The organism is Bacillus sp. SD088 (genome assembly GCF_017355205.1).
In the GTDB taxonomy this organism is placed as follows: domain Bacteria; phylum Bacillota; class Bacilli; order Bacillales; family Bacillaceae_C; genus Lederbergia.
In genome coordinates this window covers 1-57,671 of record NZ_JADIJK010000007.1, presented here as the reverse complement: position 1 = coordinate 57,671, position 57,671 = coordinate 1, and the positions used below count along the sequence as shown (strand labels likewise).

The following is a 57,671-nucleotide window of genomic DNA, read 5'->3' as shown; positions in this document are numbered from 1 at the left end:
ATAAGAAAGCGCCGCGAGAGTCTGTTGGTGTGTATATATGCAATTGAGATGTATCTTCAGCTGAGAAGTTAACCCATACGACTTTTTTTCCTTCAATTTCTGGATGGCTCTCTAACTTTTCAGCAATCGTATCTTCTACATCTTTAATCAGCTGTTCTCCCTCTGCTTCTATTCCCATCCCTTTTGCATTATAAAGAACTTGCTCACGCCATGTTGTCGTCCAAGGAGAAGTTGGATATGCCACAACTGGTGCAATTTCATTTAGTAAATCGTAATCCTCTTGTGTGATACCAGAGTATGCTGCAAGAATAACATCTGGCTGCGCATCTGAAATTGCCTCAAAGTCAAGACCATCCGTATCCTGGAATACATTTGGATCTGTGACATCAAGTTCTTCAAGTTTTTCCTTAGTCCAAGGCAAAAGTCCACTGTCATCTTGAACGCCAAAATTTGCTTCCGAAAACCCTACAGGGACAACTCCAAGTGCAAGTGCCACATCTTGGTTCCCCCATTGGATGGTAACCACTCGTTCAGGTTTACTTTTAATTTCCGTTTTCCCAAGGGCATGTCCTATGACGAGCGGATATTCCGTTGCATCTTCAGAATCAGAACCAGAGGAATCTGTTTGTTCTGCCTTTTCGTCCTCAGTAGAGCTTTCTTTGGACGCTGAATCTGATGAACATCCAGCAAGTCCAATCATAACCACAAATAACATAAGTAGTGTTCCTAATTGAATTTTTTGTTGTAATTTCATTTATATATCCTTCTTCCTTCATAATAATATGTATCTACAATTCGTCGCCTATACGACCAACTAGCTTATTATAAATCTTCCATTCTCCTTTCTAGTGAGATTAACCATTTAAAATATCGAGAATTGGCAAAATTCCGGATAAAGCTCTTAAACTATTACTGATAGAATAAAACGACATTATTTGATAATGATTCTCATTATCACAGTCATTTTATCCTCAAACTAATACGATGTCAATATAATTATATTTAATGAGTGTTTTATGACCTATTTGATAAAAATAATCAATCATCTAACTTTCATAAAGTTTGGTTATTACATCTAACTTATGATATATTCGACTATATAATCAAACTTCTCTATATTGAGATAAAAAAGGAGTTGTTTTGTTCATGCCAAATGAAGTCTCTGTCTTCATCATGGATATAAGTAATTCGTCTAAAGAAAATAGTGGAAATGAATTAAGTGAATATCTGGAGCAACTAAAAAGTGACATCAAGGAATGGATACAAGATACGGCTGTGGCGAAGATTAGTCACCGTGCCGGCGATGAATTGGTGGTTATAAGCAGCGGCTATGCATCGGCATATATCCTTGCTTTTTATATAAGTCAGATTTGGAAATTCACCAATCATAAACCTTATTTCGGATTATCATTCGGCGATATCCAAGAGGATGTAAGCGAAATAAACATAGAAACTTGGATTCATCCATTAATGAAACAAGCAAGAAATGCCAATGATTACCTGAAAAAACAACAGAACAGATCGTTATTTCACTTTACATTACCGGATTTTTCAGATGAACGAGGTTTCACCGCTTTTAACAAACAGTTTGAGACACTAATCAATACGATTTTAATTCTTAAACAGGAACACATGGACGAGCAAACCGAAATACAATCCCTCGTCTGTTCTTTGTATGTCATACTCGGGCAACAAAATAAAGTAAGTCAATATCTCGAAAGAACAACAGCTACAATATCCCATCACATGAAACAGGGGAAAACGCAAGTCATCTTACATGCTTTTTATGACATTGTGAAGGTGCTGGATTCATTGGGAGCGCAAGATAAGCATCAGCTAACAGATAAGTTGCAAACAAACATTAAACAACATGTCAAGAAACATCTAAATGTTTATTTTCCTAAAGAAAGGAAATTACAATGACTGTACTATTGCTACTTCTCGCACATTTAATTGCTGACTTTTGGCTGCAATCAGACCAGATGGTGAAAAATAAAATAAAATATCTGAAAAAACACTTACTTCACCATCTACTGATAACAGGAATCACACTTATTGTTATATGGGGGTATCAATACGAATTTCAACATATAACCTCCTACTTTATTCTGCCTTTAGCGTTTATTATGATCACGCACCTTTTGATTGATTTATCAAAAATAAAATTAATAGATTCCATGCCAAATAACACAACCGATAATATGAAACGGCTCGGATACTTTCTATTAGATCAAGTATTACATGTCATTGTGATACTAATAACCTCTATTCTCTTCTTTTCTATGAAAGTGGCAGAAATGACAGCGAGTTTTTTAGACTTATATGGGACAAGTAGTTTAAGCACGCTCAACACAGCATTATCTTTGATCATCATTTATATTTTAGCGACAAGTGTCAGCGGCCATATTGTAAAATATATCATCGGTTCCTTGCCATCCGAGTTTGCAAACTTTGAAGGCGAACTGACATTGAACAATCAAATTAAGGCTAGACAAGAAAAAAACCAACCAACAACAGAAAGTAGTTTCACGGAGAAATATCATTATCTTACCTACTCCACCCCACTTCGTTCACGCGGAAAATTGATCGGCTATATAGAAAGATTGCTTGTTATTATCCTTACAGTAATTGGCGCATATCCATCGATTGCTTTTATAATCGCCGCTAAATCGATTGCACGCTTCAAACAGTTGAATGATCGTAACTGGGCGGAATATTTCTTATTAGGTACGCTGACTTCTATTTTTCTTGGGTTAATACTTGGGCTTGTTGTACAGGGAGTCATTATTTAAAAGATGAGGCTGGGACAAAAGTATTTTCACCAAAGAAAAAAACGAATTCCTAGGGTGCATATCCCCCGCTTCGGAAATTAAACTTTGCTTTCCGCGGGCAAGTGACAGCCCACCGTGATCTTGCCGAACTCTTGCTTCCTGCAGGAATCTACGTGTATTTCTACGCTAATGTAATGCATTTTAGAGTTTAACGTTTTTTTAATTATTCCCAGCCTACTTATACAAAATAGTAATTAGAATAAAGTTTTGTCGTATAGTACGAAAAAAAGCGGTAAACAACAATTGTCTACTGCCATAAAAAGCTTTATTAGGGGTAAAGGTAGCATCAATCGATTTTGGGGCCATCTGTCCAATAAATGGTGTTTAGCGATTGTCAGCTAAAGCTGGCAGTCGTTCGTCATTTAGTAAATGCTTTTCTATCAGCTATTTCTTTGTATAGCTTTGCTTTAGATACACCTGTCCTTTCGGTTATTAGTTTTAAAGTATATTTCTTCATTTCATAAAGATCTATTGCATGGTCTAACTGTTCTTTACTCATCCCTTGGTCGACCACCTCTACGTCCTCTTGCACGGGCCGACGATAAGCCAGCTATCGTACGTTCTAGAATGATATCCCGTTCCATTTCACTTAGAGCGGCTAACATTTTAAACATCGCCTTTCCGATGGCAGTTGTTGTGTCAAGTTTGTCTTGAATACTGATTAATTCAATGTCCTTCTTTTCAAATTCCTCGGATAGTTCAATAAGGTGTTTCGTAGAACGACTTAAACGGTCAAGTTTATAGACAACGATCTGATCACCTTTTCTGGCATAGACCAGTAATTCTTTCAGTTTCGGACGTTCTGTTTTCGTTCCCGTGACTTCTTCTTCAAATATGTATTCTGATTCAACCCCTTCTTTTATCAGCAAGTCTTTCTGTAATTGTAAGGATTGTTCCTCAGTGGAAACACCTGCATATCCTAATTTCATTTTTCCGCTTCTCCTGTCTATAAAAAGGTTTTTAAAATGAATTTATATACTTTGAATTATAGACGAGTTTATAAACGGAATAAATAGCTTTTTTAAATGATTTTTGTGATTTTCTATAAAGGACACAAAACGACCGTTTTATATACTAAGGTTATAACTGAGCAATCGAAAAGAAATATTCAGCAAGTGTATATGATAATCTTATGAAAAGGGTTGATCTAGATAGAAATGATCAAAACAATACCAAAGGAAGCAAGCCGACAAACAATACAAAGGAGGAGAAATGATATGACATATAACAACGAAAGGATAGTCCAAGCTAACGGGGTCGACCTCTGCGTCGAGACTTTCGGAAATCCCGCGGATCCGGCGATCATCCTTATTAGCGGCGCGCCGTTGACTTGCTCAATGCACTGGTGGGAGGACGTGTTCTGCGAGCGCCTCGCAGCAGGCTCCCGATTCGTTATTCGCTATGACACCCGCGACTTCGGCCGATCTGTCACCTGCGAGCCGGGGGATCCGCAGTACAGCCTCCGCGACCTGGTTGCGGACGTCGTCGGCCTGCTCGACACCTTCGGCCTGACCAACGCCAATCTCGTAGGTTTCGGAGTAGGAGGATGGATTGGCCAACTGGTGGCACTTGATTATCCTGATCGGGTAACATCATTAACTCTGATTTCAACAAGACCCAACGCTCATGGTCCTACTGATCCCGACCTTCCAGAACATACGGAGGAGTTCATGGCACACATTGGAAAAGCGCCGGGGCCAGACTGGTCAAATCGGGCGGAAGTGATCGATTACATTGTCGATTTTCAATGTGCACTTTCCAATTCACAGTTCTTTGACAAAGCGACTAAATATGACCTTGCATGTCGCATATTCGATCGAGCCGCAAACATTGTTTCGAGTATGAAAAACCCACCTCTAATTGACAAGGGAGATCGTTGGAGGGAACGACTCGGAGAGGTGAGTGCCCCTGCACTCGTGATTCATGGCATCGAGGACCCTTTCTTTCCCTACGGCAATGCCCTTGCACTAGAGAAGGAGATTCCTGATGCCCAATTGATTGCCTTGGAACAGATGGGACACGAACTGCCTCGGGCGGTCTGGGACGTGGTCGTACCTGCCATTTTGCGGCACACGTCGGGCGATTAACATTCATTGAAGCGAGCCGAATGGTCTTCCCCACTTCAGCAACTAAGGAGCCTTGAAAATGGTACTGGTCAGCAGATCCGTCGATTCGGACGGACAACTCGACCGAACTTTATTAAGCCCTATGCCTAAGTATTCGGTATCAACTACATCTTATAAGAGAAAGGACGATTACAATGAACAAGGAAAACATTAATTTAGCAAAAAACAAGATTGCACTTCCAAAAGTTGTCTCTCAAGACGAGTGGCTCACAGCGCGTAAGGAGCTTCTCGTCAAGGAGAAGGAAGCTAGACGTGCGCAAGATGGGTTGGCCGCGGAGCGGCGCAGGTTACCGATGGTTCGAATTGATAAGGACTATGCATTTGAGGGTCCGGACGGCAAAGCAAGTTTACTCGACCTATTTGACGGGCGACGCCAGCTCATCGTCTATCACTTCATGTTGGAACCGGGTTCGGATCACCGCTGTCCAGGCTGCTCGTTTTTAGTTGACAACATCGGCCACTTAGCCCATATGCATGCCCGAGACACCACCTTGGTATTGGTGTCCCGGGCTCCACTGTCGCAGATTAAGCCGTATAAACGGCGCATGGGTTGGACGGTCCCCTGGTATTCCTCGTACGGCACCGATTTCAACTACGACTTTGGGGCCACCCACGAAGGTGGCGAGCAGGGTGGTGTGAGTGTCTTCCTCTGGGATAACGACCACGTCTTTCACACTTACCACACAACGGACCGCGGGACCGACATTCTTTTCGGCACGTACAACTGGCTTGACATGACACCGTTCGGCCGACAGGAGGACTGGGAGGACTCGCCCGAGGGATGGCCGCAAACCCCGCGGTACGAGTGGTGGCGCCTCCATGACGAATACGATCACTCTAAAGGTTCGGACTCCTGTTGCAATGCGGGAGAGAGCCACTTGTAAGTGTTTCATTTTGCTCCAGTGTCATCGAAGCACAATTGCTTTATAATAAGCGTCTTACTTAACCGTCTTAAGCCTAGTTAAGACGGTTTCGTTTTAATCATTACACCTTATCCCCCAAAGAATCTACCCCAATTATTAATTAATCACACAGGGTTCAGGGCGTTTTTGGAAAAAGTTCAACCTTTGTAAACAAACTGTTCTCAATAGAAGGTGCGGTGATATCACTATGAATTGTGAATGTGCTTTAAAAGAATTGATTATTAGATTAATCGTTGCTGAAATGAAGAGATTCGAACTAGATTCCGCATTGTATGCTTTAGGGGTTGAGTTAAATAATGAACTTTTTGATCTCTATCATGAAATCTTGAGAGATATTGTTGACGTCGACGCTTGGGGAGAGCATCTAGGTGCATGCATTCAAGGAGACGTTACAGTTGAGAAAATAGCTGAATCGATTTGTAATGATATTAGAAAGGTTATAAACAGTAAAATGATTTGGTCGGTTTTATAAAAATACGTACGTCTGCTATTTGAGGGGGATGATGTAAGATGAAAAGTCAGTGGACGGAAGAAGAATTAGTTGAACATTTTGTTTTACTGCCGGCTGAAAAAAGGCTGATAGGCAATAAGAACATAAATACGCAACTTGGCTTTGCTGTTGCTGTTAAAATATTTTCAACAGGAAGCTCGTTTTCCTATGAAACCCTCATCAATTCCTTTCTCAATCATCAATTACCTAGCGAAACAGCTTAACATCTCTGCTGGTCAATGAAAGCACTACTCCTGGGAAGGGCGTTCTATTAAGCGGCACCGGGCTGAAATTCGTCAATACTTCGGGTTTCGAGAACATTCTCATCAAGATGTTAAAGTTATTTCACGTTGGTTAATAGAAAATGTACTCGATCATACGCAGGAAGAGGAATCATTGAAGGAAAAAGTGCTGGTAACGTTTCGCCAACGGAGATTGAGCCACCATCACACAATGCGATCCGACACGATGATCAAATCATCGATTCATCGGCATGAGCAAAAGTTTTATGAAGAAACGCTTCAAAGATTATCTGAGGTATCAAAGAAACGAATGGATGCCTCCGTGAAAGCGTGGGCAGATATGGATGATGAATTCATAGAAGATACACAGCCCGAGGATAGGGAAAGAATGACCTTCAGCCAAATTAATATGGGACCCGGACGGGCAAGCAAAAAGACCTTGGAATGGGAGATTAAAAAGCTAAAAGACTTAAAAAAGTTGGAACTTCCCCATGATCTATTTAGTCATATTCCTTCCAAGATGTTGCGAAAGTATCGGTTGAGATCAATCTCTGAAAAGGCGAGTGAACATCGCCGCCATCCTCCAGAAGTTCGCTATACCTTGTTATCGGCTTTCTTTTGGTCCCGTTGCCGGAAGATTACGGATTCGTTAGTTGAACTACTGATGACGATTACGCATAATATTAACGGGCACGCTGAAAAGAAAGTGGATCGGGAGTTGTTGAAAGAATCAAACGCGTTCGCGGAAAAAATAACATTCTGGCCACGTTGCTTGAAAACATGTTGGATAACCAAGAGCATGTCGTCAAGGACGTTTTATTCTCGGTCATGGACGAAGAAACCGCACAGGATCTGTTGAAAGAACTCAAGTATAATAAGAATGTCTATCGAGAAAAAGTATATTACAAAATGCGGAGCTCCTACAGTCATTCTTATCGCGCGGCGATTTCCGAGCTGTTACGTATTTTGGAATTCCGTTCAAACAACCCTAAACACCGGCCTGTGATTGAAGCGTTAGATCTAGTGAAAAGATACATAGGAACCAAACAAAAGTATTTTCCCATTGACAATGATGTCCCAATTAACGAAGTGATTCCCCGAAATTTATGAAGGTTGTTCTTGAGAAAGCTACGAAAGGAAACCCGAGGGTCAATCGCATCAATTATGAAATTGCCATCTTGCAATCCTTGAGAGATAAACTTCGATGTAAAGAAATTTGGGTCGTAGGCGCTGATCGATATCGGGACCCTGACGAAGATTTACCCCTCGACTTTGAGGAAAAGCGGCAGGAATATTATGATGCCCTGGGACTTTCCATGGATGTGGAGCCGATCATCTCGAAGTTTCAGAATGAATTACACAACAAGTTAGGGCAACTGAATCAAACAATTCCGAAGAACCCGAAAGTCTCGATAACGAACCATCGTAATGGCTGGATTTCCGTCTCGCCCCTGGAACCCCAACAGGAACCGGAACGGATTGGTCAATTTAAACAAGTGGTAGCGAAGCGTTGGTGGCTGTTGAAACTGATTGATATTTTTAAGGAAACGGACTTACGAACGGCTGGATCGAGCAATCATTCAAAAGCGACTACTGTTATGTTTGTACGGACTGGGAACCAACATGGGGTTAAAACGGATGGCTGCAGGGAATCCTGATGTCACTTATGACAACTTGCTTTATGTGAAACGAAAGTATATCCATCCTGAAAACCTAAAGGCAGCTAATGTTCAAGTGGTAAATGCCATTCTAAAAGAGCGTTTGGAAGACGTATGGGGGCACGCGACAACATCTTGTGCTTCTGATTCCAAAAAGATCGGTGCTTGGGATCAGAACCTGATGAGTCAATGGCATCCTCGCTATCGCGGTACAGGTGTTATGATTTATTGGCACGTTGAAAAACAGTCTGTCTGTTTTCACTCTCAATTAAAAACATGTTTATCATCGGAAGTAGCTTCAATGATTCAATGCCTTCTGCATCATGCGACGGACAAAGATGTGGATCGTAACTATGTCGATACCCACGGTCAAAGTGAAATAGGGTTTGCCTTTTGCCACCTGTTAGGATTTAAACTTATGCCTCGTTTTAAAAATATTGGACGACAAAAATTGTATAAACCGCACCATGGCATGACTGATCCCTATCCAAATTTGTCACCGGTTATCGCGCAAAAACCCATTGATTGGGATCTCATTCGGCAGCAGTATGATCAAATGGTGAAGTATGATACAGCTTTAAAATTTAATACGGCTGAAACAGAAGCGATCTTAAAACGGTTTAGTAAAAACAAACGTCATCCTGTTTATAAAGCATTGAATGAACTCGGAAAAGTTGTCAAAACTATTTTCTTATGCGATTACTTAATTCACGAAGAAATTAGACAGGAGATTCAAGAGGGGCTAAACGTCGTAGAAAACTGGAACTCTGCGATTGAGTTTATCTTCTTCGGAAACAATGGTGAAATTCAAAAAAACCAGGTCGAAGATCAGGAAATCGCAATAAGATCTCTTCAGCTTCTTCAGAACTGTTTGGTGTATATCAACACATTGAAAATCCAAAACACAATGAAGGAACAAAGATGGCTTAAGAAGATGACGCATGAGGATTTACGTGCTCTTACTCCTTTAATTTATAACCATATTACTCCCTATGGTCGATTTGATCTGGATCAGCGACTCGCCTTGTAGAAATCCCATCAATGATGGGATTAATTCCATTTATTGGACAGACGGCCCCAAAATCGACAGATGCTACTTTTCCCCCTATTACTGCGTTAAATCGTAGCTCAAATCTAAGAGGTGAAAAATTTCTTCATTTGAAACAGAACCATCCAATACAATACTAATCCAGTGTTTTTTATTCATATGATAAGCAGGTAATATTGCATTCTCTTTTCTTAGGATGCTAGCTAATTCTGGATCACATTTAACATTCAGTATGCCCGTTTCTCCCTCTCCTTCAATACTCAATTTATTTCTGTCCACATTCATAAGCAACCCATACCATTTGTTATTTTTCTTATGTCTGAGTACAGCATAGTCGGTTAATTTACCCCAAGGATAATCAGGTTCCGTATCATATTTTCTTTTTGCATAATCTAAAATAGTTTCTCTGCTCAATGGCATCACCTTCTAATCAATTAAAGCTAATTCAAATTTTAGGTGAATCATTACTATTTTTCAATTATTACTTATTTTGATGATTCAATTAGTCATTGGATAGATTAAAAGAAAAGTGAAATGTTCTAGATTGCTCACCACCGATTTTTTTGTAAAATTGAATAGCATGTTGATCAACGCCGTCAGCTTGCACAAACATATCTTTTATCCCATTTGATCTACAATAATCCATTATTTCATTCACTAACTTACTTCCAATTCCATTACGCTGATGCTCTTTACTGATCGCCAAATCATATATATACATGGAGGATCCCTCTTGGTCATACATCTCCAATTCATATGCGGTTATTCCCCCTACAATCTTTTGATCAATATAAGCTACAAAGCATACAAAGGTAGAATTATTCAACAAACGTCCGATATTCTTCTTATTCACGCTATTTTTAGTCTCAAATACTTCATTAAATAATAAAACGAGCTCGTAAAAATCACTTTCATCCCCATGACTCAACTTTTTATAAAAAATATGATTAGGATTCACTGGATTGCTCCTTATCTATTTGGATTTCACTTTCAATTCTTTTTCGCCTACTCTTATATTGAGGTCTTACGGTAAGTTCAATCGATAATAAGCAACCTCAGTTCTTTTCCACTCAATCTACGGTTAAAAAGCCATAAAGCTCGGGTTGTACCACTAACATTGACTCAGTATGATCATAGTTTTGTATTCGATCCATTTTCGCGTTTGGAATAATAGCCAGGTAATCTGCATGGCGAATAGGGATAACTTGATCAAGCCTCACTGTGCCAAAATGCAACTGGTGCATGTTTGCAGCGGGATTTCCCAAGGTTGACCAAAAATAACATAATCATCTACCATTCCTTCTGCTTGCCTAACCGCTTCGATCGCGGAATGTTTAAGAACGGGAACCAAGTCTTCCGAAATAAGTGCTCGATCCCATTCTGAAAGAGTAGCAATATAATATTCTACGAACTGATCAGGATCAGTCATATTCGCTATCGGAGTGATATAGGCACGGGTGAATTCAGGCCCCTGAAGACAAATCTTTTCTTCGGTGTAGAGACAGAAATCTTCTTGACCAAGGATATTGAGCGGACCCATTCCAATAACAACGACAATTTTCCGTACAAGGGTGGGCAGATTATACGCGCATGCAAGAGCTTAAGGGGTCCCTCCGGAAACAGCTACAATCGAAAAACGTTCAATCCCCATTTCGTCGGCTTAAGCTACAAGATCCTCGCACCAATCATAAAGAGTCCTTCCCGATTGGGCATCTGATAATCCGTACCCAAGCCGTTCTGGTACTATAATTCGTAATTGAACTGGACCTCCCTTTGCAATCGACTCCAGTCGTGTAGCATAGATTTGGTAACGTGCGCCTGGCGTCCCATGGAGCATAAAGACAGTTTCTCCATCACTCTGGCCATATTCTGCATACGCAAGCTTTCTACCATCATTCAATATAATGACATTTTCACTCATACATCTCAACCTCCATCGTTCATCATTACATATTTCATGCTACTTACCCTCATCACACTTTAGTCTCCACAACCAAGTATTGGTAAATAAGTGATACGAGAATTTATAGTTATTCGTGCGACTGCTGCATTTTATTCTTGGAAACTTTCTCTTGAAATCCGTACAACATGTACAAAATCAGTAGCTTGCTAGTAGGACAATTCCCCCATAGGGACATGTTTATCTATCTGATAAAGCGAAGTGCTTAGAATAGGAGCGGTTATTGCTGAAACTCCCTGCATTGCTGTAACCAGACCAGCCACTTCACCTTGCTTTGCTTTACTTACAGAGAGAGAAGCACCAGCCATAGAACCAGTCATCATCAGTCCGGTACCTAATCCAAACACAAAAAATGCTAAGTAGTAAAAATGAAGCTCTTTTGTAAGAAGAAAAATAATTGTACTCCCAGCAAAAATCAAAAAACCGAGTAGTATCATCAGTCGCGGTTCCCATTTTAGCCATTTGGACTGAACAATTTGAATGGGATCCCCTCTTTTCAACAGCAATTTTTAAAAATTATTGAGGAGTATATGTTGGATCATCTAGAAAAATATCACCCTTCCCCTAATAGAATGGAAATCCCTAAAGAACTGTTTATTCATTATGTGGCACACGGGTATGTAGGGGTTATTTCCTATTGGCTGGAGAATGACATGCAGTATTCATCAGAGTACATGGCGGAAAAACTCTCACAAATGACGATAAAAGGCCCTTTTAGTGTTGCAGGGTTAAAATAATTCAACAGAAATTATGGAGGCATTACTTCCTTTATGGAAAAAATTATGAAAAATAGATCAAGCAGACTGGTTTTACCATATGCTAAGAAAGGGCGCGATCCTTACCCCTTTTTGCGCCCTTAATTGATATTGGTTAAAAATCGCTCATCTTTATTTCCTTACTCTCGGCCATAAAGGCCGGTGGACATATTTAATCATCGTATTGAAAACAACTCCCCATTGACTGGCTGTCATTAATCCTATTGATGTATCATTCGTCACACCCAAATTTCTTCTTAATTGTTTTAGCTGTGGAGGCGTAAATATCCCTTTTAATGCAACACCAATCGTAGCCTGGGGGTGTTTTAAGCCATACTGTGCCAATCCAAGGAAAATGAGGTAATCCTTGTGCGGTACAATCGGCTCTTTCTTTCTCGTTATTGTAATCATTGCGGAATCCACTTTTGGTGGTGGAGAAAAGTTGTTTCTGGATATTTTTCTGACATAACATATGTCAAACCACATTTTCCAAGCTAACACATAATAATCTTTAACAGATTTTGACGTAAAACGTTTGGCTGCTCCCATTTCCATAACAATCACCCCTTTTTGGAAACCACTTGAAGGCTTATTTAAAAGCATTTTCATAATGGGAGTTGTAATAGAGTATGGTATATTTGATACAACGACAAACTTTTCTTTTGGCAAACGGATTTTCATAATATCTTCATGAAGAATTTTGGTATTAGGATTATCTGCTGTTTTTCGTTTGAGAATATCTACAAACTTGACATCATATTCTACAGCAAGAACCTTACCTGCTCGTTGATTTAATACAGTTGTTAAAGCTCCCTTTCCAGCACCTAATTCTAAAACAACGTCTTTTTGACTTACATTTGCTTTGTCAACAATTTCATTAATCAGCCTTTTATTATGCATTAAATGCTGCCCTGAAAAATTGGGAGGTTTCCCACGACTCAATTTTTCGCCACTAAATTTATAAGTTCTTTTGGTCATCTCTTCTCTTCCTTTCAAAATAAAAAATCGCAGATAATCTGCCTGTGATTCAAAGTAAAGGGAAGTAGACCCATCCTTATTCAGTTAAAAGCAAATTTGCAGCCTTTAGCAAAGATATTTTTGACATAAATAAAGAAAGGCAGAACAATCCGCCTTTCTAAACATTACATATCGTTTACTATCATTGTTCGTTCCTCAAAGATAGTATAAGAATTCCACACGATAACTTCCCCATTAGAGATTGTTCAAAAAGTCCAGTAAAAATGACTCTGCTTTGAACACGCTCATTAAGGTCAAATTACATGCATTTATAATAAATAATATGAAATGAAGATTATTAAAAAAGAACAGACTAATCCCGTTTACTCTGCATGCACAAGCAGAGCCTTTGAAAGTATTCAATTACTGATTCAAAGTTGGGAAACGAAGTCTATTTGTATGTGGCATTTTTTAATAATCCTCCTTAAATTAATGTAAAATTACATGTTACATTATATCAGCATTTTATTAAAAGTCAAACCATTTTGAATCGTGTATTCAACCGTTATTACAAAAAAGCGTTTGATCCTAAAATAGTAATCGAATAATCCGGTATTTATCAGTTGCTAGAGTTATGGGAAAAGTGGCTAAAATTTTCATCACCTTTTGTTAGCCCCCTCTGAATAAGGCATCGTGGATGAGTCTTGCCATCGTTCGGTGGAATACTAACCCAAAAAGCAAGAGACAACTTTGCCAGTTGCCCCGGTGGCTACTCTTTTTTTATTTTTAACATAGAGTTAGCATTCGCCTGAAATTCATATGGTACTTTTACTTCTTCCACCGTGTATCCATTAGCAGCAAGATCATGTATTAATTTATCTAATTGCTCATATCGTTTTCCTTCCAAATCATCTAAAGGGAAAATACGAATTTCCTCTTTCGTAACTCTCAATAACTCATTTAGCGTTTTTACATGAAATTGGTAATCTAATCGGTCAGAATACATAAATAGAAAATGTGCAGAAAGAACAATATCAAATTCTTCATCCTTAAATGGTAAAGAAGGCAAAGTGGCGGGGACGTATCGTTTACTCGATTCTCTCATATCGTTAGTACAATTTTCCAAGGCGCTCAAACGATGTTTTCTAAGACCTCCAATATTTATAAAATAATCCCAAATATAATTGTTTTGTGCTTTTTCCATAAGTTCCATAGCGTGTTCAATATCCTTAAGACCCTTATTATGTAGATCTTCCTTTGAATGGTAATAGGCAATATCAGCAGCTGTTATATCTAGGCCTTGTTTGTTGCCAACAGGAGTAAACGAACAAGCTCCTGCTGGACAATCGAGTATTCTTTTCCCTTTAAGATTTTCTATTGAAAGTGAAAACATGTCTACATACTCTTCAAAGGTTCTTCCAATAAAAACAATCCGTTCCAAATCTAATTTTGTACTATGCTCAACTCTACTCAACTAAACTCACCTCTAAATAATACGAATTAAATTCACCCTATCATAATTTATAGAGAAACTGAACCTTTTTCTTCTTCAACGAAGCTGCTTCGTTAAGCACAATCTGCGGGTAAAAAGGAATCCCACTGATGAACATTTTACTTTGTGTCTTTCCAAGCTTCAAATGAAAATGGAACACTAAGCATTTTAGCAGTTAATTCGTCGTAGGATACTAAGTCTTTTTTTGATAACTCTTTTAAAGAACGTTTTCCCATCGCTCTTAATGCCATTTTCATTTCTTCAATACTTGCTGTTAGGAATTTTTCTGCTGATTGCGTACCTTCGTCGATCTTAAATTGATTCTTGAATTTCCCTTCATTCCAAACAACTTGTGTAGGTGGTTCAAAAGGTAGGGCATTCAGAGATTGAGAATGTGCAACTGTAAATAAAATGGTTGAACCTAGATAGACAGCATCCGCACCTAATGCAAGTATTTTTAAAAAGTGTCCCGGTACAAATAATCCTCCCGATACAATTAAACTAATTTGTTCCTTCACTTTTCTTTTTTTTAGATGATTGGCTGCCCGGAAAACCGCATGTAATGTCGGAATCCCAAAATCATCAGATAAAATTGGTGGGGCTCCATGGGTTGCGGCTTGTCCCCCATCAATTGCAATATAATCAACTCCCATGTAAATTAAATGATCAATATCTTCTTCAATCTTTCCACCTGCACCAATTTTCGCTCCGATTGGAATTCCCCCTGTTAAGGTTCGAAGCTCATCAACAAGTTCTTTCAAATCATCTAGTGTTTGATCTTCATAAAAATTATCATAAATGACAGCATCCTCATCTTCCTTTAATCCCATTATCTTACGAGCACGTCCGGTTAAATTTTCAGGTGAAATTTTTCCTCCTGTTCCCAATAAGGCGCCCTGCCCCAATTTAACCTCAATCATATCAGCTCGTTTAAGAAGTTTTTCTTCCTTTGACCATTCTGTTTTAGCAAACTGCAAAATATATTTTCCGGCGGTATCTAATTCCTCAGGCAATACTCCGCCTTCACCAGAATTGATAGCAGTGCCTACATTTTTTGCTGCTCCTGCCAAAGAAAGTCTCACTTCCTCGCTTAGTGCGACACCATAGGCCATACCACTAATGATCAGTGGAATCTTTATTTTCATCGGTTTTTTCGCTTTTGGTCCAATGGTAACGGCAACATCTACTTCTTCCTCTCCATCTAAAGGGAATGGTGATGTTTGAGCAGGGATAAACGTGAGCATATCTAAATTTGGCCACTTCTTTGAAGAACCAAGCGGTCGATGGAGAACATCGCCTGTTTCTGTACGTAGACTATTTTCCAATATATTTTGAATACCCATATGTCGCAGCCCCGGTAGTAACTCGATAATATTTTCTTGATAACTATCGGTTAGAATTATTTTTCCCATTTGTTTAACCATTCGCTTCATGATCCAGCGCCAACCAATAAGTATGAATAAAATAAGGACAAATAATAGGGAAATCATCACAAAAGACACATAATATAGAAAGTTTGCCATAATCACTTCTCCAATATGGTATAAATTAAGCAGTCATTTAACCATTATTGCCCAAAGAGAAGCATTTAAATATTCTACATCGTGAAAAAAGAGCAGGTATTAAACTTTTCTTTACGGAAAGACTACAAGAGATCTTTTAATTTTAGTTATTATTTTACTTTATGCTTAATTTTCGTTAACTTTAGGAGTCATTTTCTTGGAAGAAGGAGGTCATTTAATGGACTTATTAAATGATAGCAATCATCGTCCTTTCCCATTCCCTTCGAAAAAGTGGATTATGCGACAAGCATGGAGAAATCTATTGTTTTTGCATTGGCCTGTTTCACCGGAAAAGCTACGTCCACATATCCCCTCCTCCTTACAAATTGACACCTTCCAAGGATCCGCATGGTTAGGCCTCATTTTATTCGTGATAGAGGGGATTTACCCCCTTGGATTTTCAAATGTTTCCCTTACACCTAAATTTCCAGAAATCAATGTAAGGACATATGTTAAATATAATGGCAAACCTGGCATTTATTTTATGTCTATTGATGTGGAGAACTGGGCGTCCTTAAAGATAGCAAAAAACTGGTATCATTTACCCTATCATCCGGCGAAGCTTTCTTTTCGCAAAGTAGGACAAACCTTTCATTGCCATAGTATTCGTAAAGGAAACAACGATCCTCCTGTATCTTTTAAGGGCAAATACATTCCTGTATCAGAAGTTTATTATCCAAAGCAAGGAACACTGGATCATTGGCTCACTGAGCGATATTGTTTATATAGTTCGAGTAACGGAGGCAATATCTATTGCGGTGAAATACACCATCGACCTTGGCCATTGCAAAAAGCAAAGATCGAAGTAGATAAAAATACCCTTTTTACTCCTTATCAATTTGACCTTGCTGAAGGAAAACCGATCGCTCATTTTTCAACCGGTGTTGATTCACTGATGTGGAATATAAAGAAAATACGGATTTAACGAGGTTCGTTTAAAGAAATTAATTTTTTAGGAGGAGCTTGAGTTAATGGTTAAATTTAATAAGAAAATTGCATTTTCGCTCGCAACATTAATTTTGCCCTGGCTGACGGTCCCTTTTATGGGGAAAAGAAATATTTTAAGGTTCTTGCCTGTTGCAAGTTTTATCAATTTATTCTTAAGCGTATTTAGCCTCATCTGTAACAAGAAGAAATGGTGGAAAACGAATAATCCTATATCTCCAGGGCCAATCGATTTTACATATATTTTAGGCCCTTATTTTGTCGCAACCCTGTGGATATTTAAATTAACGTATGGGAATTTCCGCAAATACCTAATCATGAATATGGTATTGGATTTAGTTAACGCCTATCCTATGCCTTATATTGGAAACAAGTTTGGCATTGTCCAATTTAAAAAGATGACACATACTGGGTGGTATATTATAAATGTATCCTTAGCGGTTATAATCTATGGCTTTCAAGCACTTGTTGAAAAAGCGATTAGGAAAAGCAGTTAGTTTAGCAATATAAAGTTTAATTAAATAAGAACAAAACATCTGTTTTTTCTAATTCCTTATTTTGCGTATTTCTTCGTTTTGGGGCTTTAAAAGGGCTAATTTTCAGAGTATCCCAGCATAACAAAACCCTGAATTTTCTCCTTGGTGTAGAAAATTCAGGGCAATTAATATACCTTTTTTATAGTAATATCCTTACTGATTAAATTTAAAGGCGTAGTAACAGAGCTCCTGTAGATCGCAAAGCATAACTGAACTTTAAGACTTCTTCTATAGACCACTCTATTTAAGGACCTTGAAATATTCCAGTTACTGAGACTATTTCCTTCTATCATACGTTCGTAACGATACAGCAAATTTTCTTTCAACTTGAGTCTACCTTAATGTTTTCCCCACTTTTACCTTGCTTTGAGCCCTTCCTTTACTCTATTAATTAGAGGATGAAAAAATACTTTGGAGTCTGGAGCGTCTACCCTGTCATTAAGCAATCCATAAACAAGGCAAAAACCTCGGTCTTTGCCTTTCGAAATCATTTTATATGCCTTAATTTATCAGGGTTGGCCACCATGTATATTGACTCGATTTCTGCGTCATTCATTTCAAAAGAAAGGACGTATTTGACTTTCCCGCTCGAATAAAGGACAATCCCTGGATTTCCATTTACTTTTGCAAACTTGAGTGAAAAATCTTCAGGGATTTTAGTTATAACCCCTAGGAAAAAGCGTGAAATGTATTCAGCACCGTATACCGGCCGAATAGCTGCTGTAACTTTTCCTCCACCGTCGGAATAATAGATCGCATCTTTTTTCAACAATGCCAAGATTTCGCTGATATTTCCGTCTTGCACAGCTTGGGTAAATTTCTCGACATACACACCTAATTGACCGAAATCCTGCTTGACTGAATTCGGATTGTGCGAGATTCCTTTTTTGGCTTGTTGAGGCTAGCTAGGCCCTCAGCCTCCAAGAACATCTGTTAGTCTAGCTTTTTCCAAACATCCCACTCGCCAGAATCAGAAGGTTTTTCACCACGCGTCCACCATTTTGCTTCATAAAGAATACCGTTATCATATACCTTATCTCCTGCTACATATACCTTCGATGATTGCCAGTCTGAAATATGATTAGGGTCTTCATGCTTAATTTCCTTCCAGACATCCCATTCGCCAGAATCAGAAGGCTTTTCCCCTCTGGTCCACCATTTCGCCTCATACGTCTTACCTTTATAGTTAACACGATCCCCTGCTACATATACTTTGTCTGCAGACCATTCTTCATCTTGCTTTTCTTTAACAATCGAGAACGTTTCAAGATGCTTGTTTTCATTTGTCTTCGTAGTTGTATAGGATGTATTAAAGGTAATTTTCTCATCAGTTACCGTGACTTGACTATATGTCATCTTATTTCCCTCTGGGGAAGCTTCATCTTCTACATTTGTATTTTTTATATCAAGGAAATCATAGTTAGGAATAAGCGGATCACCAGCTGTGACGGAATAATTTTTAGGATTATAAAATTTTAAACCGCCAGAAGCGATTGTGTAATATAACGGTGCATCAGGTGCAAAAACGGTTAAAGGATCGGCCGGATGAACTAGCTCAGCCTTTTCCTTAGTACCATCACCATTTACAAAACCGCGGCTGTATACATGATCATGACCAGAGAGGACAACATCAATCTTTAATTCATCCAATACTGGTGAAAGGGCAGTGCGAAGTTTGATAATACCTGAGTCGGTAATGTGGCTCGCCCCAGAATAAATCCCTTTATGGAATAAGACAATTTTCCATTGCTTGTCACTAGCCTGCATATCTTCTCGTAACCAATTAATTTGCTGATCAATCTCTTCATCTTTTATATTTTCCGTATTTAATGATGCAAAGTGAGCAGATCCATAATCGAATGAATAAACATAAGGTAGCTCAAGATCTGTATTTTGCTTTCCGCTCTCTGGTGAAGGAAAATAATTATCTAAGTAAAGTCCACTGGCACTATCATGATTACCAATGACAGGAACCATAAATGTATCCTGATAAAGATTATGTGAAACATCAAAGAATGTATCCCATTGATCTGGATTATTTGCTGTATTTGTAAAATCTCCTGCTAGATAAGTGAAATCAACCTTATCCTTTAATTGTTTTGTCGCATTCTTTAACATCTGTTCTGTTTTCTTCCCATCACCTGCTGCGGTGTCAAATTGGGTATCTGAGATATAAAGAAAGGAAAAATTCTCTTCTGTACTAGCAGTCTTAAACTGGCCCTCCTCACTCCATCCTTTTTCTGAACCATCTCCTACGCGGTAGCGGTATTTAGTATTTTCGTCAAGAGAGCCAGCAGTAACTTTACTATAAGCACGTTCATTTTTGAAGGTGATATCACTACTAGAGAAAACTAATTTGTTCTTAGATTTGAACCCTTTAGGATCTGATTTCTCAACGATTTGCGCAACCGCCTTTGTAACCTCCTGATCATGCGTTTCCCAAGCGAGTGTCATGCTGTTATGAGGGTTCTCCGTGACAGTGGAAGTAATGACTGACGGCGGGATCTCTGCCGCAAAAATAGGTTGGGCTGCACCAATAGACAGAGCTAAAACTGAACTTAATAATATACTAGTTTTGAATTTCAAGTAAATTCTCCTCCCATATTCTTATTCTTTCTCAGTATAATTGAATAATATTTATCGTTTATGAATTGAGAGTAAAGAATAGTTAAGAATATATGAAGGTTGCAAATACTTTGGTTTTTGAACAAAAAGGCCATTTGCTGTCCTCATTTGATGGACTCTTATAAATACCGATGTAGAATAGTTTTTAATTCACTATCTTGCATTATTCAGTACTTCATGCTATTATTTTTCATACAGTACTGAATAATGAACAATAGCTACCTTTGCGATCTATGTCTAATTTTAACCAAAACACGGACTCTTTGTTCACTAATTACAGATTTTAGGAGGTGCTTCTAAAGCAATCATCTTGAGATTGGGTCGATACATATCACTTAGTTTCACACGCTATGCAATTCGAAGAAGAACTGTTCAGTATTTTTAGCATTGATTGATTTATCTAGCGTAAAGGTCATCCGTAAGCGGATTGGCGGTAACTCGAAAGGCGGTACATTCATGTTTAACATTAGTTCAAAGAATCAAAAGAAAGTACACAGAAGTCTGCTACCCAAGATTCCTCTTCCAGGCATCTCTCCTCTTCCCCCCGGATGGAAAGGAGCTATTTTCGGAGTGTCACTTGTTACGTTGTTCATTTGTTTAGTGCAAGCTTCCTATTATCTTGGGTCGCGAGGGTTTCAGGACTACTTTGTAGGTACAGTATTATCTCTGCTAGCCATTCTGGGAATCACGGGTCTTATTGCTAGCGGGTTGCATTGGGCTAAAAAAATGCCTTCTCGGTATGTTTGGTTTCTACTGGCCTCCATTTGTTTGCTGTATTTCAGTTTTTTGGGCCCCTTGCCGTTATTGTTATCTGTCCTTTTTTGCATCATCATCTCCTTTTCCCTGCTTGGAGCCTTAGTTTATAGATTTATAAAGAGTTCCTATCGCGAAACTTCAAGGTGGGTAAAAGTAACGGCAAGCACGGGAGTTGCAGCGGTGTGCATTTTCATTTGTGTATTGGGATATTGGCTCACTAGTGAAGGTTTTGCTAACTTGGTAGTTCAGAATCCTTTACAAACCGTTAAGACTACGAACAATTACTCAAGCTCCGTGGCCAATCCGGCTGACCCTGGACCATTTCGTGTAAGATCAATTACCTATATAAGCGATCCAACGTATCGCAAAGATCTTGATTCCCAAGGACACTTGACGACAGAGCCTGTGGATGGCTCGGCATTTGTGGACAATTGGTCTTCCAGACGTACAAACACCTTCGGTTTTGGTCCAGAAGCGATGCCGCTGAATGGCTCGGTTTGGTATCCTGAAGGTGATGGTCCCTTCCCGCTTGTACTCGTTGTACATGGTAATCATCTTGCAACTGAATTCTCTGATCCCGGATATGCCTATTTGGGAAAATTACTGGCAAGTCGTGGATTTATCATGGCTTCGATCGATGAGAATTTTTTAAATATTTCTCCATACGATGATCTATTTATTTTAGATGGATTAGAAGGTGAAAACCGTGCAAGAGGTTGGTTGTTGCTCCAACATTTAAAAACGTGGGAAACATGGAATGCTTCTAAAGGAAATCTGTTCCATGGCAAAGTAGATATGCAGCATATTGCTCTGATAGGACATTCCCGTGGTGGTGAGGCCATCACTACGGCAGCCGCCTACAACCAAATGACAACATACCCAGAGGATGCAAATATCAAATTTGATTACCATTTTAATATAAAATCCCTTGTCTCGATCGCGGGTACCGATATGCAGTATCAACCGGGAGGACAACCCATCAAGCTTCAAGACATCAACTATTTGTCCCTACATGGCTCCCACGACATGGACGTCAATTCGTTCGTTGGGGCAAATCAGTATTATCGTACACGCTTTACTGAAAATAGTGATTATATCAAATCATATGTATATATCTACGGTGCAAATCATGGACAATTCAATACGGTTTGGGGTGGAACCGATGCTGTTGGTGTAGGAAACATGTTGTTCAATAACTCAGAGATCCTTCCTGGTGAACAACAGATTCAAGCTGCTGAAGTATTGATATCATCCTTTTTGGAGGCTACGTTGAAGGACAATAATTCATATCGGATGGTATTTCAAGATCTGGGATATGCCAAGGAGTGGTTGCCCGAAACAATGTATATTAACAATTATTGGGACGGAAAAACCACGACCGTCACTAATTATGAAGAAGATTCCGATCCAGGGACAACCACGTTGCCCGGCGGACGTTTGGAAGGGGACTCCCTCAAGGTTTGGAAAGAAGACAAAGTAAAAATGGAACTGTCAGATGAGCAGTATAGCGCGGTTTTCTTAGAATGGGATAACACATCAGTTACCTCCACGCCTGCTTATAAAGTCATATTGCCAGATTCCGGGGTTGATATAACTGACACAAGCACTATTGTTTTTTCCCTTGCCAACCTTGATACCGAGCAAGACGTTAGTGCCGCGGACGCTTTGGTCGACTTAACGATTTCCGTTGAAGATAAAAATGGAAACATAAGTCATTTGCCACTTAGCAAGTTCTCTCCGCTCCTTCCCATGCTTGAAGGCGTTCTTGCCAAGCGGCCGTTAGGATTCTTCCAAACGATTAAGGAACCAATTTTTCAAAATTTTGCGTTCAATATTAATGATTTTGTCAAAGCCGACACCAATTTGGTGCCCGAACGGATCGACAAGATCAGTTTTATTTTTGATCGGACCACCAAAGGAAAAATTTTAATGAAAGACATCGGTATCCGAAATGACCAAAATTAAAAGACCACATTCAGTCGACAGCTCCAGTAATCTTAACTTAGGGATACTTATGGAAACAACGATCTTAGTATTATTTTTTTCCTTGCCAGATTTCGATGGAGGCTTGTTCTGAAACCAACTGGGCTGGAAGGCCACTGTCAGTTGAGTCGAGGCGGTTCTGGTCTGTCCAAACTGTCAGTAGTATTTCATAAGATAAGGCGTGCAATGCACATCTTTTTTTATTGGACAACTGGGGAATCCATTCCGAACGATGCGCTGTAATAAATGTTGGTGACATTTATGCGAATGACACTATCAACTTTTCGCCTGCCCTAATAAGCTTAAACCCAAAATCCCCACTCTTGAACAAGCGGGGATTTTTTCTCATTTCTTATTTCTTCGTATTTCCTTATTGACTTCACGAAGCGCTTTTTTTGAGCCTCGTTCAATGTCATGATTTCGTTTGCGGGTTTTATAATCAATGAATAAAGTGTCTAAATCATAATCTTCTGGATACAACTCTGCAGCTTTTAACTCCAAAACCAACCGTTTCTCATTAACTTTAATAAATTGATTTTGATAAAACACAGTAACGTTATGATCATCATCTTTTTCCTCGTATACAATACCGAAGTCTTCATGATCCAGCAGTTTTACACGGTCTCCTTTATGATAGCCGATTTGTTTTACTGCTTTTTCAACAACTGATTTTGGCTTTCGGATTCTATCTTTATTTATTCGTTCTAAGCGATATTCTTTATTTTTCATATAGTCTTCTGCTCTTTTTAGAACATGTTCCGGTACATTCATTTTTCTAGAGATCCATAAGGCGTTACTGTCCCCGGATTGGCCGATAAGCAGTTTATATAAGGGTTCAAGTGTTTCATGATTAAATTGCATGGCTGCGTTCATAAAGTCGCTATGCAATTCGGAAAAGCGTTTGATTTCTCCATAATGCGTCGTCGCAACGGTCATACATCCTCTAAGATAAAATTCTTCCAAAAGAGAGATGGCTAAAGCGGCCCCTTCATTTGGCTCTGTTCCACTGCCAATCTCGTCAAACAATAGCAATGTATTGTTGTTTACAGATTGAAGGATTTCTGATAAGTTCTTCATGTGAGAAGAGAACGTACTAAGCGCATTTTCTAAACTCTGATTGTCGCCAATATCCACAAAAATACGGTCAAATATGGCGATTTCGGTTTCTTTCGAAGCTGTAATATGAAACCCGGACATTGTTGCCAAAGTGACAAGACCAATTGTTTTCAGTACAATTGTTTTTCCGCCAGCATTAGGGCCGGTTATAATCAAACTGCGATAACTACTTCCAATTTGAAATTGAAGCGGAACAATATGACCTGATAATAACGGATGCTTGCAATCAACTAATTTAATATCCCCCTGCTCATTAATTTTTGGCTCAATCCCATTCATAGTTCTGCTATATTTAGCTTTAGCAAAAATCATATCATATTGGGATATAAGCTCAATATTAATTTTAATCGGTTGAAGATTTTCCGCCACTAGCCCTGTTAAAGTCGCGAGTATTTGATATTCCAACATATCCTCTTCGGATTTTAATGTTGCTAATTCAACACTTAATTTCCCCACCACATTAGGTTCCATAAAGACTGTTGAACCTTTAGAAGATATTTCAATAACACTACCATGTACATGATTTTTGTATGAAGCTTTTATCGGTATTGTATAGCGATCATCTTTAACGCTAATAACGAATTCCTGAATATATTTTTTATTAACACTACTGTTTAGGAATTTATTCAATCTGTCTTTAATTTTTTGTTCAGTGGATTCGATTTGGAAACGAACACGTTTAAGTTCTTTGCTGGCAGCCGAATCAACCTGATTATTTTTAATAGAAAAATTAATTTCCTCTTCTATCTCCGTGAATTCTGTCATGGAATTAGCATACGCCGCTAATGTCGGTGCCAACATTTCTTTGTTACACATGAAAGTTTTAATCCTTCGGCAGCCCCTTAAAAAGTCGGAAAAACGGAAAAGCTCCTCTGGATCTAAAATGATACCCTTATCTAATTTATCGATGGTATGTTCAATGTTGGATATCCCGATAAATGGTACGTTTCCTCCTGCATCCAGAATGGTACGGGCTTCAGTGGTTTCAGTTAATCGATGTTTTACTACCTTTAGATTAGAACTTGGAGTTAATGTATCAATTAATTGTTGTCCAAGTCCGCTCACACAATGCGATTTTACAATTTCTTTTAGCTCGTTGTATTGTAATTTTTCAAAAGTATTTTCATTCATGTTTTCATTCTCCTCAATGTGATTATTAATCAGCAATGAAGATACCTAACAGGATTCCAATGAGTTTTAACAAAATAAAAAAAGCTGCGGCAGACACCGCAGCTTACATCACAAATCAAAAGGAAAGTAACATCAAAAAAACGTTAATAACGAACGTTTTAATTATGAAATGATGCGTTTGTTTGTAAAGTATGGTAGGTATCTTCATAGGTGGAAATAAGCCCAAAACAAACTAAGGGGTGTATATCTAAAATCCCCTGTTGTTAAAACTTCCTTATTTCCTTATAATATGTTTTCCTATTAAGAAACTACCGCACTCACAAAATGCACCCCTTATTATTTATATGCTCATTGAAATCGACTTTACCATTTTATTATACTATGGGAGACGGGAAAAGTAAAGAATAATCAAATATTTTAGTTCTAAGAAGTCGGCTTAAAGAATAATCGTACACAAGACTTGGGATTGATAGCCAAATGAAATTAAAATCGAAATGGAATACGGTCGAAGAAATAAATAAGACAAATTAGATTTGGAATCCATTTGTTCTTCTGCATTAAGTCGTTGACTTACGACCTTAAAATTCAAATGAACCTGCCCATCAATACAAGTTTCTTAAAGCTGATAAATCCTAAGGCTTAAACCTATTCATGCGTTGTGCTCCTTTGTCAGTGTAGGAACTGATTTAGTCATCGTTTCCACACTAACAACAGGAGCTTTTTCTATTTTTATCAATAGTTTTTTATATTCACAAATTTTTACTGCTGTGCAACGATAATGTTCGGTGCCAGGCTCCCGCACTCCTTAAAAAGTTATTGACACTATCGTCCTTCACTGTTATGGTTATACACATACGTATATAACCATAACACCTTACCACCCCAAAAGGAGGGTCGTTAATGAGTAATGTTTTTAATTCTGATAAGCCAATCTATATACAAGTCCGTGAGCTAATTGAAGATCAGATTATCAATAAACAATTGAATGAAGACGAGCAAGCACCTTCCACGAATCAACTTGTTCATTACTATAAAATCAATCATGCCACTGTTTCAAAGGGAATAAATCAGTTAGTTGAGGAAGAAATACTTTATAAGAAAAGAGGTATTGGGATGTTTGTAGTTAAAGGAGCTCGGGATAAAATACTCGCGATGCGCCGGCAATCATTTATTGAAGACAATGTTGTCTCGCTTGTACTAGAAGCAGAAAAGTTAGAAATTACGATAGAAGAAATCTTCAACTATATTAAAGATGTGAAAGGACGTGAACAATAATGAATATTAAAGCAAATAATCTTCATTTTTCTTATGGAAATGACGAGATATTACGTAACATAGATTTTGAAATTACGGAACCAAAAATTTACGGATTACTCGGTAGAAACGGTGCCGGAAAAACAACCCTACTTTCTTTACTTGGATCCTTTCGCGTACCGACATCTGGCCAAATATTAATCGATGGCGAGCAACCATTTGAAAATGCTCGAATCATGCAGGACGTAACTTTTATGTATGACAAGGATTATACAGGGGAATCAGACGCTCCTTCCACAATCATAAAATATTTGAAACGCTATCGACCAAATTTTGATTTAGAGTATGCAGAAAGTTTGTTAAAGAAATTTAAGCTCGAAGGGAAAAAATCAGTATCTAAACTTTCTAAAGGAAAGCAATCTGCCTTTAATGTCGTGGTTGGCTTAGCAAGTCGATCACCGATCACGATATTTGACGAAGTATATCTTGGAATGGACGCACCAGCACGCGATTTATTCTATAAAGAATTGTTACAGGATCAAGAACTACATCCACGAATTATCATTTTATCTACCCATCTTGTTTCAGAAATGGAGTATCTATTTGATGAGGTCATCATGATTAAGGACGGAAAAATTCTTCTGCATGAACAAAATGATCGCCTTATTTCCTATGGAATTACAGTGGTTGGAAATAAGCAAGCTATTCAAAAATTTACAGAGGGTAAAAACGTGATTCACGAAGAACAGCTAGGTGACACACGTTCAATCACGCTATTCGGAGAATTAAGCACTGCGGAGCGAGCTTCTGCAAAAGAACTACGTCTCGATATTGCTCCAGTATCACTGCATAATTTATTTATTCATCTAACGGAGGAGGGGAATTAGTATGAAGAAAGGCGTATCTTTTCCAACGATTGCTGTAGATCAATTTTGGGTGCAACTGACATGGACATTTTGGGCTACGGGGATTTTTATCATCGTTAACATTGTTAAATTGGTGTTCGGGGATAACATTGATTCATTCTATAGTGCGGGATATATTAGCAGTAATATCTATATGCTCGTCATCGGAATCATTGCGATAAGCTTTCTCTCCTATTACGTAGGGATGGGAGTGACAAGGAAGAATTATTTTATTGGAAACGTGATTGCTAGCATCGCTTTATCGATTATCATCCCAATAGGTATTTATGTGATTAACTTGATACAGAAGCTAATAGTAGGCAATTTCACTTCTTTCGTTTTGAATGCCAATACGTTAGAGGAAATTAAAATTGACATCGACGGAAATATCATAGGTGAAATTATTCAGTCAATCATTTTAACACCATTTGTTAACCCAGAAACTAACCTTGCACTCTCCCTTGCTTTGTTTAGTCTTCATATCTTCGTTTTTTATATTATCGGTTGGCTAATTGGAGCAGCATTCCAGCGTCTAGGAGTTATTGGCGGAATACTCTTTATAGCAATTGGAATTGGAATTATTTCAATAAAAGATTCAATGATTCGTTTAGCACTTGATTTACCGCTATTTCAAAGTTTCTCAGCACTAAACATTGTCCCAACTAATTTAGCATTACCATTAGTAGTCGTTGTCATTTTGATTACAATCTTACTAATTCATCTACTAACTAGACGGGCACCGATAAAAATATAAATATGTTTAAAATGAAATAACCACCATTGGTAGTTCAATAGTGGTTATTTTCTTTGTTTAATCACTATTCTCTCCGTAATAAATACAGGCTCCGATCCAAAAGTGAATTGATTAATTCGTCACATCATTTTAGGGAGAAAGTGGTCGTTTAACTTATGTATATTTTATATAAACCATCCTGTTTCTAACGTTCGAACTACTCCAAAAATCTTAGACTAGCATTTATTTTTCTTTGCTTCCCCACCCTCATATTTCCTCATCCATCCTTTAAGATAGCACAGTTGGGCATCTATTTCATTGCGCAGCGAGCCGACCCAATTATCATAGTTATCTACGTCGTTTACGGTATGGATGATGATAATTGTTTACAAAGCTATATTGAATCATCGCTTCCCGTTCGGGAACTCCCGGCCAGAAATAAGCATTAGCTCCGGCCCCAAGTTGAATATCAGCTACCCCTTGGGAATGAAGATGTCTTTCATCGAAAGATAGTAACTTTTTTCCTACCCCTTTCCCTTGATCCTGTTGATTGACTATTATCAATACGACAGAACCATGTGGTCTGGGCTTGCCTGTAATATTTATTCCAGTAATAATAAATCCCACAATATGATTATCTATTTCTGCTATAAAATGCGAATGACCATTATCTGTACTTCGAATAATTCTCTCGAAATCTTGGTATTCAATTGGCCACTTATGCCGGAGATTAAGCTCCCACAATCTATACATATTAATTAAGTCGCTATTCTTGAAATTTCGAACAATCATATCAATGTCCCCCTTATCTCTCAAGCGAATGTTTCAATGCTATTTCAGGAATATCACTCTCCTGCGGCACATGGCAAAGAACATTGCAAAGCAACGTCTTTATGCCGAAAATGTCCATTTAATTAACATTGGGGTGATCATTTTGTTTATTCAATTAAATTCACTCCAAATTTTCCACAAAACGCTGTATTCGTTTTGATGCTTCCTCCAATTGGATCATTGAGGTTGCGTATGAGCAACGAATATATCCTTCGCCGCTTTCGCCGAATACACTTCCAGGAACGACAGCGACCTTTTCTGATATGAGCAATTTTTCTGCGAATTCCTCTGAAGATAGGCGAGTTTTCTTAATCGATGGAAACAGATAGAATGAGCCACCAGGTGATTCGCAGTCAAGCCCCATACTGTTCAACTGATGCACTAAGTAATTTCTTCTTTGACGATAACTGCGGACCATCCGTTTGACATTATCACTGTTACCGGTCAATGCCTCCAAGCCGGCGTACTGTGCCATGGTTGATGCACACATCATGGATGATTGATGGATTTTTAGCATCGCCTGTATAATCTCCTTGGGTCCCGCCGCATAACCGAGACGCCAACCGGTCATTGCAAATGCTTTTGAAAACCCAGAAATGGTGATAGTCCGCTCTTTCATCCCTTCCAACGCCCCTGTGCTGACATGGTCATCTTCATAAATTAATTCCGCATAGATTTCATCGGAATAAACGAGCAAATCATGGTCTTTCACAATTTGGGCAATGGGTTCCAAATCATTTCTGCTGAGGACTGTGCCAGTCGGATTATTAGGATTACATAAAAAAACCGCCTTTGTTTTCGCAGTGATCAACGGTTTGAGCTGTTCTGGTGTTGGTTTAAATTGATTTTCAGCCTTAGTTTCGAGGGGAACGGCTTTCCCTCCTGCCATTTGAATGAGCGGGATATACGAAACAAATCCTGGATTGACGATGATCACTTCGTCGCCCCTATTGATCGTCGCACGAAGAACCAAATCAATTGCCTGGCTTGCTCCAACAGTCACCAATATTTCATTTTCCGGGTTATAATCCAAATCATATTTTGTTAAATAACGACAGATTTCCCGTCGCAAACTGAAAAGGCCTGCATTTGAAGTATAGGCGGTGTAGCCCTGCTCAAGTGAATGATAGCTGGCTTCAATAATATTCCATGGTGTTGTAAAATCAGGCTCACCAACACCAAGAGAAACCACATCATCCATCTGGGAGGCAAGATCAAAAAAACGCCTGATCCCGGAAGGCTGAATCGAATTGGCTAGCTCTGAAACGAAATGGCTACTTTTTGTTGCCGTCATGGTGACACCACCATTCTCTTATCCTTTGATTTTTCATCAAAAATGACACCATCATGTTTATATTTTTTTAAGATAAAATGTGTCGTTGTTGAAATGACAGAATCGAGTGTCGAAAGCTTTTCGGAGACAAAATTGCTGATGTCAGCCATTGATTTACCTTCCACCGTAACCGATAAATCATAAGTCCCGGACATGAGATAAACCGACTTAACTTCGCTGTGGCGATAAATTCGTTCAGCAGTTTGATCGAACCCTACGCCTCTTTTCGGGGCAACCTTCACATCAATCATCGCAGTGATATCTCCGTTGCCCAGTACTTTTGACCAGTCAATAACCGCAGAATAGCCCTGAATCACCTGTGATTGCTCAAGGCTTTTTATCATTTCGGCTACTTCATTTATATCCATATTCAGCATCTTTGCCAGTGATTCAATTTCAATTCGTCCGTGGGTTTCCAATATTTCCAGTAATTCTAGTTGTTTTTCTTTCATAAGTAGGCTACTCTCCTCTTCTGTACTTTAATATCCAGGAATATAATTTTAAATGAACTTATGCTATGTAAATCATTATACATTTTTTTAAAAAGATTTGATCATTTTCTATTTAAATTGTTTCATAAAAGCACTCGTTTTAAAAAAGCTTTAGGTTAGAAACCACTCAGCTAATTTAGCCAGTAATAAATATTTGAACTGGCCCTTCCCAATCAACTTTTTGAACTTCTTTATAATGATCGTTTGTATACTCAGAGATGACCTTCCTCCAAAATCTCTGCGCAGGAACGTTCCTCTCTATCTCTGCAACCTCCCATGTTCCAAAGAAAGTATCAAATAGATAAAAGGCCGCTTGCCTGCCAACACCAGATTTTCGGTATTTCTTCATAACAAAAAACTCAGCCATTGAAAAATAGGATTCAGGATTTTCACCCTCTTGAGTTATTTTGCGAATCAGCGCAAATCCAGCATAATTTCCATTAACCTTGATCAAAAAAGGAAAACGACTTGGCTCTGTCCAATAATGTTCAAAATACTTGTAACCATATAATCCCTGATCATTTACATCTTCGGGATCAAACTCACTAAAATCATATTTGTATAACTCGAGTAAGTTCCTTAATACATTTTTTTGTTCTAGAGATACTTTTTCAATCTGTACATCCACTCATCTTACCTCCATAACTAAATAAACCGGATGGTTCGTTTGCCAAATTGCCACAATCCAGTTCTTATGGTTTTGATTCCAAATTCTTCGCTCTTTGACATCCATCAAAATCAATCCTCTCAATTGATTGCTATGTATGCGTCGATTCGGTAACTTTTATTCTCTACTTATGAATGAGATTTTTAACAAAAACATTACCCAAGTGATAGTATAATTATCGATAGATTCATCTTTGCCATGTAATCTAGTATAATAGCAAATTCATGGAGGTTATAAAATGCAACAACAATATTCATTTATTTATGAACGCTTATATCAATATTACGGCCCGCAAAACTGGTGGCCAGCTGAAACCCCTTTTGAGATGATGATTGGTGCAATCCTTGTGCAAAATACAAGTTGGCGTAATGTTGAAAAAGCACTCGTGCAATTAAAACCTTTTTTAGATCCTAAAACGATTGAGCATATACCTGAAGATGAACTTGCTCAGCTGATTAAATCTAGTGGTTTTTTCAACATAAAGGCTAAGCGAATCAAAGCGTTTATACAATGGTTTAATAAGTATGAATATGATATCGAAAAAATTAAACAAAAAGATATACAGACATTACGCATTGAATTATTAAACATCCATGGCATTGGCCGAGAAACAGCAGATGCGATGCTCCTATATGCATTCCATAAACCTGTATTTGTCGTTGATGCTTATGCAAGAAGAATTTTTACACGGATTGGAAATGATGTACCAGCTTCCTATGATATTTTTAGAAAACAGGTTGAGAGTGAATTTCCAGCTGATCTAATACTATTACAAGAATACCATGCCCTTCTTGTTGAACATGGAAAAGTACATTGCAAAACGAAGCCACTATGTCTTGGATGTCCATTGAATGATCTTTGTGATTATCATTTAATGTCGTTTGGATGATAATTTGAACCGTAGTGATAACTGCGTCAATTCCAATTTTTAAGAATGAAAACTTTCAATCTCTTTCACAAGTTTTTGCAAGGCAGAACTTTTTTGCGTTAATTTCATATTCTTTTCGAATTTTTCCTTGTTTTTATAGATTAAGTCTAGATGATCCACCAATGTCTCACGATCTAGTTTTTCTTCCTCCAACATAAGGCAATAGCCTTTTTCCTGGAAGGCCTTTGCGTTGAGGATTTGGTCTCCCCTGCTTTGATCTAATCCTAAAGGAATGATGAGCATCGGGATGTTCAAAGCCAAAAATTCAAATATTGCGTTTGATCCACCTCTCGTAATGACGGTATCAGAAGCAGCTAAAATATCTGATAGTTCATCATGTACATACTCATATTGGCGATATCCTGAGACATTTGAGTATTGGCCATCTTTATTTCCTTTTCCACATAGATGAACAATCTGGTATTTCGATGTCAGCTCAGGTAAAGACGTTCTGATAATTTCATTGATTTTTTTAGCCCCCAAGCTCCCACCCATTATCGTTAAAATAGGAAGTGGAGAATGAAATCCAAGAAAAGCTCTCCCACGAGCAGCCGAACCGCTCAGAATTTCTTTTCTAATTGGTGAACCAATAACGGTCGTCTTATGTTCGGGGAAAAATTTCTTTGCTTCCTCAAAAGAGGTAAAGATTTTCGTAGCAAATCTTTGTGAAATTTTATTGGCCAATCCAGGTGTTATATCACTTTCATGAATTAATACGGGAATTTTGAGCGTCTTAGCCGCTAAAATAACGGGTACGGAAACAAATCCGCCTTTCGAAAAAACAAGTTGAGGTTTTATGTTTTTTAGAATTTTTTTTGCTTCAAAATATCCTTTTAATACATGGAAGATATCCTTCACATTTTGCAAATCAAAATATCGCCTTAATTTTCCACTCTCAATACCGAAATAGGGAATATTCAGTTTTTGAATCAATTCCTTCTCAATCCCCTTTTTTGAACCAATATAAGATATGTCCCAATCTTGATCTAGTTCTTTCATAATCGCTATATTGGGTGTTACATGTCCCGCTGAACCCCCACCTGTAAATACAATTGTCTTTTTCTTCATAAAGTCTCCTCTTTCAGTCTTGTGTAAAAATGGGCTTTCAACATTATAAATTTCTTTTTGTTATGGTTTTCCATCTTTAACCGAAGGTTCGGTTGTATTTATTTCTTCAGGCAATCTAATCCCCGCTGCTTTCACATGTCCTGGTAACTGTTCACACGTTCCTAGCTCTTTAATCAATGGATAGATTTCCCGTAAACCTGTTCTGCTCAACTGTCCTATTGTTGAATATTTGACCATATCTTTCGCGGTAATTCCAGAAAATGTTCGCGCGAAATGGTTAGTGGGTAAAACCGCTGTAATTCCAATCCCATAATTTGCTGCCGAAAATGGAGTATATTCGCAGGTGGGAACTTTCAGGTTAACTTCTCTAATATATGAGCTACACCATCCTCGTCATTCGCCTTTGTAATAGAGCAAGCAGCTGATTTCAATTCTGGAATGGCATTTTCCATGGCTATCGGAAAACGACAAGCGCGAAATAATTCTATATCGTTCCAGTCATCGCCGAAAGCCATTACTTCGGACATGGAGATATTCCTATGGAGGCAGAGTTTGCGAACAGCATATTCTTTAGGGACACCTTTTGCCATGAAAAGCCCCGATTTCTCGCAATCTTTGAGAAAGAAATAATTGAACAGAGCGTGGAGGTCTAGCTGTAGCAAATATAATGAAAATTCCTTTTTGGTGCATCTCGAAAATAGCTTGTTGATTTCTCTTCGAAACTTCCTTTTTTGAATTTAATAAAGTTCCATCTAAATCCAAGACAATCGCTTTAGTCTCATTCATTAATGTCACAGCAAGCCTCCTCCCCAATAAACTTTATAATGTTACTTTGTTCAAATCATCTAAAAGTTGATGCAGCTCTCCCAGGTTTTGAATTTCATAAGTTGGAATGACTTCTGTTCGTTCTTTTTCTTCACGATTAATCCATACAGACTTCATCCCAACTCGATTGGCTCCAAGTATATCGGTCATTAGGTTATCGCCGACCATAATTGCTTCGTCTTTATTTAACGCCATTAAGGATAATGCATGTTCAAAAATAGCAGGATCCGGTTTTCCTTTTCCAAAACCACCAGAAATAACAATTTGTTCGAAATAAGGTGTAAGCTCTGGGGTGATCGTAAGCTTCGTTTGCTGTAAATCAGGTGAACCATTTGTGAGCAGTAATAATCGATAATCTTCTTTTAAACTGTCTAATACAGTAAAAGTGTCCTCATATACAAATGGTAGCTTCCTTCTCTCTTCCGGAAATCGTTCTGCCAATTCATGCCCGAACTCTGCGTCATCGATCCCTAAAACTTTTAAACCTAATGTCCAAGCATCTTTTCGGTATGTAGGAACGATTTCCTTCATCTTTTTGAATTCATCATGATCTTCTAGAAAGTTCCCCCATAGTCCTTCAAAGGGATTAATGCCAATCATTTGTGTAAAAGGATAGGTTTCGTACGAGGAATAAAGTTGTCTTGCTTGCTCACGCACCACTACCTCAAATTTTTCTGCTTTTATCCCATAACGCTCTTCCGCTATTTTACAAGTAGACAGAAAAGCTTCTTGAATGCTTTTTTTATCCCAAAGTAAAGTATCGTCCAAATCAAAAAATACAGCTTTAATCATATTGACCCTCTCTCCATTTATATATAATTATTCTATTAGTTTACCATAATATTAATCTGAAAAGGGGTTAGAATTTCCTGCAATAATAAAAGAAAAGACCCTACAATCAGAGCAAGGTCTTTCACATTCATAATCATCATTGGTAATGGACTTAACGGGCAGTAATTCCCACCACCTCAAGGCTTTAGATAATACCTAAAAGCATAGATGGAGGATAAACTACCCGTAAAGGCTCGATTGGTTCAACTAACAATCAATGGGAAATAGAAGAACCTCCCATTGATTGAAGTTTCACTTTATGAAACTGGGCTTTTTTCATCTATTCCCTGTGATTTGTTTTTAAGATAAAAAATAATTCCCATTAAACTAACTAAAATAAAAGCAAATCCTGCTAATGTCCACAAAGTAACAGAAATAGCAAAACGGTCGATTAATTCACCAACAATCTTCGGCAAGATCGCCCCACCTAATCCACCTAACGCGACTAACAGACTTGTTGTCCTCTCTTCATGTCCTTGAGAGGCATCATTAATAATAAGCAATCCAATTGAGAAAATGCCGCCCATTAATAACCCAGTAACAAAGATTGCGCCATAGCTAATCCAAATTGATGGAGATAACGCAAAGACAACCAAACCGATAAATTCTCCAATACAACTTACCACAAATAGCTTTGTATAACCGATTCTGTCGACGATAAATGTCATAAACATGCGACCAATGGTCATGGCTAACCAAAAAACAGTAATACTTAAGGCTAAAGAGGATGCATCTAATTGTGTTGTTTTATGGAGGATGGTTGGCAAATAGTTAGGTAAAACCATCTCAGTCCCAACATACACGAAGAAAAATACAGCCCCAAAGGTTACGATTGGAATTTGTCTTCGAGTATACCGAAGTTTTTCAGGTTTCTTTCCGTTTTCATCTACAGGTTTGGGCTGCTTTTTCAAAATTGAATCCATTTCTCCAAAGGAAGAAAATAACCAAAACAGCAATGCAATCGTTGTCACACACGCTACAAATGAAAAGGAGAAATTCCATATATTCCTGGAAATTAAAAAGGCTGAAATAACTGGGATCAATAAAGCCCCAACCCCAAAGAATACTTCAACGAGTATCAGTGTGGACGCCTTTTTTTCTTTTAGATGTGCAACGATTAATGCAGCAACAACCGTTTCCCCAATTCCAATCCCAGCCCCAGCAAATGGTGCAACAAGTAACAATAAATTCCAATTTGGGAGTAATCCAAAGATAAATTGGGAAACCGCAAATGATAGGAGGGCGATGGATAATGTGATTCGTCTACCTAACCCTCTTACTAAAAAAGGTGCGACGAGGACCCCGACCAAAAATCCTAAAAATTGATTCATAATCAATTGTCCGCCATCCCCATATTGGATTCCATATGATGCGACCATTGGTTCGAGGATCGTGCCAATAATAATATGACCAAAACCATTCAAGCAATAAATAAGACAGGCAATCCAAATAAACTTTTTCATTCTATAATTCTCCTATGTATACCAAATTCTCATGGTTTAATATGCACCCACACCATGTTATCAGGAATCTTCAATAAGGTCTAATCCTTTTGATATAAATAAAATTTTTATCAAATATTCATTATGTTTAATGAATGCGATATTCTTGCATACAGATAATGGAAAAGAGAAAAAAGAGGATTTGAAATGAATGAGATCATAAAAGTATTTTTAATTACATTTATAAGTGATTTGGACAACTTATTAATTTTAGGAGCGATCATTCGGAAACATCCTCAGATCAACATTGTCTTTCCTGCGGCTGTGGTACTTACTTGCACGCGAGCGATTTATATTGTGGTGATGGATACCCTCCTTACTATTCCAGTTATCCATTTAATCATGGGCGTGATTTTGCTATTTGTTGCTTTTAGTCTTGTCACAAAGTCATTTGCTGAACAAACCGACATCCCCCCACTAAATCGCTCTATTTCCATAAAGGTGAAAGTATTATCATTGCTAGCTGCTACAGATTTTTTAATCTGTTTAGATAGTGTAATCGTCATTTCCGAAATCTCGCAAAACATGTCAATGGCTTTAATTGGGATTTTTTTAAGTTTAATTATTTCCCTGTTCTTTTTACCAATGATAATCAAAGTCGCAACAAAATTTGCATGGGTCAATATTATGGCAGGAGCCTTTATTGCTCAAACAGCGGTTGTTGGTATAATTGGAGATCCATGGCTAAAAGGATGGATATTGTCAATTAATTCCTATTTTCCAAAAGTGAACCTGATTCATGTTTCTGCTAATATCGTGATCGTTCTAGTAATCCTAGTTGGCTGTTATTCCTATATAAAAAGTAATCGCCACAATTTTTTCAAAATAAAGTGAAACTTCGGCTTGTTCTCCTTATACCAAATCACACAAATGACCTTGTTATTGTGAATGAATAGGTTAGTTTGGTACACTATACCTTATAACAAAAGAGACGGGTTTTATAACCCATCAGACATATAAGAGGTGAGTGATTTGGAGCAAACAGCCCTAATTAGTATTGTGATTATTCTTGGAATTGGGATCTTCTCTCAGTGGCTAGCATGGAGGATTCAATGGCCGTCTATCGTGATTATGTCGATAGCAGGCATTTTGATTGGACCTGTATTTGGATTTATAAACCCTCAAGAGGCTTTAGGAGGCCTATATAGTCCCCTCATTTCCTTAGCTGTTGCGATTATTTTATTTGAAGGCAGCTCAAGTCTCGATATTCGGGAAATTAAAGGTATCTCAAAATCAGTGTTTCGGATTGTGACAGGGGCTGCTTTTTTAGCATGGATTGGTGGTTCATTAGCCGCCCACTTCATTGCAGGCTTAGATCTAGCCATCGCATTTATCATTGGCGGATTATTTGTTGTGACAGGACCTACCGTGATCATTCCACTTTTGAGAAATGCAAAATTAAAACCGCGGACAGCTGCTGTACTTAAGTGGGAAGGGATTATTGTTGACCCGGCCGGCCCTCTTCTTGCACTATTCGCTTATCAAGTCATCAAAGTAGTAACAAATGAGAGTTTGTCAGCGTCCTACTTGTTAAACTTCTTCCTTGGTGCTTTATTTGCGATTCTTCTCGGTTACATAATCGGTCTTCTTGTCGGGTATATGGTTAGTAAAGGACTGTTTCCCGAATATTTAAAGTCACCAATAATTTTGTCATTTGTGCTTATTTGTTTTACAATCGGCGAGGTTGTTATGCATGAAACAGGGATGCTTGCTGTAACCGTGATGGGACTTGCACTTGGACGGACGAAAAAATATGTTTCATCGATTGGCAATGTTGGCCATTTTGTTGAGAATATTTCTGTCCTTTTGACCTCAACTGTTTTTATTTTATTAACTTCTTCCCTAACACGAGAAACCATCGCAGAAGTGTTTACTTTGCCGATTATTGGCTTTGTCATAGCGATGTTGTTTCTAGTACGCCCTTTATCGATTTGGATTTCTACGATTGGGACAGAATTGACGCTTCAGGAAAAAACATTAATTGGGTGGATTGCGCCAAGAGGCATTGTCGCCTTAACAGTGTCAGGGTATTTTGCGACGATATTACTGGAGGATGGCTATCAAGACGCCTCCCTTTTAACTGCGCTTACGTTTGCACTTGTGTTCATTACAGTTTGTGTTCACGGTTTTTCTTTAGGACCTTTAGCTAAAAAGTTAGGACTTGCTAGTAATGAGCCTCCTGGAATCTTAATGATTGGTGCAAGTAGTTTTGCTGTTTCCCTTGCCCATTATTTTAAAAAGATAGGCATTCCTGTGCTGATTATTGATTCCTCTCATGAACGCTTGCAACCGGCTGCTGATAAAGATATTGCTACTTTTCAAGGGGAAATTCTAGCTGAACATACTCAATTTGAAATTGATTTAACCCCATATGAAACGATTCTAGCAATGACCGGTGATGCTGCCTATAATGCATTAGTAAGCCAATCCTATGCTCCAGAATTCGGATTTAATAATACTTTTGCTTTACCTGTAAAGTCCAAGAATGGCGCGAAGTCAATGCCGGTTTCAACCGCCATGAAAGCCCATTTGCTATTCTCGGAGGAAGCTGTATTCACAGAATTGAATCGAAAAATCAATACCGGTTATCATATTAAAGCGATTGAAATCGATCAAAAAGGAACGATTGAGAAGGATGGAATATCTGAAGATGTCACTCCTTTATTCATAAAGAAAAAGAACGAATCCATTGTATTTGTGACAATGAAACAAAAATTAACATTTGATGAAGGGGATCAATTAATTGTTTTAGCGCGTGAACCTGCTTAGCAAAGTACACAGCAAAACAAACTGAAACGATTTGGTTTTGTACATGTTATGGTACGTTATTTAGATGAGGAAAAGCAACATGGGAGGATAATTCATGAGAAAAGTTCTATGGATATTTTTTTCGGTCTTTCTAATTTATGGTTGTAGTGAAAATGAATTAGCAACCGACTCCTCTGAGAGTTTTGCTTATGAAAAATCCATCGTTTTTCAAGGAAGTGTTTATGTTGCCCAAGATGAGCAAGTGGAAAAAGTTGAAGAGAAAGTTGGTACCATAGAATATCACTCCTCTAGGGAGGGAGATTCAAAAGAGGGGAATTTTTCAAATTATTATGAAGTAGGAACAGATATCTTTAAGATTTCTGATATTGATACAACAGAAGCAATTGCTATTGAAGTTTCGAATGGGCATTATATAAGAGCTATAAATGAGGAAGTTATTAAATAAAAAGGAACAATTGAGGAGTTTTTAACACTAAAGCAAAATTGATTTTCAAGAAGAGGATCATTTGATTGTTTTAATCAAAGATTAGTCCCCCCACTCTCCTACTCATTAGTAGGAGAGTCTTACTTTTACCTTTCCTTTCTCAAAAATAATTGAGTGACGATCACAAAGCCTAAGATGAGATAGACCATTCCCCATATACTTAAAAAGAGAATTTCATTATTTAATATAATTTCATCTCCTTCTTGAAAATAAGATGTCAGTTTTCCAATTGGAGGAAATAAATAAAGCGGCCATTTCAAAATAGTGAGCCTTTCTATCATTCCTTCTGAAACAATTGCGATAATATTGACAAGCATGGCCGCTAACCAGGAATATTTTTTTTGTGCGAATCCAGTTGCACTAAAAAGGCTGCCAACAAAAATACCAGATAGGGCCAAGTAAAAATGCCCATACAAAGTGAAGCCAAAATGGATGGGCTTAACTGGCAGTTTAAAAGCTTGGATAAGAATAGGATAAAAAATCGCAAAAATAAGAAGCAGTATAACCACGAGAAGGCAAATACACCATTTTCCGCAAAGATAACGGAGCTTACTAGACAATTGAACAAATAAAAGCTGTTTTTCACTTTCGTTTTCTAACGAGAAGATCCCCATTGTAATCCAGGTTGAAATAAATAATAACGTTATACTTGTAACGGCGTAACTACTCAATATCGGAACCCCTTGATAGGTATAAAAGACGAACACCCATACGAAATAAACGACAACAGCTGGGATCCATTTTAAAGAGCGAAAATAACTTAGCAATTGGTAAATAAAAAAACCTTTCATCTTTCCCCCTCTTCCCACACTTCTAAAATAGAGCATTGGTTGTTTAGTAGATGAAGTAATAATGGATCACTTTGGTCAGAATTAGCGGAGAGAACAGCCGTTTTTTCGTTACGGTTATGTGTGACCAACTGGAGATTCTGTAAAATATCTACACTCGTGTATTTAAACTTTATTTGTTTCTTCCTGCTCTTTATATTGGATTTAGCGAGCCCGCCTGCCTCAAGATGATAATGTTCATCAGCAAGCTTTTCGATTAACGGATTTTCATGGGCTGTAAATATTATCATGCTATTCCTTTTCTCTTTTTCCAACAACTGTGTAAAAACCTGCTGTGATTTCTGATCTAACCCAGTAAGTGGTTCATCTAAAAGTAATATATCAGGCTTGCTAATGAGTGCTTGAATAATCCCGACCTTTTGCTTGGTCCCTTTTGAACATTGTTTAAGTGATGTATTCAGAAAAGCTTCTATAGAAAATAATTGGATATATTCCTTTAACTCATTTTTTGAATGGCCATGAAAATCCGCAATCATTGAAAGATATTCTTTGACTCGGAAAGGCAATCCTTCTGGAAAATGTTCAGGCATATACCCAATTCTATTCGTACCTCGATTTAAAGCTCCATGTGTTGGTTGATAGATTCCTGCTAACAATTTTAGTAAGGTGCTTTTTCCCGATCCATTGCGCCCACGGATGAAAAACGCCTTATTTCCTTGCAAACAGAAGGAAACTCGCTTTAAAATGGTTTGCCCGTCTATTATTTTACTTATATTCTTTGCTTCGATTATAGGGCACTCCATCGATTAACCTCCCCTTGACTTCACTTCATTTTATTTATCAGTTTAATATATTGTGAATCTCCGTAACCGATTGTTGGAAAAAGCTCAAATAACCTATTCACTAATGTTGATGTTGGTAAATCTTTATGCTGAGAGATATACTTTACGACTACATTATTTTCTTTAAGCATCTCCAAATAAATATCTACTGCCTGGTACATGACCGGAAGTAGTTGAATTGCTGGCTTTTTATGATTTATCAATACCTCTTTGTATACAGAGGCATAGCTGCCTAATTGAAGTTCCGTCTGGCTTACTTTGAACTCAACCTCTCCGAAGCTATTTAAAAACACTTTTCCCGGATATCCTGACTGCTCAAGATAGGAAAGAATTGTAAGTAAATTCATTTGACAAAACATATCTTCGCCAAACCATAAAACAACATATGTATATGATTTATTAAAAAGATTGTCTAATGGATCTATAACCTTTTCAATATAATTTTCAACAGATTCGTAATGCCCCGCGGCTCGCGTTTTTATAAAATCTTGATCAAAAACTTGTTCAGTCGTCGCGTTTTCACACATCGCTTCATTAAAAGGTGCGTAATCAGAATCTCCCATTAGTTTATGATCTTTAAATTCCTCATACATACATTGACCATTCAATATGTTAAGTACGTCTTTGTCAAACAACTCACTTTTCTTATTTTGTAACTGTTCAACTTCTTTTTTTCTGGAAATATTCATTTAACACCAACCCTTTTCTTTGTAAATATTAAAGAAGTGAAAAAGGCCCGAATTTTCCCGGGCCAGCTGTTGTTAACCTAAATATGCTTAAAGAACAACCGAACAACATCTGCTCCACCGATAAAGGTTCCAATTGAACTACCAATATTCGCGAGGATCACGACTAATAGAACTCGAGTGACTTTATTATGCCAAAATCCTTTTACATGAAAGACATCTTCTGAAAGTGTTTCAAAGTCCCTTACATTAGGACGCCGAAAATAAGCTTGGACGATTCCAGCAAACCAGCCCGCAGCGAGAATTGGAGTTAAGGAAGTGATTGGTGCGGCAATAAAAGCTGTAATAATCGCTAGCGGATGACCAAAGGCAATCGCTGTTCCAATCGCCGATAATGTGCCATTCCACAGAAACCAACTAATGGTTTGCTGTAAACCAGCTGATGGGTTGGCAATAAAGGTATAGAGAATAACTGCTAAAATCAAGACTGGAATCGACCAGCCAATAATCTTGGGAGCTTTTGATTTGGGAGGAAGCTTCGTTAACTCCTTCAGATCATGCTCTTTTTCAATTTCTTTTGTAATCCCAGGGACATGGGCCGCACCGAGAACAGCGACTACTTTATCTCCCGGCGCATCTTTAATTTTCTGCGCTAAATACTGATCCCGTTCATCAATCAATGGTGTTTTTAATTTTGGAAAGGCTTGGGTAAACTCTTGAAGCATCGAATCAATCATGTCTTGCGACTTCATTTTTTCTAGCTCTTCTTCTGTTATTGTCTCGCGACTAAAAATACTGGCGATCACTTGTGTAAGAAGCATCGCTTTCCCTTTGAATCCGACATTTCCCCATATCCGTGAAAAAGTAATTTGGATATTTCGATCTGCTAATACAAGCTTGGCCTCAGTCTCTTTTGCTGATTCAATTCCTTGGATCATTTCTTGACCAGGATGGATATCAAATTGCTTGGCCATTCTTCTTTGAAAGGAAGAAATCGCTAAGTTCATTAAAAGCAAAGATGATTTTTTGTCCTTAATGACTTGGAAAATATCCATATCCTTCCATTTGTTTCCATCTGTAATCGATTTGTATCGTCCCTCATCAAGTTCAATACAAACAGCATCTGGCTTTTCACTTTCAATCACTTCTTTTACAAGCTCAGCACTACTTTTGGAAACATGAGCTGTTCCGATTAATATGTATTCTTTGTTATTTAAGTGTATTCTTGTAATATTTTCCTCCGTCATTCTCATACCCCTTTAGACTAGGACTAGGTCACTTATTCATAATACTATAATAAACCACTTAAGGACAGGATGAAAGTTAAGCGTTCACTAACCAAACGACTAAATCGTAAATAAACCCTATAGCTCTTAATCAAAATCTATGTTGTGTTGATATAAGCAGCCGTTACAAGAAAAGCGCAAGGCGCCCGCTACCTTCGACAAGCAAATGTTCTGAGACAAAGAAAGGCGTTCTTTGCCTTTCAGTGGCTCAGGTTATTATGCAGAACATCGGCTAAGCTCGCGCCGTCCTGGCGGCAGACTCAAATGCGACGTCCTGTCGCTTCGTCTGCACTAGTACATCGTGTACGTCGCAACGCCGATGGACTCGCTCCTGCGAGCCTCGAGCCGATGGCGCCTGGAGCTAGACAACGAAACTCAAAATTATAACTTATCCACAAGCCAAAAATTTTAAAGTTTCCTTACCAATAAAAAACACTACGTATTCCCACAGGAATCTCCGTGTTTTTTATTCAGTGACTAGTCCACCATTACCATTTTGAGTCATCATTTTAACCATAGACTGTTGACCCAAACCTATAAAATCTCATCTTTGATAGTTAAAACCACAAGGATGCTTTTAGAGCAGGCATCCCTGTGGTTTTTAGTGTTCAAAAGTGAGTACTATTAATTTTTTTGCATGGGAACTATTTCGGTATCCGTTCAAAATTATCTTGTGCTTTAGGAGACTATATGTTTATTCAAAATCTTTACTTAAAATATCGATACGTTCCTCAAAAGATACTTCACGGTGGATTTCATGTAACATCCATACATATCCACTGCTATCAGAAAACATGGCATTTGATATGCCCATTTCTTCCATTCTTGTGACAGGCTGAATTTCCGTTGCATGAGCGGACAGAGCTTTTTCATATGTCTCTCGGATATTTGGGACCACGATATTAAACCAAAATGATTGCGTGTCCCCTTCTTTTGGCGCAAATAATTGATATTGAGGATTTTCATCAAGCATATGAAAACGCGTGCCATAGATAGTGAATACAGCTTCGTTATTCCCTACCTTAAAATTTGTCTCCTCCACTACTTCTACTTCAAAAATAGATTTGTACTGCTCCAGTGCAGCTTTACTATCTTTTACAACAAAATCAAATTCCACTCCATTAACCATCTGACCACACTCCTATGTACAGATTTTTCATCACTTAAACGAATTAAGGGGGGCTTAAGGCAAGTTCAAAAATTCGTATTGCTACATTTATTGGCTTTAATATATATTTTGATACATGACTGAATATTACGTTTTTACTAATGCAGTTAATCCTTAGTTAATGGACTAGTTTTTCCCCTCAAAAATCCCTCTAAATTTGGAGATTGATTATACTTAATTGCAGCTATTTTGTCTTTTTCCAAAATTACTTTTGATAATTCAATATTATTTATACTTGCGATTGCAACGGTATAATGTATAACATCGGCTAATTCTTTTTCTAAAGAAGCGTTTCCTGTATTTGATTTTCGACCTTCTAACTGATTTAATGCTTCAGCCACCTCGCCAATTTCTTCAACCAGTTTCATAAATAATCCGGTTGACGATCGGTCTTCTTTATATTTGAAAGCTAAATAGTGTTGTAATCCTTCAATTGTTAACTTGCCCATGTTTTCCCCCTATTTTATGACAACTCTTTTCCCTTTACTTCACTAATTTTTGCCCACAATTGGAACAAAAATTGCCACCATCCGTTTTTGTTCCACAATTCGGACAGAAATTAGGAATTGTTCCATCTTTGTCACCAGAATTTGCAGGGGCTGATTTTGACGGTTCTTCCTTTTGGTCCATATTTTTCATCATTTCCTTTGCCATTCCCATACCCATCATCATGCCAGCCATATCAGAGGCCGCGCCTCCTCCTTTTACTTTTCCGGAGGAAATTCCATCTGTCATGGAAGCTTGCTGATAACGACTCATGTCGCCAATCATTCCATGAGAGGCATTTTTAGTAATCATATCTTGGACTTCTTTTGGATAATTGAAGCTCATAATATTAAAGCCCGTGATTGTCATGCCACTATCCAAAATCTGCATATCCAAATCTTCTTGGATCCCTTTGGCAATCTCAAAAGCATTGGCTTGCAGGTTAAACATATCCTTTCCTTCACGGGTAATCCACTTCATTAAAAGTTGATCAAGGATAGCGGTAATCCTAATTTTCACATCTTCTACTAAATAACGATCTTTCACTCCAGCAATCTTATCCATAAGCGCAATATAGTCATTCACTTTAAATTGGAAAGTTCCATTCGCACGAATAGGCATACCACCTGGTAACTGCGGAGTAGGAATATTAATCGCATTTTTCGTTCCCCATTTGACCGTAAATTCCTTCGTATTAACAAATAAGACCTCTACTCGCAGTCCACTATTGAAACCGAATTTAAAGCCTTTTAATGTGGAAAGAAAGGGAATAATTTGCGACTCGATATTATAATCGCCTTCTTCTTCAAAGATCCCTTCCAATCTTCCATTATTGAAAAAGACGGCATCCTGCCCAGGACGAATAATTAGGCGACTGCCTTTTTTAATTTCGCGATTATTCCATTTCCAAAAGATCATATCATCTCGAAATTCCTCCCACTCGATCACATTAGCAAATTGATTTTTAAAAAAACTCATTATGCATCCTCCCTTGTATCATTCAATGATCTTTGCTAAACGCTAAAAACTGCCTCTACTCCCACTATGAGAGTGGCCGCCACCGGTTCTTCCACCGCCGCCACCTGATCGGCTACTGCTATTATTTTCAGGCTTCCGCCGCTTTGTTGTGGTCGTTCTAATATACTGATCCCGTTTGTTGACTACACGTGAGGTACTTGAATTTTCGTACGTTTTATTATTAATGGTCACCCTTCCGCCGGAATTATAAGCCATTCCTCCGACAATGAATGCCCCTAGTCCAATCGATGCAGCTGCTTGAAACCATAACTGAAACAGGACATTATTTGGACTAAGTCCAAAACGAATCCCCATATATTCATCAGCGGTTACAATGAACGTTTCAAAGGCATCATAATAGTTTTCGTTCGACATGGCCGGAGTGATTTTCTCGCGAATTAAATCAAGACGGTGATCATCCAGTGATTTCTCTGCCTTATAAAAACCAGCTAAATAAATATCTCTTTCCTTCATATCCACTGTTAAAATCGCCGTATTTCCATGCGCCTTATCATAGCCAAGCCCTTTTTCATCATAAAAGTCTTGCATATAGGGAATAATATCTTTTCCCTTTGTATCATTTGTTGTGAGAATAATAAAATCTGTTTCTCTTTTGACACTATATTCTTCCGCAAGTGCTTCTAACTTTTCGGTTTCTGGCTCTGTCAGCAATCCTGCATCATCATAGATTCTTTGTTTCGTTGGAGAAGCAGCCATAACAGGACTAGTAAAAAGTAGGATACATAGAGAAAATAACGTAAAAAGTGTGATTAAAACACCTATTCTTTTCACCAAAGCCCGCCCCCTAACAACAAGGAAATCAGTTTCAGGGTGATAAAGCTTCCTCCAGCTATCCCACCAAACCAACCTGCTATCTTAGCATAACTAATTGGCGGCTTCCCAACAATCTTTCCTGTTTGCCCATTCATCGCAAAGGTATGCTCCGATTTGTCATAATCATAATAGACCATCCAAATAGGAAAAAGCACGTATGCACTTTGTTGTTTTTTTGTGTGGACATCTTTTGTTCGGTAACTTACAGAAGAGTATCCTCCCATTGTCGAGGAAATATAGGAATCGATAAATCCTTTTAGTCTATCTTTTACTCTAGGAAGCAATTCATCGTCATTATAATTATATTTTTCTGCAATATAGCCTGCTAGATATGGAGTTTTGAAATCTTTTAAATCTTCATAATGAAAAGGCTCCAATTTATCCATGATTTGATCTGTCATTTTTTCAGAAGCATCTGCAGGAACCTTTATATAATCTAAATTAATTCTACGCATAACATCGTAATATTTTGTTTCTGTATAAATATAATTTCCACGCGTATATTCCCTGATTCTTGTACCGGTTGCTTCCACATGAACCTTACTATTTAAATCATATAACCAGAAAGGAACGTACATACCTGTAATGGCTTTAATACGATCTGCAGTCATAAATCCCTTTGGTGTTAAGCGTCCGTTTTTGCACCAAGTTTTGAAAGCTTTCATTGCTTCTTCTTTACTAATTTTGAAAGGAATGACCATCTTTGGAGCCAATACACCTGATAATCGATCTGCCAATACAACCCCAGCTCCACAGAAACTGCAGGTTGTCGCAGTGGTGTCTGCATCAGTAAGAATGACGGCACCACAGTTTTTACAATGATATTCTTTCGCCTCATCTTCCGAAAAAGTTGTTAGAATATGTTCATCAGAAAAATCTTCTATATTATCTTGTCTGCCACAACTAGGACAAGATAAGGTTCCAGAGTCACTGTCGAAAACCATATCATCGCCACAATTGGGGCATTTATATTGAATGACCACTCATACTCCACCTCGCTGTTCTCTCTTCATTAGGAAAGCTGTAGCTTAAGCTACAGCTTTCGGAGTTTAATCTTCCTTGTTTTTCATTTTTGCCTTCAAAGCAGCTAGCTCATCGTCTACCCCAGTATCTGTATCATATTTTGTCATTAGATCATCTATATCATCTTTTGGATTCGCATTAAGTTCAGCCATTGCATTTGCCTCATCTAACGCTTTGTTCACCTTTTCTTCCATTCTACCAAAAGCGGAAACAGAGTCATTCGCTCCTGTAATCGATGAACCAACTTTGTTTAATCGTTCTTGCGTTTTAGCAACAGCCATTTTTCCTTTGATCATCGTACGGCGTGCTTCTAATTCTCCAATATCAGAGACAAGTTTATCATGCATTTCTCTCATCCGAAGCGTATTGGCAGAAGCCAGACTATAGGCAGATTGTAGCTCTCCTTGTTGGGATGTCAAATTTGCCTTTTTCTCTAAAAATTTTCGTGCATCCGTTTCATTATCCGCTTCTAACGCTTTTACAGCGTAGGTTTGCATTTTATCAATTTCTTGGATACATTCATCTAAAGCCCGTTTTGATCTTTTTTCTTCGGCCATGACAGACGCCGTTTCTGCTTTTACTTTCCCTAAATCACTTTTTAAATTCCTCATGTATTGATCAATCATTTTCTCAGGGTTCTCAGCCTTGTCTAAAAGTGCGTTAATGTTACTTGCCATTATATCTTTAAATCTAGATAAAATACTCATAATGGAACCTCCTGTTTTTTTGTATAGTATATATACTGCTTTCCCTCTTAAAAAGATTCACTTTTTTACAAAAATATGTATTTACAATTGTAACATTTCCTTGATCAATACGTCCAATCATGGTAAAGGGGGCTATATCGATGAGAAAATTTATTTTTGCCGCTTGCTTATTAATTCCATTATGTTTAGCTGCTTGTAGTTCAAATCAGTCAAAAGAAAGCAGTGATTCCGCTGCTCATCTCCCAAAAAGTCAAGTCAAAACAGAAAGCTCAAATAACGTTTCGAACGGGGGCGGTGTGCTAGAGAATTTTGATAACGATCCAGCAAACGAAAGCGCTTCAGAAGAGGCAGATACGATCGAAGCAACAGATCGAATGGTGATTCATCAAGTGCAGTTGCAGGTTCGTGTTCAAAAGCTCGAACATGCTCAAGCTTTCATTGAAAAGAGAGTCGAGCAATATGCAGGTTATATTGTTGAATCAAATATCTATCGGGAAAATGAGACAGAAAAAGCGGGGCAGCTCGTTATTCGCATTCCTGATAAGGATTTTCAATCGTTTCTTCGAGATACAGAAGAAGAAGTTGCAGAGGTCATGGAAAGAACCATTTCTGGTGAGGATGTCACAGAACAATATGTCGACTTAGAAGCGAGATTACAATCTAAGCAAGTGGTCGAGAAAAGATTATTAAGTTTTTTAGAGGAGGCCAAAAAGACGGAGGATCTATTACAAATATCGAATGATCTAGCAAGTGTTCAAGAAGAAATTGAAACCATTACAGGTAAGATGAAGTTCTTGAAAAATCAAACAGATTATTCGACGATTACCATTTATCTGACGGAAGACTCGATTCAAAAAATTGCCGAAAAACCATTAAATACATGGGAAAAGACAAAAAAACAATTGGCAGCGAGCACTAATTTTCTCCTTGCCCTCGGATCTGGAATCATTGTCTTCTTAATTGGAAATCTTCCTATTTTTATCATCGTTTTATGTATCGGAGCAATCCTGTTTTATATCATTAGAAGGCGCAAAAGGGTGAAAAAGGAAAGATAGTTGCAGAAAAAACAAGAGGATGTCCCAAAAGTCGAAAATCTCCAAAAAGGCTCCCTTGCCGCGGCATAGCTTCAGTACATTCGTTGTGGAGTCTTCAGCTGATGCTATTCCCACAGGCGTGTCGTCGTTTTTGGAGATTTTCTTAGCATTTACTCGTAAAAATAAGGGAAATTCTCCATTCTTTTTACGTTGTTTACAGTCCCTGCTTTATTATTAATTACTATTCTTCCTTCAACACAGGTGCCTGTCTAGATTTTGTTGCCTGCTCAAAAGCATAAGCTATCTTTAGCAAGCTCTCTTCGCTAAACGCCGTACCAGTAAATGATATGCCAAATGGTTCTCCCTGCTGGGTATATCCGACAGGTACAATAACTGTTGGATAGCCTGCTTTTGCGGCGATCTCTGAGCCTCTGTCTCCTCCAAAAAAGATTGCATCTAAATGATGTTGTTTTAAAGCAGAATCGATTCCTTGTTCTCGCGAAAGGTATTGATCTTTCTCCAAAGCGCTAATATATTCTTTTTCTAATAAAGTACCGCTTGTATTTTCGGATTCCAATAACAGCTTTTGTCCATATTTTAACATTGCCTTCGGGTACCTGTAGTTAAAAGCAATCACATCAGCTAGTGAACGGATTTTGTTCAAAGGAGATGTTGCACGCAAATATGCATTTAGGTCTGGTTTAAACTCATAAGCTAAAACCTCATAACCCCATTTTTCATCTGCAGATGGAATAAGAATGTCTTCCACAATTTCAGCTCCAAGCGCGCGTAAACACGCAATCGCCTTTTCGATCATGTTTATTTTGTGCTTATTTAATCGATCAGAAAACGGTTTTCCAGCAATTCCAATACGATAACCTTTTAGGCTTCTTTCTGCTAACAATTTAGCATAATCAATGCCTTTTTTTGAATTGGATAATGTAGCAGGATCGTTTTCGTCCACACCTGCGATTGCAGTCAGTACATGGGCCGCATCCTTCACAGTTCTCGCCATTGGTCCAGGTGTATCTTGGGTATGTGCAATTGGAATAATTCCATTTCGGCTAACGAGGCCAACTGTCGGCTTAATCCCGACAAGAGAATTCTTTAAAGCAGGATTTAAGATCGATCCGGATGTCTCTGTGCCAATCGCTACAGCCGCAAAATTAGCAGCAATCGCTGCACCTGATCCAGAGCTAGACCCTCCGACATCAAATTCTCCATATGGATTTAATGTCTGCCCTCCTCTAGAACTATAACCGCTCGGCATCCCAACCCCCATAAAATTAGCCCATTCAGTCATGTTTGTTTTTCCCAGTAAAATCGCGCCAGCTTTGCGCAATTTAGCAGCAACGTACGAATCCTTTATAGCAACATGGCCATCTAGTGCTAGAGAGCCGGCAGTCGTATGCATTTTATCTCCAGTATCAATATTATCTTTCAATAAAATCGGGATTCCGTGTAGTCTACTTCTTACACCTTTTTGAGCCCGTTCTGCATCTAATGCTGTTGCGATCTGCAAAGCATCAGGATTCAACTCTAATACTGAACGAATGATCCCATCAAAATGGGATATTCGATACAAATACATATGTACCAGAGCGACAGATGTGATTTCACCTGAAGCTAATTTTTCCTGCATATCTTCAATCGTTGCTTCCATTAACCATTCATCATGCAATTTTTTCAATAGAGGATTTTCCATTTTTCATTTCTCCGTTTCTACTATTATATTTACGCAAACAACACTGAAAATTACTATTCGTTATTTAAGATCCTGTTGACCGATAATGCCGCACCCCTATATTCCACACGAATAAACATGGGATAATAAAAATGATCCCGAGTACTGGAGCGAACATATGAAGATAGGCATGCCCTTCATGTTTATCCAAAAGAAATAATAAAGGAATATAATTGACACAGCCAAAAGGAATGACAAAAGTAAAGAATTTTGACAGCCATTTCTGATAAATATTTAATGGATATTGGGCCATCTCTCGCCCTCCATCTGTAAAAATATTGGTCACTTCTATTCCCTGGATAGTCCAAAAGCAAAAAGTAGCAGCAAGGATAAAAATCCCCGTAAAAATACAGATTCCACTACCAATCATCAGCATCAGGGTCATTACTTTGATAAGTGTCCAATCAATCGGTAAAGCCTGGATCGCCCAAATAAGGACGATCAAACTTTGCACTAGACGGCCCATCCGTGTGAATTCAAACTGGGAGCCGATTACTTGAATAACAGTTCCGCGTGGACGCACAAGCAGGCGATCAAAATTCCCCTCACGGACAAGTCCGGAAAAGGAGTCAAAACCGCGGGCAAAACACTCACTAATCGCAAAAGCCATATGAATAACAGCAAAGCAAAGTGCTACTTCAGCAAAGTTCCACCCTTTAATCTGTCCAAACCTTTCAAATAAAAAATATAAACCTGCAAAAACGGTGAACGGTGTAAAAAATTGCCCTAATGATAAAAGCCAAAAAGAAGTACGATATTGAAGCTGTGCTTTCCATAATACTTTTAAATATTTGAAATATAAGGTCAAATTTCTTACCCTCCCTGTACAACCACTCTTTTTAATGCTTTTTTCATTAAAAACTTACCAACGAAAAAAAGAACAGCTAGCCAAATTAATTGAATACAAATCCCTTCTATCGCTTCTCCTTGTGGAATATGCCCTGAATAAACACGGAACGGAAAATCGGCTGTCAAGCGAAAGGGAAGAATATAAGCAATTGTTTGCAGCCATTCAGGCATAAATGGAATCGGGATCGTTAAGCCCGCAAAAAAATCGCCAATAATGCCAAACATAAGTAACGAACCAGTTGGCGACATGGTGATAAATACAGAAATGTAAATCAACATGGAAATCGTGATAATTAAGAATAATGCTAAACATAAAGATAGCAAGAATAATAGTAAGGAAGTCCAATCCACAGGTAATGTCATTTTATAAGGTTGTGGTAATAGAAAAGCAACAACCAAAATCGGGAAGCTACGTAAAGCAGCGTTTGAGAGTCGTTGCGCTAATAATTTTGCATACCAAAAGCTATAAATATCACAAGGTCTACACAATTCATAGGCAATATTGCCAGTTGTGATTAATTCAAACAATTCGTTATCACGAAACCAAAGCATTACAAGACTAAAGAATGATTGCTGCAACCAAATATAGGTAATTAATTCCTTTAATGACATCGGTGGTGACTGGTTAGCATGTTCATAGAAAGCTTCAAAGATCATGATATACATAAATCCCCAAAAGAATTGTGTTGCCACTCCAGCAAAAGCAGCGGTTCGATATTGCATGCCTGTTTGCAATTTCAAGCGCAAAACCGAAAAATAGGCATTCATAATTGGTATTCCTCATACAATTGGACAATAAGATCCTCAATTGGCTGTTCTTTAATGGAGATATCTAAGATATTGACTTGTTCTGATAGTTGAGGAATGAACTGAGATATATTTGTTTTTTCTGCATCAAGGGAAAAGATAGCTTGCTCTAATTTTTGTGAGAGTAAAGTGGCCCCTGTAATGGCAATCGGCTGTGATAATTTTTCATAATCAACGGTTACAATTTTATGTCCGCCATATCGTTTGCGTAACTCCTGCAATTTTCCATCATATAATAGACTTCCTTTTCCAATTAGAAGGACTCGATCTACTAATGCTTCAATATCATGCATATCATGGGTGGTTAACAGAATCGTTACTCCTTTTTCCTTATTAATTGTTTGAATAAATTTCCGAACAGCGATCTTTGAATGGGAATCAAGTCCAATCGTTGGTTCATCTAGAAATAAAATTTTTGGACTATGTAATAAGGAAGCAGCAATTTCACAGCGCATTCTCTGCCCTAAACTTAGCTGGCGTACAGGGGTATAAATGAGTTTTTCTAAATCAAGCGTCTCAATCAGTAAGGCGACATTGGCTTTATATTCCGGCTGAGGAATTTTGTAAATATCGCGTAGAAGTTCAAATGAATCGATCACAGGAACATCCCACCATAATTGAGATCTTTGTCCAAAAACAACACCGATATTTTTGACATAATGGACTCGATCTTCCCACGGGATATAATCCATAATGTGGCAGGAGCCTTGATCAGGCACCAAAATACCACTCATGATTTTAATCGTTGTTGATTTCCCTGCTCCGTTTGGTCCAATATAACCAACAATTTCCCCTGGTTGAATCGAAAAGGAAATATCGTGAAGAGCATGAACAATAGTATGTTCACGACGAAAAAGCGCTTTCACGGAATTCCCTAAACCGTTCGAGCGTTTAGCGACTTTAAAAGACTTGGACAAACCTTCAATATGAATCAATCCATTTTCCCTCCTTTAGGTAGAATAGTCAGAAGAAAAGATAATATCATTCTATCAACTGTTTGTCAATCTGTATTCTTCAGAATTTTCTAGATAAAAGCAAGAGGGGCTGTCTCCACTCGACGCCCCTCTAAACCTTAATTAGCCAGGTTTTTGTTTCTATTTTTCGTTCGTATTAAAAGATAAAGATATAAAACGATGGATAACATAACCGATCCAGCTGATGTTACATAGATCACGTTATAACCATATAGGAATGCAAGTTGTCCGAAGACCATCGCTCCAAGCCCGACCCCTAAATCAAAGAAGGAAAAGAACGTGGCATTAGCCATACCTTTACGATTATTAGGAGATGAATCAATCGCCCATGCTTGTAGGGCTGGTTGGACACTCCCAAATCCCAATCCATATAATCCCGCAGCAATTAGCATTACCGTTAGGTTGGGAAGCCATGATAAAAGGACCATTGCGATAAACACCAAAATCGTCCCAGGGAGAAATACATAAAGATGCCCTTTTTTATCATAGATTTTCCCAGCGAATGTACGTGAGAGCATTAGGAATAATGCGTACACAAGAAAATATACTTCAATCCCAGCAATACTTTTTTCAGCCGCATATAATGGAAGAAACGAAGCAATCCCGCCAAATGAAACGGTGATGAAAAATAACAGCAAAGATGGTTGAATCGCAGATTTTTCAAAAATATCGAATTTAGGTACAACCGCTTTATTTGGTGACTCTTCTACTTGCTTATAGCGAATTCTAGTAGAGAGTAACAAGGCCGCCAGCCCCATACCACCACAAATCAAAAATAGTTGTGAAAATGGGATTACACCAGCCAAGGTTAAACCTAAAGATGGCCCGAAGGCAAGTGCTAGATTCCCAGATAAGCCAAAATAGCCCATGCCCTCCCCACGTCGTTTCGGTGGAATTAAATCAGTGGCAATTGTCCCGCTCGCCGTAGTGGAGAATCCCCACCCTATTCCTTGAACAATCCGCATAATTAACAACAAAGCAATACTGCCGATAAAGGAATAGGATCCTACAGATAAAACAAATATGCATAATCCAAACATATAAACAAAACGCCGGCCTTTTGATTCTAACGAATGTCCAGCGTACGGACGAAATAACAATGCTGAAAATGTAAAAATCCCAACAATAATGCCAATCATTTGATCACTGCCGCCTAACTCTTTAACAAAGATTGGCAGAGTCGGCAATGTCATTTGAAATCCAAGAAAAATAAAAAAATTAGCCAAGCAAATTAAAACAAAATCTCTTGTCCAAATTTTTTCTTTTATATTAGCCTCTTGAATTTTTCCTTGTGAATCCATTTTAATATCCCTTTCTTCCTATCAAAATGTCCTACGATAGCTTATTTCTATCCAATGTAGGAAATTCAATTATCCTCATATTCTATCTTTAGTGTCTCGAAATAACTCTCCTACTATATCATAAGAAACGAATTAATGTCTAGTTTATCCAATAAGGAACAGATGTCTAAAGCTTAAAAACAAACTTTAGACATCTGTCCATTCGCGATTATCTCATTATTCCTTCTATTCAAACCCATGTATCCGTACGGGAATTGGGAAACTTAATCTTTCATTGAACCAAGTAGCATTCCCTTGTTAAAATGCTTTTGAAAAAAGGGATAGACACATAACAATGGCAGAGCTGTTATAAGGATGGCCGCCATTCTTGCAGAATGTGTAAAATTGACACCCTGAATCTCCTGTTGTCCAAAGTCAGCATCCCCTTCAACAAGCATTAGCTTCAAGAACACTTGGAGGGGCCACTTATTATTGTCGTGCAAATATAAGATTGCATGAAAATATGTGTTCCAATTATACACCATGTAAAATAAAGTAAAGGTGGCGATTGCTGCCTTAGACAAAGGGAGGGCAATGGTGAAGAGAATCCGCCATTCCCCCGCCCCATCAATACGAGCAGAGTCAAATAATTCATCAGGAAGTCTGACGAAAAAGCTACGCATGACAATCAAGTTAAATGGGGCGATTGCCGTAGAAAACCATAGAGCACCATACGTATTGACCAATCCTAAACTATCGACAACTAAATAAGTTGGAATCATCCCACCTGAAAAAATCAATGTGAAAACGACGATGAAATTTAAGAATCCGCGACCTTTTATAAACTTCTTAGATAAACCGTACGCCATTAATGTTGTGATCGCAATATTAATAAATGTACCAATGACAGTAATTTCCACAGCGTTTTTAAATGCTTTCAAAAAAGAACTATTTTGCAATAAATAAGTATATCCCTCTAAAGTAAAGTGATGTGGAAGGATAAAAAAGCCACGGGTTAAATATTCTTTTTCTGGTGCAAAAGAGGTCATCACAACATAGAGGATCGGGAGTATGATTATGATCAATCCAATGATAAGCAAGCCGTAAACAACCACATCCAGGAACGTATTTCTACCTTGTGGGTTGTGCTTTGCCATTAAAAGATCCCCTCCTCTCCAAGTTTTTTAACGATTTTATTAGCTCCAATCACCAGGATAAGACCAACAACTCCTTTGAAAATTCCTACTGCTGTTGTATAACTGAAATTCCCCATCAGTATGCCAGTCCGATAAATGTATGTGTCGAAGATGTCAGATGTCGCCATATTCAATGGGTTTTGTAATAATAATACATGTTCAAATCCAATATCCATAAAGGCCCCTAATCGTAAAATGAATAAAATCACGATCACTCCACGGATAGCTGGCAGTGTAATATGCCATATTTGTCGTAGTCTTCCTGCCCCATCAATCGAAGCGGCTTCATATAGGTTTGGATTTACCCCTGCAATGGCTGCCAAAAAGATAATGGCTCCCCAGCCAGTTCCTTGCCAGATATTTTGTAATATCCAAGTGATTCGGAAACCGCCTGGAGTTGTCAAAGGTTCAACAGTATGGAAGCCTAAATCTTTCAGAAGTACGTTTATCCCACCATCTCGTGTAGCAAATAATACAACGGTAATTGCTACAATCACAACCCATGATAAAAAATGAGGAGCATAAAATATTGTTTGTGAGACAACTTTAAACCATTTGAGTCTAACTTCATTTAGTAAGATGGCTAATAAAATTGGCATTGGAAAAAAGATGATGATATCAAGGCAACTTAGGATCATTGTATTCGCCAGTAATGGCCAAAAATCTCTGGTTGTAAAGAGTCTTACAAAGTTGTCGAATCCCACCCAGGCACTCCCCCAAAAACCTTGAAACGGATCATAGCTTTGAAAAGCAATGACAATGCCAGCCATCGGAATGTATTTAAAAAGGATGAAAAATAAAAAGCCCGGTAAAATCATCATGTAAATAGGCCAAGTGCGCTTAAAATTAAACCCTGTTTTTTTCGGACGTATGGGTTGCAAAGTCTCCTCTGCATAAGTGGACGAAGTAGATGTTTTCATGCTCATTAGCTGCCCTCACTTCCTTTGTAAAATGATATCTAACAAGGAAGGGCCTGAGACAAAACTGATTTCTCCAAAGAAAAAACTGAACTAGCATGGTACATACCCCCCGCTCCGGAAATATACTTTGCTGAGGTAATATATTGTTCATCTTTGAAGTTTAGCATTTTAGTTATGTCCCAGCCCCTTGTCCTTGCGATTACTCTTTAGCTTTCTGTTTTTGATAAGCTTCATTTACTTCTTCGATCATTTTGTCTCCCCCGTCTGCTTTCC

The 57,671-nt window shown here is 38.1% G+C and carries 58 protein-coding genes and 2 pseudogenes (1 of these 60 running past the window's edge); 18 read left to right on the top strand and 42 right to left on the bottom strand.

What is annotated here, in order from left to right; all coding sequences use genetic code 11:
* Positions 1 to 754: the 5' portion of an iron-siderophore ABC transporter substrate-binding protein gene (locus tag IPU53_RS08110; RefSeq protein ID WP_207449679.1), read on the bottom strand. Its footprint begins 326 nt before the window's first position; 754 of the gene's 1,080 nt are visible here — the first part of the coding sequence; the start codon lies at positions 752 to 754; the stop codon falls past the left edge of the window.
* Positions 755 to 1,146: 392 nt separating this feature from the next.
* On the opposite strand from IPU53_RS08110, the gene IPU53_RS08105 reads away from it, so the two are divergent.
* Together IPU53_RS08105 and IPU53_RS08100 are read left to right on the top strand one after the other, a co-directional pair.
* Positions 1,147 to 1,923 carry a hypothetical protein gene (locus IPU53_RS08105; protein WP_207449677.1) on the top strand — a complete coding sequence of 259 codons (777 nt, stop codon included), beginning with the start codon at positions 1,147 to 1,149 and terminating at the stop codon, positions 1,921 to 1,923.
* On the top strand, positions 1,920 to 2,792 hold the full coding sequence (locus IPU53_RS08100) for a DUF3307 domain-containing protein (protein WP_207449675.1): 873 nt from the start codon (positions 1,920 to 1,922) through the stop codon (positions 2,790 to 2,792). The genes IPU53_RS08105 and IPU53_RS08100 overlap by 4 nt, the downstream gene beginning before the upstream one ends.
* Before the next feature lie 397 nt (positions 2,793 to 3,189).
* Here the strand turns inward: IPU53_RS08100 and IPU53_RS24885 are convergent, their stop codons facing one another.
* Positions 3,190 to 3,330, bottom strand: a complete 141-nt coding sequence (locus tag IPU53_RS24885; protein WP_242698148.1) for a hypothetical protein — start codon at positions 3,328 to 3,330, stop codon at positions 3,190 to 3,192.
* On the bottom strand, positions 3,323 to 3,760 hold the full coding sequence (locus IPU53_RS08095; RefSeq protein ID WP_242698147.1) for a recombinase family protein: 438 nt from the start codon (positions 3,758 to 3,760) through the stop codon (positions 3,323 to 3,325). The genes IPU53_RS24885 and IPU53_RS08095 overlap by 8 nt, the downstream gene beginning before the upstream one ends.
* Positions 3,761 to 4,048: 288 nt before the next feature.
* Here IPU53_RS08095 and IPU53_RS08090 point away from each other — a divergent pair, with 288 nt between their 5' ends.
* From IPU53_RS08090 to IPU53_RS08075, 4 genes and pseudogenes are all read left to right on the top strand, one after another.
* Positions 4,049 to 4,918 (top strand): alpha/beta fold hydrolase, encoded by an 870-nt coding sequence (locus IPU53_RS08090; protein WP_207449673.1) that lies wholly within the window; start codon positions 4,049 to 4,051, stop codon positions 4,916 to 4,918.
* A gap of 173 nt (positions 4,919 to 5,091) precedes the next feature.
* Positions 5,092 to 5,841, top strand: a complete 750-nt coding sequence (locus IPU53_RS08085; protein ID WP_207449671.1) for a DUF899 domain-containing protein — start codon at positions 5,092 to 5,094, stop codon at positions 5,839 to 5,841.
* 226 nt (positions 5,842 to 6,067) lie between these two features.
* Positions 6,068 to 6,352: a hypothetical protein gene (locus tag IPU53_RS08080; RefSeq protein WP_207449669.1), complete on the top strand. Its 285-nt coding sequence runs from the start codon at positions 6,068 to 6,070 to the stop codon at positions 6,350 to 6,352.
* A 38-nt stretch (positions 6,353 to 6,390) separates the two neighbouring features.
* Positions 6,391 to 9,300, top strand: a pseudogene (locus IPU53_RS08075) (Tn3 family transposase).
* Between the two features lie 78 nt (positions 9,301 to 9,378).
* Here the strand turns inward: IPU53_RS08075 and IPU53_RS08070 are convergent.
* The 5 genes from IPU53_RS08070 to IPU53_RS08050 form a co-directional block, all read right to left on the bottom strand.
* Complete coding sequence (locus IPU53_RS08070; RefSeq protein WP_207449667.1) at positions 9,379 to 9,738, bottom strand: MmcQ/YjbR family DNA-binding protein; 360 nt, start codon at positions 9,736 to 9,738, stop codon at positions 9,379 to 9,381.
* Between the two features lie 82 nt (positions 9,739 to 9,820).
* Complete coding sequence (locus tag IPU53_RS08065; protein WP_207449665.1) at positions 9,821 to 10,276, bottom strand: GNAT family N-acetyltransferase; 456 nt, start codon at positions 10,274 to 10,276, stop codon at positions 9,821 to 9,823.
* Between the two features lie 258 nt (positions 10,277 to 10,534).
* Positions 10,535 to 10,858, bottom strand: coding sequence for a hypothetical protein (locus IPU53_RS08060; RefSeq protein WP_207449663.1), 324 nt, complete (start codon positions 10,856 to 10,858; stop codon positions 10,535 to 10,537).
* A 120-nt stretch (positions 10,859 to 10,978) separates the two neighbouring features.
* The gene (locus tag IPU53_RS08055; protein WP_207449661.1) at positions 10,979 to 11,239 is read right to left on the bottom strand and encodes an alpha/beta fold hydrolase; all 261 of its coding nucleotides are present in this window, start codon (positions 11,237 to 11,239) and stop codon (positions 10,979 to 10,981) included.
* A gap of 188 nt (positions 11,240 to 11,427) precedes the next feature.
* Entirely contained in the window at positions 11,428 to 11,778 is a 351-nt protein-coding gene (locus tag IPU53_RS08050; protein WP_313886463.1) for an MFS transporter, read from the bottom strand.
* Between IPU53_RS08050 and IPU53_RS08045 the strand changes: the two genes are divergently transcribed.
* Positions 11,755 to 12,015, top strand: a complete 261-nt coding sequence (locus IPU53_RS08045) for a TetR-like C-terminal domain-containing protein (RefSeq protein ID WP_207449657.1) — start codon at positions 11,755 to 11,757, stop codon at positions 12,013 to 12,015. The two genes, IPU53_RS08050 and IPU53_RS08045, sit on opposite strands and share 24 nt — an antisense overlap.
* A 150-nt stretch (positions 12,016 to 12,165) precedes the next feature.
* Here the strand turns inward: IPU53_RS08045 and erm are convergent, their stop codons facing one another.
* The 4 genes from erm to IPU53_RS08025 all read right to left on the bottom strand — a co-directional run bounded on the left by erm (position 12,166) and on the right by IPU53_RS08025 (position 16,005).
* Complete coding sequence (gene erm / locus IPU53_RS08040) at positions 12,166 to 13,011, bottom strand: 23S ribosomal RNA methyltransferase Erm (RefSeq protein ID WP_207449655.1); 846 nt, start codon at positions 13,009 to 13,011, stop codon at positions 12,166 to 12,168.
* 402 nt (positions 13,012 to 13,413) lie between these two features.
* Positions 13,414 to 13,458 (bottom strand): erythromycin resistance leader peptide, encoded by a 45-nt coding sequence (locus IPU53_RS25605; RefSeq protein WP_207449908.1) that lies wholly within the window; start codon positions 13,456 to 13,458, stop codon positions 13,414 to 13,416.
* Between the two features lie 301 nt (positions 13,459 to 13,759).
* Positions 13,760 to 14,464, bottom strand: a complete 705-nt coding sequence (locus IPU53_RS08030; RefSeq protein ID WP_207449653.1) for a methyltransferase domain-containing protein — start codon at positions 14,462 to 14,464, stop codon at positions 13,760 to 13,762.
* Positions 14,465 to 14,601: 137 nt separating this feature from the next.
* Positions 14,602 to 16,005, bottom strand: coding sequence for an FMN-binding glutamate synthase family protein (locus IPU53_RS08025; protein ID WP_207449651.1), 1,404 nt, complete (start codon positions 16,003 to 16,005; stop codon positions 14,602 to 14,604).
* Positions 16,006 to 16,222: 217 nt separating this feature from the next.
* Here IPU53_RS08025 and IPU53_RS08020 point away from each other — a divergent pair, with 217 nt between their 5' ends.
* Both IPU53_RS08020 and IPU53_RS08015 read left to right on the top strand, forming a co-directional pair.
* Positions 16,223 to 16,969, top strand: a complete 747-nt coding sequence (locus IPU53_RS08020; RefSeq protein WP_207449649.1) for a YqjF family protein — start codon at positions 16,223 to 16,225, stop codon at positions 16,967 to 16,969.
* A gap of 46 nt (positions 16,970 to 17,015) precedes the next feature.
* The gene (locus IPU53_RS08015) at positions 17,016 to 17,486 is read left to right on the top strand and encodes a hypothetical protein (RefSeq protein ID WP_207449647.1); all 471 of its coding nucleotides are present in this window, start codon (positions 17,016 to 17,018) and stop codon (positions 17,484 to 17,486) included.
* A 526-nt stretch (positions 17,487 to 18,012) separates the two neighbouring features.
* On the opposite strand, the gene IPU53_RS08010 is transcribed toward IPU53_RS08015, so the two are convergent.
* A complete protein-coding gene (locus IPU53_RS08010; protein WP_207449645.1) occupies positions 18,013 to 18,357 on the bottom strand; it encodes a hypothetical protein in 345 nt (114 codons plus the stop codon).
* Between the two features lie 101 nt (positions 18,358 to 18,458).
* Positions 18,459 to 20,111 carry a carbohydrate-binding protein gene (locus IPU53_RS08005; protein WP_207449643.1) on the bottom strand — a complete coding sequence of 551 codons (1,653 nt, stop codon included), beginning with the start codon at positions 20,109 to 20,111 and terminating at the stop codon, positions 18,459 to 18,461.
* A 495-nt stretch (positions 20,112 to 20,606) separates the two neighbouring features.
* On the opposite strand from IPU53_RS08005, the gene IPU53_RS08000 reads away from it, so the two are divergent.
* Entirely contained in the window at positions 20,607 to 22,871 is a 2,265-nt protein-coding gene (locus tag IPU53_RS08000; RefSeq protein WP_207449641.1) for an MFS transporter, read from the top strand.
* 363 nt (positions 22,872 to 23,234) lie between these two features.
* Here IPU53_RS08000 and IPU53_RS07995 read toward each other — a convergent pair whose 3' ends face one another.
* Positions 23,235 to 25,136, bottom strand: coding sequence for an endonuclease MutS2 (locus IPU53_RS07995; protein ID WP_207449639.1), 1,902 nt, complete (start codon positions 25,134 to 25,136; stop codon positions 23,235 to 23,237).
* A gap of 900 nt (positions 25,137 to 26,036) precedes the next feature.
* Here IPU53_RS07995 and IPU53_RS07990 point away from each other — a divergent pair.
* Genes IPU53_RS07990 through IPU53_RS07980 form a run of 3 tightly spaced genes read left to right on the top strand, consistent with a single transcriptional unit; the run spans position 26,037 to position 28,049 of the window.
* Positions 26,037 to 26,411, top strand: a complete 375-nt coding sequence (locus IPU53_RS07990; protein ID WP_207449637.1) for a GntR family transcriptional regulator — start codon at positions 26,037 to 26,039, stop codon at positions 26,409 to 26,411.
* Positions 26,411 to 27,277 carry an ATP-binding cassette domain-containing protein gene (locus IPU53_RS07985; protein ID WP_207449635.1) on the top strand — a complete coding sequence of 289 codons (867 nt, stop codon included), beginning with the start codon at positions 26,411 to 26,413 and terminating at the stop codon, positions 27,275 to 27,277. Before IPU53_RS07990 ends, IPU53_RS07985 begins: the two co-directional genes overlap by 1 nt.
* A gap of 1 nt (position 27,278) precedes the next feature.
* Entirely contained in the window at positions 27,279 to 28,049 is a 771-nt protein-coding gene (locus IPU53_RS07980) for a hypothetical protein (protein WP_207449633.1), read from the top strand.
* A 327-nt stretch (positions 28,050 to 28,376) separates the two neighbouring features.
* Here IPU53_RS07980 and IPU53_RS07975 read toward each other — a convergent pair whose 3' ends face one another.
* From IPU53_RS07975 to IPU53_RS07960, 4 genes are all read right to left on the bottom strand, one after another.
* A complete protein-coding gene (locus IPU53_RS07975) occupies positions 28,377 to 28,820 on the bottom strand; it encodes a GNAT family N-acetyltransferase (protein ID WP_207449631.1) in 444 nt (147 codons plus the stop codon).
* A 160-nt stretch (positions 28,821 to 28,980) separates the two neighbouring features.
* Positions 28,981 to 30,153 carry an aminotransferase gene (locus IPU53_RS07970; RefSeq protein WP_207449628.1) on the bottom strand — a complete coding sequence of 391 codons (1,173 nt, stop codon included), beginning with the start codon at positions 30,151 to 30,153 and terminating at the stop codon, positions 28,981 to 28,983.
* A complete protein-coding gene (locus IPU53_RS07965; protein ID WP_207449626.1) occupies positions 30,150 to 30,644 on the bottom strand; it encodes an Lrp/AsnC family transcriptional regulator in 495 nt (164 codons plus the stop codon). The genes IPU53_RS07970 and IPU53_RS07965 overlap by 4 nt, the downstream gene beginning before the upstream one ends.
* A 175-nt stretch (positions 30,645 to 30,819) precedes the next feature.
* Positions 30,820 to 31,311, bottom strand: coding sequence for a GNAT family N-acetyltransferase (locus IPU53_RS07960; RefSeq protein WP_207449624.1), 492 nt, complete (start codon positions 31,309 to 31,311; stop codon positions 30,820 to 30,822).
* Positions 31,312 to 31,588: 277 nt separating this feature from the next.
* On the opposite strand from IPU53_RS07960, the gene IPU53_RS07955 reads away from it, so the two are divergent.
* Entirely contained in the window at positions 31,589 to 32,239 is a 651-nt protein-coding gene (locus tag IPU53_RS07955) for an endonuclease III domain-containing protein (RefSeq protein WP_207449622.1), read from the top strand.
* A gap of 39 nt (positions 32,240 to 32,278) precedes the next feature.
* On the opposite strand, the gene IPU53_RS07950 is transcribed toward IPU53_RS07955, so the two are convergent.
* The 6 genes from IPU53_RS07950 to IPU53_RS07930 all read right to left on the bottom strand — a co-directional run bounded on the left by IPU53_RS07950 (position 32,279) and on the right by IPU53_RS07930 (position 36,465).
* Positions 32,279 to 33,346, bottom strand: coding sequence for an undecaprenyldiphospho-muramoylpentapeptide beta-N-acetylglucosaminyltransferase (locus IPU53_RS07950; RefSeq protein ID WP_207449620.1), 1,068 nt, complete (start codon positions 33,344 to 33,346; stop codon positions 32,279 to 32,281).
* Between the two features lie 60 nt (positions 33,347 to 33,406).
* Positions 33,407 to 33,703 carry a histidinol dehydrogenase gene (locus IPU53_RS07945; RefSeq protein WP_242698160.1) on the bottom strand — a complete coding sequence of 99 codons (297 nt, stop codon included), beginning with the start codon at positions 33,701 to 33,703 and terminating at the stop codon, positions 33,407 to 33,409.
* A complete protein-coding gene (locus tag IPU53_RS24880) occupies positions 33,700 to 34,008 on the bottom strand; it encodes an HAD hydrolase family protein (protein ID WP_313886462.1) in 309 nt (102 codons plus the stop codon). Before IPU53_RS24880 ends, IPU53_RS07945 begins: the two co-directional genes overlap by 4 nt.
* On the bottom strand, positions 33,917 to 34,132 hold the full coding sequence (locus IPU53_RS24875) for an HAD hydrolase family protein (RefSeq protein ID WP_242698159.1): 216 nt from the start codon (positions 34,130 to 34,132) through the stop codon (positions 33,917 to 33,919). The genes IPU53_RS24880 and IPU53_RS24875 overlap by 92 nt, the downstream gene beginning before the upstream one ends.
* Positions 34,133 to 34,165: 33 nt before the next feature.
* Positions 34,166 to 34,963 carry an HAD family hydrolase gene (locus tag IPU53_RS07935; RefSeq protein WP_207449618.1) on the bottom strand — a complete coding sequence of 266 codons (798 nt, stop codon included), beginning with the start codon at positions 34,961 to 34,963 and terminating at the stop codon, positions 34,166 to 34,168.
* A gap of 296 nt (positions 34,964 to 35,259) precedes the next feature.
* On the bottom strand, positions 35,260 to 36,465 hold the full coding sequence (locus tag IPU53_RS07930) for an MFS transporter (RefSeq protein WP_207449616.1): 1,206 nt from the start codon (positions 36,463 to 36,465) through the stop codon (positions 35,260 to 35,262).
* 186 nt (positions 36,466 to 36,651) lie between these two features.
* Here IPU53_RS07930 and IPU53_RS07925 point away from each other — a divergent pair, with 186 nt between their 5' ends.
* The 3 genes from IPU53_RS07925 (at position 36,652) to IPU53_RS07915 (ending at position 39,718) form a co-directional block, all read left to right on the top strand.
* Positions 36,652 to 37,338 (top strand): TerC family protein, encoded by a 687-nt coding sequence (locus tag IPU53_RS07925; RefSeq protein ID WP_207449614.1) that lies wholly within the window; start codon positions 36,652 to 36,654, stop codon positions 37,336 to 37,338.
* Between the two features lie 138 nt (positions 37,339 to 37,476).
* Positions 37,477 to 39,273, top strand: a complete 1,797-nt coding sequence (locus IPU53_RS07920) for a cation:proton antiporter (protein WP_207449612.1) — start codon at positions 37,477 to 37,479, stop codon at positions 39,271 to 39,273.
* A 94-nt stretch (positions 39,274 to 39,367) separates the two neighbouring features.
* Entirely contained in the window at positions 39,368 to 39,718 is a 351-nt protein-coding gene (locus IPU53_RS07915; RefSeq protein WP_207449611.1) for a hypothetical protein, read from the top strand.
* Positions 39,719 to 39,843: 125 nt separating this feature from the next.
* On the opposite strand, the gene IPU53_RS07910 is transcribed toward IPU53_RS07915, so the two are convergent.
* From IPU53_RS07910 to IPU53_RS07865, 10 genes and pseudogenes are all read right to left on the bottom strand, one after another.
* Positions 39,844 to 40,548: a hypothetical protein gene (locus IPU53_RS07910; protein WP_207449609.1), complete on the bottom strand. Its 705-nt coding sequence runs from the start codon at positions 40,546 to 40,548 to the stop codon at positions 39,844 to 39,846.
* Positions 40,545 to 41,348 carry an ATP-binding cassette domain-containing protein gene (locus IPU53_RS07905; protein ID WP_207449606.1) on the bottom strand — a complete coding sequence of 268 codons (804 nt, stop codon included), beginning with the start codon at positions 41,346 to 41,348 and terminating at the stop codon, positions 40,545 to 40,547. The genes IPU53_RS07910 and IPU53_RS07905 overlap by 4 nt, the downstream gene beginning before the upstream one ends.
* A 20-nt stretch (positions 41,349 to 41,368) precedes the next feature.
* A pseudogene (locus tag IPU53_RS07900) lies at positions 41,369 to 42,076 on the bottom strand (AraC family transcriptional regulator); the annotation flags it as partial.
* A gap of 77 nt (positions 42,077 to 42,153) precedes the next feature.
* Complete coding sequence (locus IPU53_RS07895) at positions 42,154 to 43,320, bottom strand: TraB/GumN family protein (RefSeq protein ID WP_207449602.1); 1,167 nt, start codon at positions 43,318 to 43,320, stop codon at positions 42,154 to 42,156.
* A 733-nt stretch (positions 43,321 to 44,053) separates the two neighbouring features.
* Positions 44,054 to 44,488, bottom strand: coding sequence for a VOC family protein (locus IPU53_RS07890; RefSeq protein ID WP_207449600.1), 435 nt, complete (start codon positions 44,486 to 44,488; stop codon positions 44,054 to 44,056).
* 146 nt (positions 44,489 to 44,634) lie between these two features.
* Positions 44,635 to 44,976, bottom strand: a complete 342-nt coding sequence (locus IPU53_RS07885) for a MazG nucleotide pyrophosphohydrolase domain-containing protein (protein ID WP_207449598.1) — start codon at positions 44,974 to 44,976, stop codon at positions 44,635 to 44,637.
* A gap of 34 nt (positions 44,977 to 45,010) precedes the next feature.
* The gene (locus IPU53_RS07880) at positions 45,011 to 45,991 is read right to left on the bottom strand and encodes an SPFH domain-containing protein (RefSeq protein WP_207449596.1); all 981 of its coding nucleotides are present in this window, start codon (positions 45,989 to 45,991) and stop codon (positions 45,011 to 45,013) included.
* Positions 45,992 to 46,033: 42 nt separating this feature from the next.
* The gene (locus IPU53_RS07875) at positions 46,034 to 46,822 is read right to left on the bottom strand and encodes a TPM domain-containing protein (protein WP_313886464.1); all 789 of its coding nucleotides are present in this window, start codon (positions 46,820 to 46,822) and stop codon (positions 46,034 to 46,036) included.
* Positions 46,819 to 47,847, bottom strand: a complete 1,029-nt coding sequence (locus IPU53_RS07870) for a TFIIB-type zinc ribbon-containing protein (protein ID WP_207449594.1) — start codon at positions 47,845 to 47,847, stop codon at positions 46,819 to 46,821. The genes IPU53_RS07875 and IPU53_RS07870 overlap by 4 nt, the downstream gene beginning before the upstream one ends.
* Before the next feature lie 66 nt (positions 47,848 to 47,913).
* Positions 47,914 to 48,594: a PspA/IM30 family protein gene (locus IPU53_RS07865; RefSeq protein WP_207449592.1), complete on the bottom strand. Its 681-nt coding sequence runs from the start codon at positions 48,592 to 48,594 to the stop codon at positions 47,914 to 47,916.
* Between the two features lie 140 nt (positions 48,595 to 48,734).
* Between IPU53_RS07865 and IPU53_RS07860 the strand changes: the two genes are divergently transcribed.
* Entirely contained in the window at positions 48,735 to 49,649 is a 915-nt protein-coding gene (locus IPU53_RS07860; protein WP_207449591.1) for a DUF4349 domain-containing protein, read from the top strand.
* Between the two features lie 220 nt (positions 49,650 to 49,869).
* Here the strand turns inward: IPU53_RS07860 and IPU53_RS07855 are convergent, their stop codons facing one another.
* From IPU53_RS07855 to IPU53_RS07825, 7 genes are all read right to left on the bottom strand, one after another.
* Positions 49,870 to 51,333, bottom strand: coding sequence for an amidase family protein (locus IPU53_RS07855; protein ID WP_207449590.1), 1,464 nt, complete (start codon positions 51,331 to 51,333; stop codon positions 49,870 to 49,872).
* Positions 51,334 to 51,397: 64 nt separating this feature from the next.
* Complete coding sequence (locus IPU53_RS07850) at positions 51,398 to 52,180, bottom strand: ABC transporter permease (RefSeq protein ID WP_207449589.1); 783 nt, start codon at positions 52,178 to 52,180, stop codon at positions 51,398 to 51,400.
* 5 nt (positions 52,181 to 52,185) lie between these two features.
* Positions 52,186 to 52,989 (bottom strand): ABC transporter permease, encoded by an 804-nt coding sequence (locus IPU53_RS07845; protein ID WP_207449588.1) that lies wholly within the window; start codon positions 52,987 to 52,989, stop codon positions 52,186 to 52,188.
* Positions 52,986 to 53,963: an ABC transporter ATP-binding protein gene (locus IPU53_RS07840; protein ID WP_207449587.1), complete on the bottom strand. Its 978-nt coding sequence runs from the start codon at positions 53,961 to 53,963 to the stop codon at positions 52,986 to 52,988. The genes IPU53_RS07845 and IPU53_RS07840 overlap by 4 nt, the downstream gene beginning before the upstream one ends.
* 137 nt (positions 53,964 to 54,100) lie before the next feature.
* Positions 54,101 to 55,303, bottom strand: a complete 1,203-nt coding sequence (locus IPU53_RS07835; RefSeq protein WP_207449586.1) for an MFS transporter — start codon at positions 55,301 to 55,303, stop codon at positions 54,101 to 54,103.
* Between the two features lie 263 nt (positions 55,304 to 55,566).
* Positions 55,567 to 56,439 carry a carbohydrate ABC transporter permease gene (locus IPU53_RS07830; protein ID WP_207449584.1) on the bottom strand — a complete coding sequence of 291 codons (873 nt, stop codon included), beginning with the start codon at positions 56,437 to 56,439 and terminating at the stop codon, positions 55,567 to 55,569.
* Positions 56,439 to 57,398: an ABC transporter permease gene (locus tag IPU53_RS07825; RefSeq protein WP_207449902.1), complete on the bottom strand. Its 960-nt coding sequence runs from the start codon at positions 57,396 to 57,398 to the stop codon at positions 56,439 to 56,441. Before IPU53_RS07825 ends, IPU53_RS07830 begins: the two co-directional genes overlap by 1 nt.
* Positions 57,399 to 57,671: the final 273 nt, after the last annotated feature.

Excerpts from the sequence above, each read along its gene's own strand:
- IPU53_RS08105 (WP_207449677.1), top strand. The coding sequence starts at position 1,147 with ATGCCAAATGAAGTCTCTGTCTTCATCATGGATATAAGTAATTCGTCT.
- IPU53_RS08100 (WP_207449675.1), top strand. The coding sequence starts at position 1,920 with ATGACTGTACTATTGCTACTTCTCGCACATTTAATTGCTGACTTTTGG.
- IPU53_RS24885 (WP_242698148.1), bottom strand. The coding sequence starts at position 3,330 with ATGAGTAAAGAACAGTTAGACCATGCAATAGATCTTTATGAAATGAAG.
- IPU53_RS08095 (WP_242698147.1), bottom strand. The coding sequence starts at position 3,760 with ATGAAATTAGGATATGCAGGTGTTTCCACTGAGGAACAATCCTTACAA.
- IPU53_RS08090 (WP_207449673.1), top strand. The coding sequence starts at position 4,049 with ATGACATATAACAACGAAAGGATAGTCCAAGCTAACGGGGTCGACCTC.
- IPU53_RS08085 (WP_207449671.1), top strand. The coding sequence starts at position 5,092 with ATGAACAAGGAAAACATTAATTTAGCAAAAAACAAGATTGCACTTCCA.
- IPU53_RS08080 (WP_207449669.1), top strand. The coding sequence starts at position 6,068 with ATGAATTGTGAATGTGCTTTAAAAGAATTGATTATTAGATTAATCGTT.
- IPU53_RS08070 (WP_207449667.1), bottom strand. The coding sequence starts at position 9,738 with ATGCCATTGAGCAGAGAAACTATTTTAGATTATGCAAAAAGAAAATAT.
- IPU53_RS08060 (WP_207449663.1), bottom strand. The coding sequence starts at position 10,858 with ATGGGTCCGCTCAATATCCTTGGTCAAGAAGATTTCTGTCTCTACACC.
- IPU53_RS08055 (WP_207449661.1), bottom strand. The coding sequence starts at position 11,239 with ATGAGTGAAAATGTCATTATATTGAATGATGGTAGAAAGCTTGCGTAT.
- erm (WP_207449655.1), bottom strand. The coding sequence starts at position 13,011 with ATGACCAAAAGAACTTATAAATTTAGTGGCGAAAAATTGAGTCGTGGG.
- IPU53_RS08025 (WP_207449651.1), bottom strand. The coding sequence starts at position 16,005 with ATGGCAAACTTTCTATATTATGTGTCTTTTGTGATGATTTCCCTATTA.
- IPU53_RS08020 (WP_207449649.1), top strand. The coding sequence starts at position 16,223 with ATGGACTTATTAAATGATAGCAATCATCGTCCTTTCCCATTCCCTTCG.
- IPU53_RS08015 (WP_207449647.1), top strand. The coding sequence starts at position 17,016 with ATGGTTAAATTTAATAAGAAAATTGCATTTTCGCTCGCAACATTAATT.
- IPU53_RS08000 (WP_207449641.1), top strand. The coding sequence starts at position 20,607 with ATGTTTAACATTAGTTCAAAGAATCAAAAGAAAGTACACAGAAGTCTG.
- IPU53_RS07995 (WP_207449639.1), bottom strand. The coding sequence starts at position 25,136 with ATGAATGAAAATACTTTTGAAAAATTACAATACAACGAGCTAAAAGAA.
- IPU53_RS07990 (WP_207449637.1), top strand. The coding sequence starts at position 26,037 with ATGAGTAATGTTTTTAATTCTGATAAGCCAATCTATATACAAGTCCGT.
- IPU53_RS07985 (WP_207449635.1), top strand. The coding sequence starts at position 26,411 with ATGAATATTAAAGCAAATAATCTTCATTTTTCTTATGGAAATGACGAG.
- IPU53_RS07980 (WP_207449633.1), top strand. The coding sequence starts at position 27,279 with ATGAAGAAAGGCGTATCTTTTCCAACGATTGCTGTAGATCAATTTTGG.
- IPU53_RS07975 (WP_207449631.1), bottom strand. The coding sequence starts at position 28,820 with ATGATTGTTCGAAATTTCAAGAATAGCGACTTAATTAATATGTATAGA.
- IPU53_RS07970 (WP_207449628.1), bottom strand. The coding sequence starts at position 30,153 with ATGACGGCAACAAAAAGTAGCCATTTCGTTTCAGAGCTAGCCAATTCG.
- IPU53_RS07965 (WP_207449626.1), bottom strand. The coding sequence starts at position 30,644 with ATGAAAGAAAAACAACTAGAATTACTGGAAATATTGGAAACCCACGGA.
- IPU53_RS07955 (WP_207449622.1), top strand. The coding sequence starts at position 31,589 with ATGCAACAACAATATTCATTTATTTATGAACGCTTATATCAATATTAC.
- IPU53_RS07950 (WP_207449620.1), bottom strand. The coding sequence starts at position 33,346 with ATGAAGAAAAAGACAATTGTATTTACAGGTGGGGGTTCAGCGGGACAT.
- IPU53_RS24875 (WP_242698159.1), bottom strand. The coding sequence starts at position 34,132 with ATGAATGAGACTAAAGCGATTGTCTTGGATTTAGATGGAACTTTATTA.
- IPU53_RS07935 (WP_207449618.1), bottom strand. The coding sequence starts at position 34,963 with ATGATTAAAGCTGTATTTTTTGATTTGGACGATACTTTACTTTGGGAT.
- IPU53_RS07930 (WP_207449616.1), bottom strand. The coding sequence starts at position 36,465 with ATGAAAAAGTTTATTTGGATTGCCTGTCTTATTTATTGCTTGAATGGT.
- IPU53_RS07925 (WP_207449614.1), top strand. The coding sequence starts at position 36,652 with ATGAATGAGATCATAAAAGTATTTTTAATTACATTTATAAGTGATTTG.
- IPU53_RS07915 (WP_207449611.1), top strand. The coding sequence starts at position 39,368 with ATGAGAAAAGTTCTATGGATATTTTTTTCGGTCTTTCTAATTTATGGT.
- IPU53_RS07910 (WP_207449609.1), bottom strand. The coding sequence starts at position 40,548 with ATGAAAGGTTTTTTTATTTACCAATTGCTAAGTTATTTTCGCTCTTTA.
- IPU53_RS07905 (WP_207449606.1), bottom strand. The coding sequence starts at position 41,348 with ATGGAGTGCCCTATAATCGAAGCAAAGAATATAAGTAAAATAATAGAC.
- IPU53_RS07895 (WP_207449602.1), bottom strand. The coding sequence starts at position 43,320 with ATGACGGAGGAAAATATTACAAGAATACACTTAAATAACAAAGAATAC.
- IPU53_RS07890 (WP_207449600.1), bottom strand. The coding sequence starts at position 44,488 with ATGGTTAATGGAGTGGAATTTGATTTTGTTGTAAAAGATAGTAAAGCT.
- IPU53_RS07885 (WP_207449598.1), bottom strand. The coding sequence starts at position 44,976 with ATGGGCAAGTTAACAATTGAAGGATTACAACACTATTTAGCTTTCAAA.
- IPU53_RS07880 (WP_207449596.1), bottom strand. The coding sequence starts at position 45,991 with ATGAGTTTTTTTAAAAATCAATTTGCTAATGTGATCGAGTGGGAGGAA.
- IPU53_RS07865 (WP_207449592.1), bottom strand. The coding sequence starts at position 48,594 with ATGAGTATTTTATCTAGATTTAAAGATATAATGGCAAGTAACATTAAC.
- IPU53_RS07860 (WP_207449591.1), top strand. The coding sequence starts at position 48,735 with ATGAGAAAATTTATTTTTGCCGCTTGCTTATTAATTCCATTATGTTTA.
- IPU53_RS07855 (WP_207449590.1), bottom strand. The coding sequence starts at position 51,333 with ATGGAAAATCCTCTATTGAAAAAATTGCATGATGAATGGTTAATGGAA.
- IPU53_RS07845 (WP_207449588.1), bottom strand. The coding sequence starts at position 52,989 with ATGAATGCCTATTTTTCGGTTTTGCGCTTGAAATTGCAAACAGGCATG.
- IPU53_RS07835 (WP_207449586.1), bottom strand. The coding sequence starts at position 55,303 with ATGGATTCACAAGGAAAAATTCAAGAGGCTAATATAAAAGAAAAAATT.
- IPU53_RS07830 (WP_207449584.1), bottom strand. The coding sequence starts at position 56,439 with ATGGCAAAGCACAACCCACAAGGTAGAAATACGTTCCTGGATGTGGTT.
- IPU53_RS07825 (WP_207449902.1), bottom strand. The coding sequence starts at position 57,398 with ATGAAAACATCTACTTCGTCCACTTATGCAGAGGAGACTTTGCAACCC.